This window comes from Vreelandella venusta (assembly GCF_015689495.1).
Taxonomy (GTDB): Bacteria; Pseudomonadota; Gammaproteobacteria; order Pseudomonadales; family Halomonadaceae; genus Vreelandella; species Vreelandella venusta.
This window is the reverse complement of sequence record NZ_CP065135.1, coordinates 2524392-2581288: the sequence shown is the minus strand read 5'-3', so window position 1 is coordinate 2581288 and position 56897 is coordinate 2524392. Positions and strand designations below refer to the sequence as shown.

Here is a 56897-nt window from a genome sequence, read left to right as displayed (position 1 = left end):
CCATTTACTAAATTTACCCTTATTTGCCTTATATAAAAGGGCGCGCCTGAATGGGGCGCTCGTGAAGATTTGGAACTTTCATGATTAATAATTTGTTACGTAAAGTCGTTGGCTCTAAAAATGATCGCGACGTTAAACGCATGCAAAAAAGTGTGCTCAGTATTAACGTTTTAGAGCAAACGCTTGAAGGGGGGAGTGACGCTGAGTTGCAGGCAAAAACAGAGCTGCTACGACAAAAGTTAGCAGAAGGCGCCTCTGTTGATAGCTTATTACCCGAGGCGTTTGCCGTCGTGCGCGAGGCTAGCAAGCGGGTAATGAATATGCGCCACTTTGACGTCCAAATGGTCGGTGGCATGACGTTACATCGTGGCCGGATTGCGGAAATGAAAACCGGCGAGGGTAAAACCCTAGTGGCCACGCTTGCGGTCTATTTAAATGCGCTGCCAGGCAAGGGCGTGCATGTTGTCACCGTTAACGACTATCTTGCTCGCCGCGATGCTGAGTGGATGCGGCCGTTGTATGAGTTTCTTGGGCTATCGGTAGGCGTTATTTTTGCTGGTCAAACGGGTGAAGAGAAGCGCCATGCCTATCAGTGTGACATCACTTACGGCACTAACAATGAGTTTGGTTTCGACTATCTGCGCGACAACATGGCGTTCTCGCTTGAAGATAAAGTGCAGCGTGGTCTGCATTACGCCATTGTCGATGAAGTTGACTCTATTTTAATTGATGAGGCCCGTACGCCGTTAATTATCTCCGGCGCAGTGGATGAAAACACTGATCTGTATGGCATTGTGAATCGTCTGGCCCAACAGTTAGAGCAGGGTGAAGCCTCTGAAGACAGCGATGCGCCGGTTACGGGGGATTTCCTGCTTGATGAAAAACAAAAGCAGGTCGAGCTTACCGAGCAGGGGCACAACAAAGTTGAAGAGTTAATGCGTGCCGAAGGGTTGTTGGGCGAGGGAGAGTCGCTTTATGCAGCACAAAACCTAAACTTGCTTCAGCATATGCATTCCGCGCTGCGCGCACGACATCTTTATCATTTAGATGTTGATTACATCGTGTCTGAAGGCCAGGTCGTCATTGTTGACGAGCATACCGGGCGTAGTATGCCGGGGCGCCGTTGGTCAGAGGGGCTGCATCAAGCGGTTGAAGCGAAAGAAGGGGTGACGGTTCAGCGAGAGAGCCAGACACTGGCATCGACTACTTTCCAGAACTATTTCCGTTTGTATGAAAAGCTCGCAGGTATGACGGGTACCGCTGATACCGAAGCGTTCGAATTTCGGCAAATTTATGGCCTGGATGTGGTCGTTATTCCAACGAATCGACCGTTGGCACGTAAAGATCTGAACGATTTGGTTTATCTGAGCGCGGAAGAGAAATACGAAGCGATTATTAAAGATGTGAAGGCAGAAACCGAAGCTGGACGCCCTGTTCTAGTGGGCACCGCGTCGATTGAAACCTCAGAGTACCTAGCGCGCCTTATGCGCGAAGCTGGCCTGACGTTTAGCGTGTTGAATGCTAAGCAGCACCAAAGCGAAGCAGAAATCATCGCTCAAGCAGGTCGCCCTGGCGCGATTACTATTGCAACCAATATGGCAGGCCGTGGTACCGATATCGTCCTGGGGGGGAACTGGGAAGCAGAAGCAGCTAAGTTACAAAATCCCACCCAAGAACAGCTTGATGCGCTAAAGGCGGAATGGCAGAAGCGCCATGACGGTGTTTTAGAAGCGGGTGGTTTGCATGTGATTGGTTCTGAGCGTCATGAGTCCCGCCGTATTGATAACCAGTTGCGGGGGCGTGCGGGACGCCAAGGTGACCCAGGCTCAACACGCTTCTTCCTCTCGCTAGAAGATAGTTTGATGCGTTTGTTCGGCTCTGACCGAGTGAAGCGCTTGATGCTAGCTCTCGGGCTAGAGCGAGGCGAGGCGATTGAGCACAAGATGGTGTCGAACGCTGTCGAACGCGCCCAGAAAAAAGTAGAGGGGCGCAACTTCGATATCCGCAAGCAGCTGCTCGAATACGATGATGTCGCTAATGACCAGCGTAGAGTTATCTACGAACAGCGTAATGAAATTCTTTCCGCTGACGAGGTTTCTGACGCCGTTATCGGTATTCGCGAAGAAGTCATGGAAGATGCCATCAGTGATTTTGTACCCCCTCAGAGTCTGGCGGAACAGTGGGATTTACCTGGGTTAGAGGCGCATCTTAAAACTGAATTCAATCTTGACGCTCCTGTTACGCAGTGGGCGGCAGAGGATGAACGTTTCAGTGAAGAGAAGCTGCGTGAGCGTTTACAAGCAATGCACCGTGATGCGTATCAAGCCAAAATTGAGGCTGCTGGCGCCACGTTGATTCGCCGGTTTGAAAAACAAGTCATGCTCCAGGTGTTGGATACCCGCTGGAAAGAGCATCTTCAGTCGATGGATCACCTGCGTCGCGGCATTCACTTGCGTGGCTATGCCCAGAAGAATCCTAAGCAGGAGTACAAGCGAGAGTCCTTCGAGTTATTCCAGCATCTGCTAACCAACATCAAGGCCGACGTTACGCGTATTTTAAGCCATGTTCAGGTTCGTCAGCCGGAAGAGGTTGATGCGTTAGAGCAAAAACGCCGCGAAGAGTCGGTGCGTGAACGTGCTGCAGCAGCAAGCCGCCACGATGACCCTAACGCCCCGCAGGACGATGTTGCTCCGGAAGCGCCTGGGGCTGATGGTCGTCCGCTGCGTCGCGAAGGACCAAAAGTAGGGCGCAATGATCCGTGTTCATGTGGGTCCGGTAAAAAATATAAGCAGTGTTGCGGAAAACTAAGCTAATCACGCGTGGCGAAATTGAGCGTAAAGGAGAAAAACATGGCGGTGGGAGATCTTGCTTTTCCGGAATTGCCACCCCTTAACGGGGTGCGCTTGGGCAGTGCTATGGCAGGTATTAAAAAGCCAAATCGCCGTGATGTGGTGGTGATTGAGCTACCTGAAACTGCCACGGTAGCTGGCGTTTTTACTCGCAATGCGTTTTGTGCTGCCCCTGTGGTCGTTGCGAAAGCGCATCTTGAAGCGTGTGCCAGCGCAGAGTGTGTGCCTCGCTACTGGTTGGTAAATACTGGCAATGCCAATGCGGGTACTGGTGCATCGGGCCTGCAAGATGCTTATGCCAGCTGTAGCGCGCTTGCCGAGCAAATGGGGGTTGATAAAAGCCAGGTCTTGCCCTTTTCAACCGGCGTGATTGGCGAACCTCTGCCCATGACACGCCTGCTTGCCGGTATACCTCATGCGCTAAATTCCTTAACGGATACTAGCCTTGCTTGGCAGCAAGCGGGTGAGGGAATTCTAACCACGGATACCCGTGCTAAGGGCGCAACGGCAACTGTTTCAATTGGTGATCAGCAGGTCACGATCAACGGTATTACCAAAGGTTCAGGCATGATTAAGCCTAATATGGCGACCATGTTGGGCTTTGTAGTAACCGATGCGGCGATTGCGCAGCCGTTGTTAGCGAGCTTGTTACGAGAAACGGTGGATCGCTCCTTTAATTGCATCACTGTCGATAGCGATACATCAACCAACGATGCATGCATGCTGGCAGCGACAGGAACTGGCGCTTGCATCGAAAACGAAGCGCAGGTGGCCATTTTTCGGGATGCGCTGCAGCGCGTGATGACCGAACTCGCCCAAGCGATTATTCGTGATGGCGAAGGGGCAACGAAGTTTGTGACGCTCCAAGTGGATGCAGCAGCCACTCGGCAGGAAGCTTTGGATGTTGCTTTTACCGTTGCTCACTCGCCGCTGGTGAAGACCGCGCTCTACGCTTCCGATGCTAACTGGGGGCGTATTTTAGCCGCAGTTGGGCGCGCGCCGGTTGAGGAATTCGATGTTAATCAAATTGTGATTGATTTGGGTGACGTTCGCTTGGTTGAAAAGGGCGGTCGTGCTGACAGTTATACAGAAGCGGCGGGCAGTGCCGTCATGGCGCAGGAAGAGATCATCATTCGCATTAATTTGGGTCGTGGTGAAGAGAGTGCCACTGTGTGGACCTCGGACCTATCTCATGACTATGTGACTATCAACGCGGATTACCGTAGCTGAAGCGCACTGAAAAGTAGCCAAAAACAGTTGCAGTGACGTGCCAACGCAGCGAGATAGCGTCGCCTTAGGTTAGGGCGACGCGCAAAAAGTGGGTAGAGACGTAATGAGTGTAATGGTAAAACGACGAGTTCATGTCGCGGCGGCTGCAATGATCAGCGCCGATCAGAAGCGGGTGCTGATTGCGCGTCGGCCCTCTAATGTTGATCAAGGCGGCCTATGGGAGTTTCCAGGGGGTAAGCTGGCGCCTTACGAAACAGGCTTGGAAGGTCTCAAGCGTGAGCTTCATGAAGAGCTTGGCGTCGAGATTGTACGGGCTCGGCCACTTATCCGCGTTCACCATGAGTATCCTGATAAGCACATCTTGCTAGATGTTTGGCAAGTTCAGGAGTTTGCCGGTGAGCCGTTTGGCCGCGAAGGACAGGCTGTGCGCTGGGTGCCTATGGAAGAGTTGGTGAACTATCCTTTCCCTGCCGCTAACTTGCCTATTTTGCGTGCGGTGATGTTGCCCACCGATTATCTGATTACCGGCGAAGAAGCTAACGAAGAGCGTTTCGATAGCTTGTTAGAAAGAGCGCTTAGTGAAGACGGTGTCAGACTCGTACAGCTGCGGGCAAAAAATCTTGATGAAGCGGCATACATTGCCCGTGCTGAGCGCGCCCTGCGCCTTTGCCGTCAGTACGATGCAAAGCTGCTGCTGAATGGCGAGCCTGCATTGCTGGATGCTGTTGATGCTGACGGTATTCATTTAACCAGCGCACGGTTAATGGACCTTGAGCGTCGCCCGATTGCAGAAAATAAATGGCTCTCGGCGTCGACTCACGATCAAAAGCAACTTTCTCAGGCTGCGGTTTTAGGTTGTGATTTTGTCACGCTGTCGCCGTTGCGCACTACGCCTTCGCATCCTGAGGTGGCACCGCTGGGCTGGCATGACTTCCAGCAGCTAGTGGAACGTGCTGGTATGCCGGTGTTTGCACTGGGTGGTATGACACGTTTTGATGCTAACCATGCACGCGCTGTTGGCGCTCAGGGAATTGCGTCTATTCGTGATTTTTGGAAATAAAGCCAACCGCCACACGTTAGTTTTTTGAATGCTGCGCCTGCTCTCGATGAGAGCAGGCGTCTGTGTTTTACCAACCTATGTTTTTATCAGTCGAGATTGGTTATTGGGTATCCAGCGAGTGGGTTATCAATCGCGATAGCGGCGTGTTAAATCACCGTAAGCATCAATGCGGCGGTCGCGCAAATAAGGCCAAATGCGCCGAGTGTTCTCGCTACGCGCCATATCGATGTTGACCACTAGTTGCTGCGTCTCTTCACCTGCATGCGCTAGCATTTCTCCCTGTGGGCCGCATACAAAACTTCCTCCCCAAAACGCAATGCCGTTACCAACGCCAGAGTGGTCGGGTTCAAAGCCGACTCGGTTAGCGACCAGCACGGGCAGCCCGTTAGCAACGCCATGGGAGCGCTGTATAATTGTCCAAGCATCTTTCTGACGGGCTTTTTCAGCGTCATCATCACTTGGGTCCCAGCCGATGGCCGTGGGGTAGAGAAGCAGCTCCGCCCCACTTAGTGCCATTAAGCGTGCCGCTTCCGGGTACCATTGATCCCAACAAACCAGCACGCCTAGTCGCCCAACAGAGGTGTCAATGGGCGTGAAGCCTTGGCTGCGTCCGTCGTCAACATCGCCAGGGGTAAAGTAAAATTTTTCGTAAAAGGCCGGATCATCCGGGATGTGCATTTTACGGTACTGTCCTACACGTCCTTTAGCACGGTCATAAACGACGGCTGTGTTGTGGTAAAGCCCCGCCGCGCGCTTTTCAAACAACGACCCCACCAGCACAATATTCAGTTCCTTGGCTAGTGCGGCCAGGTGCTGGCCAGTAGGGCCGTCTAGTGGTTCAGCCAAGTCAAATAGTGCAGGGTCTTCGTATTGGCAAAAGTAGTGCGTGGCATGCAGCTCCTGCAGCAACACTAACTGTGCGCCTTGGCTAGCAACTGAGCGTATGCCTGCTTCGCTGGCAGCAAGACTACGTGCTTTATCTGGCCACGCGGGCTGTTGAACAACACCGACGGTTAAGTTGTTAGACATGGTGGCTCCTTAGGGTTGACTAAGCGTAGGGGCAAGGGTGCCTTTCGGTAGCTGCATGGTTAAACAGTGAAGGCTGCCATGCTGACGAATGACGCTATTACATTCGATTGGAATCAGAGTGTGTTCTGGAAAGGCAACACTCAACGCTTGTAGCGCGACCAGATCGGCGGGGTCGCCGTAAGTGGGCACCAGTACGGCATGATTGATAATTAAGAAATTCGCGTAGGTAGCTGGGAGGCGATGACCATCTTCAGGATCAAAGCATGCCTGTGGCCACGGCAAGGCGATTAATTGGTAGGGCTCGCCGTTGCGCTGACGAAACGCCATGAGCTCTTGCTCCATTGCGTTTAGCGCTGAGTAATGAGGGTCACTTGGATCATCGCAACGCACATAGGCAATGGTAGAGGGATTGCAAAAGCGCGCAAGCGTATCAACATGACTGTCAGTATCGTCACCTTCAAGGTGCCCATTGGCTAACCATAGGACTCGATCGACGCCAAAATCTTCCGCTAACTGGGCTTCAACATCCATACGCGAGAGTGACGGATTGCGGTTGGGGTTTAGTAGGCAGGCCTCAGTGGTTAGCAGCGTGCCCTCTCCGTCGGTTTCAATCGCGCCGCCTTCTAGCACCATGCTGCGTGGCGCGATGGGGCAGGCCCACACCCCGGCATTGTCCAGCCACTGAGTAAGGCGATTGTCATGCTCGGCAGGAAATTTACCGCCCCAGCCAGTAAACGTGTAATCCAACATAAGGGGCTGCTGTGTTTCGTCCACCACGGTGATCGGCCCATGATCTCTGGCCCAAGTGTCATCCGTAGGAGCGACAATGAGCATCAGCTGTTGTGGAGCAATGCCATAGGCCTCAAACGTCGCAGCCAAACGGCGCTGAGTGGCGCTATCAGGAACGCTGATTAACACGCGCTGATAGCGTGCCGTGGCAATCACGATGCGCTCAAGTGTTGCTTCGATGCGCGATAGCAGCGGTGACCAGTCGCCGTCTGGGCGGGGCCAAGTCAGTTGCAAGCCGTCCTGGGGGGACCACTCGGGCAATAAACGGTAAGTCTTGTTAGCCAACGTCACGAACGCTCTTAATAGTCGGAAAAATCCTTGCCCTAAAGACAAGCAGAATGGGCGCAATTTAGGGGCTTGCTTAGCAACATGCAAGCGTTACCGCGCTTGAGGGAACGCTAGGCAGACTTGTTACTCTAACGCAGCGTTCGTACATGCACCCATGCTAAAAAAACCGTACCATGGACGCTTATTACTAAGGAATGATGCCATGCTTGATCGTTTGCCTTTTCTGGTGGGGCTGCGCTACGTGCGCGCTAAACGCCGGAACCACTTTATTTCGTTTATTTCGCTAACTTCAATGCTGGGATTAATGCTTGGCGTGGCAGTGCTGATTCTTGTGCTGTCGGTGATGAATGGGTTTGATCACGAGCTGCGTACTCGAATTTTGGGCATGGTGCCTCACACTAAAATTGAGTCTCAAGCAGGGTTAGTTGAGTGGCAAGCGTTAGCAGAGCAGCTTGTTCAGCGTGAGCGAGTTATTGGTGCAGCGCCTTATGTTGAACAGCAGGGTATGTTTTCAGCGGGTGGAAGAAACCAAGGGGCTATGGTGAACGGCATCCATCCGGACTGGGAAGATCAAGTGTCGATTATTGGTGGGCATATGCGCCAGGGCCAGCTTTCTGATCTTGTGCCTGGTGAGTGGAACGTAGTGCTGGGATCTATGTTGGCACGTCGCTTGGGGGTTGGGGTCGGTGATCGCGTCACGCTACTTGTTCCAGAGGCATCGATTACACCTGCCGGGGTTTTCCCAAGGCTCAAGCGGTTTACGGTTAGCGGTATTTTTAGTGTAGGCGCTGATTTAGACGCTAATCTGGCCTATGCCAATATTGAAGATATGCAAACGTTAGCGCGCCTAGGCGATGCGGTGGGTGGCCTGCGGCTGGAGCTGGATGACCTGTTCGTGGCTGGCAGTGAAACGCAAGCGATCGTTAACGAACTTGGTGCAGGGTACCGCGGTACGGATTGGACTGCTTCCCATGGCAATCTGTTTCAAGCGATTCAGATGGAAAAGCGTATGATTGCATTGCTGTTGACGGTCATTATTGCCGTTGCCGCATTTAATATAGTATCGACGTTAGTGATGGTGGTGACCGATAAGCGAGCGGATATTGCGATTTTACGCACCATAGGGGCCACTCCACGTTCGATCATGGGGATTTTTATCGTGCAAGGGCTGGCTATCGGCCTGATAGGTATTGCGATTGGCGTTGCTGTGGGCGTTCTTCTGGCACTGACTGTCTCTGATTTGATCAGTTGGTTTGAAGCAACTTTCGGTATTCAGTTCTTGGATGCCGGGGTTTACTTTATTAGTGATTTGCCCTCTCAACTGCAGTGGGGTGATGTGCGTAATATTGTCATCGCTGCCTTTGGTCTGACCTTCCTCTCGACGCTGTATCCTGCTTGGCGGGCTGCTCGGGTTCAGCCAGCCGATGTACTGCGTTATGAATAAGGAAGCAACGATGACCTCAACTACACAACGCTCAACCACAGTTATGCTGGAATGTAACAGCCTGACACGGGTATATAGCGAAGGCCCTCAAGATCTTACCGTACTAGATCAGCTTGAGCTTCGGGTACATGCTGGAGAGCGTGTTGCCATTGTAGGGAGCTCAGGCTCGGGTAAGACAACGCTGTTAAACCTGCTGGGAGGGCTTGATCGGCCTAGCGCTGGTAGCGTCGTGATTGCTGGCGAGCCATTAGCCGGCCTTAATGAAGCGGCACTAGGCCGTTTTCGGAACCGCTATATCGGCTTTGTCTATCAGTTTCATCACTTGCTCGCTGAGTTCACTGCGCTAGAGAACGCCGCGCTGCCGTTAATTATTCGTGGCCAGTCTAAAAAGGCAGCTGAGCAGCGGGCTATGCAGTTGCTTGAGCGAGTGGGCATGAAGGCGCGAGCAGATCATAAACCGGGCGAGCTTTCGGGAGGGGAGCGTCAGCGGGTGGCCATCGCCCGTGCACTAGTGACGGATCCCCGTCTTGTGCTAATGGATGAGCCAACCGGGAACCTTGATCAGAGCACGGCCAGTACCATTTTAGCGCTGATGGATGAATTGGCTAAAGAGAGTGCCTGCGCGTTTGTTATTGTCACTCATGATGTTAGTTTGGCGGCCCACCAGGATCGGGTATTAAGGCTGGATAGCGGGCGGTTAGTTGAGCAGAATAACGTCTAATACCCTAGGGGCTAGTCGTCGAATTCTGATTCAACACAAGCTCGGCGCTGCCGTCTCTTTAGGCGGCGGCGCTTCCAATGATGGGAAACATGCCAGCGCCAAATTAGCCGTATAACGATATTGGCAAGCATGGCTAATAGTAAGGCAGAAATTAACGATCCAAGCATTAGCGGTGGCAGAATGTCGTGCATTTGTTCTGCAATCCAGCGCGTAGAGATACGCGATGGCGCCTCTCTCACTGGTGCTTCTAACAGAAACGTGCCAATTCGATAATTAAAATAAAAAATAACCGGCATGGTAAGTGGATTGGTAATCCACACTAATCCTACCGAAAGAGCCAGGTTGCAACGGCTAAACTTTGCCCCCAATGCTGCCACTACCATTTGAAACGGAATGGGTAGCATGGCGCAAAAAAGCCCCACGCTGAACGCGTTTGCAACGCTTCGGCGTGTTAGAAGCCATAACCCAGGATCCGCAATTAACGGCGCAATAAAGCGTAAAGAGCGCTGTTGCCTTAATGTGTCGGGTTTGGGCATGTAGCGCTGCAGGAAACGGCGCGGCATGTCAGGTACTCTTTCAATTGGTACATCCTATTATCCATATAGCAGCGTGCTTCGGCTATGGCGTGGGTATGAATGACCCAGCACCAAGGAGGGGATATGCAATTAGGCGCTGCACTACCTGCTGCCTTGGCAGTATTGATGGGGGCGCTAGCGGCGTGGATAAGCGGCCCCCAAGCGCACCTGCAGAGTTTGCTGCCGGGTGTGCTTGTAGTGCTGCTGTGCTTGGTTGTAAGCCGGCGTCGCCTATTAATTTGGGTAGTTATTTCAAGCTGGGTTTTTATCAGCGTGCAGCAGGAGTGGGGGTACCGCTTACCAGCTGGGCTTAGTGGAGAAGATGTCACTCTGCAGGCTCGAGTAATCAATGTTCAAGCACAAGCTGAGTCGTCACGAGTGCGCTTGGCAGTTGAGTCTTGCCGCTCTCCCGAGGGGCTGCCCAGCTGTAGCGCACTGCGAAGCGTGCGAGTAAGTGCTTATGGCAGTCAACGCTATCTTGTTGGGGAGCGCTGGCGGATGACGCTGCGACTTCGCCCGCCTAGCGGCTTTTCTAACCCGCATACGTTCAATTATCAGCAATGGTTATGGCGCGAAGGCATACATGCGACAGGCTATGTGCGGCAAGAACCTAAGCCTGAACGACTGTCGGGAGCGGTGCCGACACTTCGTCAGCGAGCAATTGCGACGTTGGCTAACCAACCGCTGCAAGAGCAGACCCGGCGCTGGCTTGCGGCGCTGACGCTGGGTGATAGTGAGCAGTTGAGCCAAGATGATTGGAGCTTGCTCAACGCAACGGGTACGACGCATTTAGTGGTCATTTCTGGCTTACATGTTGGGCTGGTCGCTTCATTTGTACTGCTGTTGGCACGCTTTACTGCCAGGCTGATAACGCCAACCAATTGGCGCCTGCGTGCCTGGCCCTGGTGGTTAGCAGGAGTGGCGGCGGTGGGGTACGCCATGTTAGCCGGACTAGCACCTCCTGCCATGCGCGCCATGATCATGACGCTGTTAGGCTTGTGGGTGCTTAGCGGGCGTCATGCGCCAGGGGCTTGGCAAGCTTGGTGGCTTGCTCTCGGGATAGTGTTAGTGGTTGATCCGCTTGCACTGTGGAGACCCGGCCTGTGGCTATCGTTTATTGCGGTAGGCTGGTTGATTATTATTTGGCAAGGTCGCCCCCGTCCGCAGGGCCTAAAAGGCTGGTGCTGGGCGCTATTGCGCTCTCAACTCCTTATCGCACCGTTGATGGCGGCGGCTGTGCTATTGGCATTTGGAAGAGTGGCTCCTGCGGCTCCGCTGGTTAATCTTGTTGCAGTACCATGGGTAAGCTCCGTTATGGTGCCCAGTGCGCTATTGGGGTGGTTGCTGTCGCCACTGCCTGGACTAGGGCTGTTGGTGTGGTGGTGTTTTGAGCAGGCACTGCAGGTTTTTCATCAGTTACTCGTTATTGCCGTGCAATGGGCGCCGCTTTTGCAGCCACCGTCAAGCTTGGTGTTCCCGCTAGTAGGTGCACTGATATTGATGTCGCTGTGTTGGGGGCTTCCCAATGTCCCTGGGTGGCTGCGTGTTGGCGCGACATTACTGCTATTAAGCTTTCCGTGGTGGTCTGCGGACGAGCAGTCTAACCCAGGTGAGCTACATGTTATTGTTTATGATGTCGGGCAGGGCCAGCTGATTGAGTTACGTAGCGCTAACTATCGGTTGTTGTACGACACAGGACCTCGCTTTCGCAGTGGGTTTATGCCACTGCAAACTCTCTGGCCTCCAGGCCAGTCGTTCGAACACGTTATTGTCAGTCATGCCGATACCGACCATGCGGGAGGGATTAGCGCGCTTTTAAATGACCATCAGGTAACGCAATGGTGGGTTCCCAACGGAGAGCTTCTACCAGTTGCTAGTTCGGAGTGTGCTCAAGGGCAGCGGTGGCGACGTGACGGCATTGGCTATCAGATACTATGGCCCCCGAAAGGGGAAAACATGCTCTCCTCAAATGATCGCTCTTGCGTACTTCAAGTAAGCGTGGGTGGCCAGCGTTTGTTGATTACCGGTGACGTTGGTAAGGACGTTGAAAGGAGAATCTTAGCGAATATTGTGACGCCGATTAGCGTATTAGTGGCTGGGCATCATGGCAGTAATACAAGCTCGGGTGTTCAGTTCGTTCAAGTAAGTCGTCCTCGGCATGTCATTTTTAGTGCCGGGAAAGATAATCCCTTTGCCCATCCGGCCGACGCGATAGTGCGCCGCTTTCGACAACAGCAGAGCTGCTTATGGAGTACCGCCCAGGATGGTGCGCTCGAATTCAGGCTCACCGAGACTCAGCCAATTCAGGTCATTCCCATGCGAAAGCAGCAGGGCGTTCGTAAGCGGTGTTGATGCGCGTCGCCATAAGGTAGAATTCTCGCAACTGCACACTATGGCCGGGAGCGCGTGTGACTGATTCAGGTTGGGTTCTCTACAAACGATTATTAACTTACGTCAAACCTCACTGGCGCGCATTCGCGTTAGCGATCGTTGGTTTTATCATTTACGCCGCCTCCAGTACGGCACTAGCTGAAATGATGAAACAACTGATTGATGGCATTCAAAACCCTGATGCTGCTTTCCGTTTATTGCTCCCTCTGTTTGTGGTGATTATGTTCGCTTCGCGTGGGCTGGGGACATTTTTAAGCACTTACTATATGTCTTATGTGGGACGCTATGTGATCCACACGCTGCGCTGCGATGTATTTGCGCACTTGCTACATTTGCCAGGGCGTTTCTTCGACCACCACTCCAGTGGCCATTTGGTATCTCGAGTAACGTATCACGTAGAGCAGGTCGCGGGTGCTGCCACGAAAGCGGTCACTATTATCCTACGCGAAGGTCTGTTCGTTATCGGGCTGATCGGTTATCTATTCTGGACCAATTGGATGCTAACGCTGCTATTTCTGGGCGTAACGCCGGTGATTGCTGTTGTGGTGAGCTATGCCAGCAAACGTTTTCGGCGTATCTCTAAGCGTATTCAGCACTCCATGGGGGATGTGACGCACGTCGCTTCTGAAGCGCTATCTGGCTACCGCGTTGTGCGTACGCATGGCGCTGAAGAGTATGAAAAACAGCGCTTTGAGCGGGTAAGTGAAGAAAATCGTCGTCAAAGTATGAAAGAGGCGATGACGCGCGCTGTGAGTTCACCAGTGATCTTGATGCTGGTAGCGATTTCCATGGCAATTCTGGTTTGGCTTGCCATGGCGCCTGCGCTTATGGAAAACATGACGCCGGGGGAGTTTGTTGCTTTTATTACCGCAGCAGCGCTAATGATCAAGCCAGTGCGCCAGCTCACCGAAGTGAATAGCGAGATTCAAAAGGGTATTGCGGCGGCGTCTGAGCTATTTGGCTTGCTTGATTTGACCCCTGAGCAAGATGAAGGTAAGACCACTCCACGCCAGCTAACCGGCAGCGTAGTGATTGATAATGTCAGTTTCCGCTACGCTGATGACCAGCCTAATGTATTGCACGGTATTAATATTAGTGTGGCACCAGGTGAGTTAGTGGCGATTGTTGGGCGCTCTGGTAGCGGTAAATCAACATTGGTCAGCCTGCTGCCGCGCTTTTATCGTCCTAGTGAAGGGCGTATTTTGATTGATGGGGTAAATGTCGATGATTATGCATTGGGCCCTTTGCGTCAGCAAATTGCATTAGTGTCGCAACAAGTCACGCTATTTAATGCAACCATTGCTGACAACATTGGCTATGGCGTTACCAACCCAGACCCAGCCGCCATTGAAGCGGCCGCTCAGGCGGCTTACGCCAGTGAGTTTATTGAAAAGCTGCCTCAGGGCTATGCCACGCTAGTGGGTGAAAACGGTGTGATGCTATCCGGTGGGCAGCGCCAGCGCCTAGCAATTGCTCGGGCAATTTTTAAAGATGCACCTATTCTTATCTTGGATGAAGCGACATCGGCACTAGATACCGAATCCGAACGCTATATCCAGAAAGCGCTGGAGCATGTGTGTAAAGGGCGTACCACCCTGGTCATTGCCCACCGTCTATCGACGATTGAACGGGCTGACCGTATTTTGGTGATGGACCAAGGGCGCATTATTGAGCAGGGTACCCACCAAGCGTTGCTAGAAGCGGGAGGTGCCTACGCAGCGCTGCATCAGCTTCAGTTTCAGGAGAGTGAATGAGCCTGGAACAACGCTGGCTTAAGGCGGCTTACCAAGGAAGCCGATGGCTGACGCCACTTTATCCGCTGGGTGCTTTATACCGTTATCTTATGGTGCGGCGTAATCGCCACTATCATTCTGGTAAAAAGCTAGTTGTTAAAGCATCCGTACCCGTTATTGTGGTGGGTAATATCACCCTTGGTGGAACCGGCAAGTCGCCGTTAGTGGCGTGGCTGGTCAACTGGCTAGCAAGGCAAGGGTGGTCGCCAGGTATTATTACCCGTGGTTACGGTGGTAAAGCATCGCACTACCCGTTATTGGTAACTGCAATCACCGAGCCCGCGCAAAGCGGCGATGAGCCATTAATGTTGGCGCAGCAAACGGGTTGCCCGGTCGTGGCTGATCCGCGTCGTCCACGTGGCGTTCAAGCCTTGGTTGATATGGGGTGCGACATTATTGTCAGTGACGATGGATTACAGCACCTGGCGTTAGGGCGTGATATTGAATTAGTCGTTGTTGATGGCGGGCGAGGGTTGGGTAATGGGCGCTGCTTACCTGCTGGGCCGCTGAGAGAATCACCCAGCAGATTAGCTGAGGTTGATGCTGTGATTATTAATGGTGACGCGTGTCGCTCCTTGCCCGTAGAAGGAGTGGCGATGCAACTAGCGCCGCTAAGCTGGCGGCGAATGCGGGATGGCCATCGCATGCCGCTTACCCCCCTACCATTTACGCTACCTGTGAATGCCGTAGCAGGCATTGGCCATCCTGAGCGTTTTTTTAATACGCTGCGCAGTCTGGGAGTGGACGGCGAAATGCGTCCGCTAGCAGATCACCAGCGTTTTGATGACCAGACTTTCTGTTTTAGTCATCAACGCCCCGTTGTAATGACCGCCAAAGACGCAGTGAAGTGCCAAGCGTTGGCGCCACCCGATAGCTGGGTGCTCGAGGTAGAAGCCGTGCTTCCGCCAGAGTTTGAACACTGGCTGGCAGCTAAATTGTCAGCGCTTTCTGAAAAGGGATACACCAATGGATAAAGAATTACTGGCAATGCTGGTTTGCCCGCTGTGCAATGGCAAGCTCAAGTATAACCGTGAAGCCCAGGAGCTTTGCTGCCACTACGACGGTTTGGCGTACCCTATTCAAGAAGGTATCCCTGTGATGCTTCCTGAAGAAGCGCGCGCGATGGGTGCCGATGAAAAATTACCTATCTCGCCTGGCCGTACCGGAGAGGTGTAATGTCAGTCGCTAAGACCGAATTTATTGCCGTTGTTCCCGCGCGTTTTGGTTCGTCCCGGTTGCCGGGTAAACCGCTGCTGGATATCGCGGGTGAGCCAATGGTTGCCCATGTCTGGCGGAGAGCCTGCCAAAGCCAAGCCAGTCGAGTCGTGGTAGCCACCGATGATCTTCGTATCCGCGACGCGATGCTGCCCTACGGTGCGGATGTCGTCATGACGCGTGCGGATCATCCTTCTGGTACCGACCGATTGGCTGAGGTGGCAGAGCAGCTCGGGTTAAGCGACGACACTTTAGTGGTGAATGTGCAAGGCGATGAGCCGCTTATCCCACCGGCCTTAATTGACCAAGTGGCGATGCGTTTAGCCGAAGATCCCGATGCGGCTATTGCGACGCTTGCTGAGCCGATTGCTGATGTTGAAACGTTATTTAATGCTAACGTCGTCAAAGTTGTTCGCTCCTTGCAAGGGCGTGCCCTGTACTTTTCTCGTGCTCCCATTCCTTGGGATCGCGAGCAATTTAACGTCCAGCCTGCGCTTTTGGCCACTGATGCTTGGCTGCGTCATATCGGTATATATGCCTACCGTGCCAGTTTTCTTGCTGCTTACCGGGAGCTGGCGCCGTCGAGCCTTGAGCAGTTGGAGCAACTAGAGCAGTTGCGCGCGCTACAGCATGGCTATGCGATTCAAGTTGCGCTGGCCAGCACTATCAATCCTGCTGGTGTGGATACGCCTGAAGACTTAGCCAGAGTGAGAGCGCTTTTGGCGAGTAAAAGTGAAGGTGAAAGCTAATGAAGCGCGTCCTATTTGTTTGTTTGGGCAATATTTGTCGTTCACCAACAGCTGAGGGCGTTTTTAGGCACGCTGTTGAAGAGGCTGGCCTAAGTCGTCATATCAGCATTGACTCTTGTGGTGTAGGTGGTTGGCATGTCGGAAAAGCGCCAGACAGCCGTGCCCAGGTAGCCGCATTAAGGCGTGGTATCGATATTAGCCATTTGCGCGCTCGCCAGCTAAGCGCCAGTGACTTTCTTGAATTCGACTATGTGCTGGGCATGGATCGCGATAATCTCAAGGCCATGCGAGCGCTACAGCCAGGTGCCAGTCGTGCCCATGTAGGGCTCTTGCTAGATTTTGCCGATATGCCTGATGCGGAAGTGCCCGACCCTTATTATGGTGGTGATGAGGGCTTTGAGCATGTCCTGAATTTAATTGAGGCGGCTTCTGCAGGGCTAATTGCTCAGCTGAGACATGACGGGCTGAGAAATGATAGGTTGTGAAATCACGAGTTGTGAAAAAAGCCATAATGAGCTGCTTAGTCGTTGCCTGTCAGTCGATTTAACCTCTGCGAACACGCTGCGTTTACCATGCTTAGCTGAGCGTTATGTGGTGCCTAAAACGCTAAGCGCGCTCCGGCGTGTGCTTCGTGAGGCTGCTGATAAACAGTGGCATATTACGCTTATGGGAGGTGGCAGTAATGTGCTGCTTCCCGCTCAGCTAAAAGGCATTGCGATTCGACCGGGCATGCAACAGTGGTGGTTAGAACGTTGCGGAGAGTCTGTTGTTGCTCATGTGGGAGCTGGCGTTAATTGGCATTCGTTAGTAATGACGCTATCGGCTCGCGGCCTGTGGGGCATTGAAAACTTAGCGCTGATTCCCGGTGATTGCGGCGCAGCACCAGTACAGAACATTGGTGCCTACGGTGTCGAGCTTAAAGACGTTCTGGTAGGGGTGCAGGTAGTCGAGTTGGCGTCGGGCAATGTGCGTTGGTTAAGCGCCGATGCTTGCCAATTTGGTTACCGAGACAGCATCTTCAAAAAATCGCTAGCGGATAAAGTCGTCATTACTCAATTGACGCTTCGGCTATCGAAAACGCCGCAGCCAAGACTGGGTTATGGAGATTTAGCTGCCCGAGTAGCTGGCACGGCGAATTGCTTGGCGGTGGCTCAAGCAGTGTGCGCTATTCGCCAGGAAAAACTGCCGGATCCTCAGGTGCTCGCAAATGCGGGTAGCTTCTTTAAAAACCCGCTAGTTAGCAGCGATCAGTTATCGCGCTTGCTACAAGCATATCCTGATATGCCATATTTTCCGCAGGTTAACGGCCAAAGCAAACTGGCAGCGGGGTGGTTAATTGATCAATGCGGGCTGAAAGGGATTCGGCAGGGGGCTTTCGGTGTTCACGCGCGGCAGGCCTTGGTGCTGGTGCATTTTGGTGGTGGCGATCGGTATGAGCTGCTGCAGTTTGCAGAGCATATTGCCCACAAGGTCTATGACCAATTTGGTGTTGAGTTAGAGGCTGAGCCACGCTTGGTACAAGCATAAAAAAACCCCGCTTATGAACTGACCCCCAATAGTTGGACGGTTCATTTAGCCGGCGCCCAAGGCCTGAGTCCTGTACTGCACAGGGCTCAGGCCTTTTAGTTTTAGCTTGATCCGGTGATGGTTGTAATAGTAGATGTAGTCAGCAATACCGCGCTGCAACTGCTCAACGGTATCGAACCGATTCAGGTGAAAATACTCAGCCTTCAGAGTGCCGAAGAAGCTCTCCATCGCCGCATTATCCAAGCAGTTACCCTTGCGCGACATGCTACGAAGTACCCGCTGCTCCACCACCAAGTGGCGATAGCTAGGATGTCGATAATGCCAACCTTGATCCGAATGGAGCAGCGGCCGATCCCCTGGCATCAGCCTGTCAAAGGCTTTCTTCAACATCCCCTTCACTAGATCGAATACCGGGCGTCGCCCTGTCTGGAAGGCAATGATCTCTCCGTTATACAGGTCCATGACCGGTGACAGGTAGAGCTTCTGGTCATTGACCTTGAACTCGGTAATGTCCGTCACCCATCGCTGATGGGGGTGCTGAGCCTGGAACCGGCGCCGCAAGGTGTTAGGAGCCGCGTGGCCCTCCGCTCCCCGGTAGGCACGATAGCGCTTGGGGCGAACCAGGGACTTCAAGCCCAGCTGTCCCATCAGCCGCTGAACGGTCTTGTGGTTGATCGTCTCTCCTGCCTGCCGCAGAACAGCGGTGATACGCCGGTAGCCATAGCGCCCTTGGTGGCGGTCGTAGATCGCCTGGATATGCTCCTTCAGAGAGGCATACCGATCGACAGTGCCCAAGGCCTGTATCTGGTAGTAAAACGTGCTGCGAGGCAGCTCAGCGGCACGCAGCAGCAGAGCCAGCGAATGTTCATGCCTCAACCCTTGGACGCTCCGGGCTTTTTGCCCCGCGTCGCTTCCTCTTTTTCCCGGATCAAGGCATCGAGCTTTTTTAAGTAGGCATTCTCGGCGCGCAAGTAAGCCAACTCTTCGAGCAGGTCCTCTTGGGAGCGCTCACCATCAGGCGGGATTGGTGTGGAGGATGGCTTCTTAGTCATCGGGCGGCGTCCTTTGGGTTTTGGCTCTAGTGCAGTCAGACCACTACTATGGTACTGACGCGCCCATCTGCCAATAGCGCCCATCTCGCGGATATTGAAGAAGGCCTGCGCCTGACGCTGTGACAAGCCATCTCGCCACATCGTCTCAAGCACCTTCCGCTTAAAAGCCGCGCTGTAGTGCTTATACTGCTTGCGCAGACCTGCTACGCCGTGCTGACGGTATCTCTCGCGCCACGTCCGTACCAGAGAATGATCCAGGCCATGCTGGCGAGCCACCTCCCTCAAGCTGGTGTTATCGTGCAGACACTGCTGCACCACCCGCAGCTTGAAGTCCTCATTGTATCGACTGCTCATAAAAACACCCCGACGGTTGGGTTGGGTGTCCAACTTTCGGGGTGCAGTTCATTAGCGGGGTTTTTAGTGCGACTAGCGATCACTCATTAGGCGTTTTCTGTGCTTGTTTGCGCAGTTCACGAGGGTCGTTGTGAGCGCGACGGCGGCGGCGTGGCTTAGGTGCCGTGTCTTGAGCAGCAGTAGGCGCTTGCTTTGCTTCTTCGGATGTTGCTGTTGCAACGTTGGCTTTAGCTGACGGCGTTTGAGCCTCTTCATTCGTTGCCAATGTCGACGGTGGCTCTTTGTCTTCTTGAGCGTCAGCGCTGGCAGTTTCTGAAGTGGTGTTTGAAACCGTTTCTGAAGCAGTTGTGGTGTCTGAAGCAGCGGTATTGCTCACTGCGTCGCTGTCTAAAGAAGCTGCTTCTGGCTGCTCAGTGCTCTCCGGAGAGTTTGCTTCAGCGCTCGTCGCCACACGTTGCGATGACGCCTGGGTGCTAGCGCTACCGTCAGCCGTCTCAAGTGCTTTCGGTGCTTCTGATTGGGTTTCAACAGCTACGGATGTCTCTTGTGCTGCTTCTTGAGGCTCGTCAGGCAACACTGGTTCCTGATGCACACGTTCTTGAGGCTCTTGAGACTCAGAAGGCTCTTGAGACTCAGAAGTCTCTTGGGGCTCAGAAGGCTCTTGAGACTTAGCAGGCTCTTGAGACTTAGCAGGCTCTTGAGACTCAGAAGTCTCTTGAGGCTCAGAAGATTCTTGAGACTTAGCAGGTTCTTGAGGCTCAGAAGCTTGAGAAGATACCGGCTGCTGAGGTTTATCAGCCTCTTTTGCAGCCTCTTCACCAGGCGAACTTGCTGATTCGCTGTCGGTGGTATCAAGCTCTTTCACGTTTGCATCAGGCGCTTTTTGCGGCTCCAGTCCCGTAACTGACGAAGGCTCACTATTTGCGACCTCAGCCGAATGGCTGCTCGTCTCTTGGGGCGCTTCTTGAGTCGCGGTTGCATCATGAGTTGGCAGTTGAGGTTTGTCCTCAGCGCTCTTCTCTAAACGTGTTTCTGCTTCAGGTTCAGCTTTTTCTGCCGCTTGCTGAGATTGGCGGCGTTGGCGCGTAGTCTTGCGTGGTTTCTCCGCCTTGTCGGCAGGGCGCTCAGCCTTCGTTGTTTCATCGGCAGTTGCTGATTCATCTGCCGCTTGCTCAGACGCTTCAGGGGTTGCTTCAACGCTGGGTGCGGCGGTATTGCGGGCCTCATCTTGTGAAGTGGGGCTTGCCGGCGCTGCTTTGCGGCTGTTCACTTCAGCAGCAGGCGTTTCAGCAGCAGCTTCAACAGAAGGAGCGTCTACAGAGGGAGCTTCAGCCGCTGCGGCTTGCAGTTTCAGCTGCTCCGCTTCAGCTTGAGGATTCACGGCCTGTTTACGCGTGCGGTTGCGCGGATTGTTACGCGTGCGTTTCGGCTTGCCGTCATCTTGTTTATCGTCCGCTTGTGATGCTGGCTCACGGGTAACTTCATTTTTCGGCTTAGCATCGCGTGGTTTATCGCGACGATTGTCTGTTTGAGCAGTAGATTTAGCCGCCTCATCTTTTGATGACTCTTTCGCCGCTAGGTTTGCCTGCTGCTCTTTTTGACGACTGCTCTTCTGTTCATTGTCCTGGAGCTTGGCATCGTCTTGCTGCGGGTGGCGTCGGCGATTGCGAGTACGGCTAGGGCCGCTACGTTTATCGTTAGCGTCGTCGTTACTATCAGCGTTGCGCGATTGGCTAGGCTGCTGGCTGCTCGGCTGTTGGTTGCTCGATTGCTGCTGGTTGCGCTGCTCGTTTCTGCCGGCATTTTCGCCACGTTCGCGGGCAGGCTTTGATTTACTGTCGCTGCGCTGCGAGCGATTTTTGCTCGTTCTCTCCGGCTGCTTACGGGCAACAGGAGCCTCAGGTTCGGGTTGGCTCGTGTTGGTATCTTCTCCGCCTAGCAGTTTGGCAAAGCCTCTGATGAAGCGGCCAATGACACTGGGCTGTTCTTCAGTGGCAGGAGTCGTCTTGGTAACGGCTTTATCTACCTTGGCAGCTCTCTCTGCCTTCTCTTCAGTCAGCAGGGAGGCAGGCGCTGGTGCATTATGTACAACGCTTTTAACCGCAGCTTCAGCGCGCATGGCGGGAGGAGTGAAGCTAGGGTCAGGCTCTTTGCCTACTTCAGTATCGGTTGAAAGCTCGAAGCTGGATAGCGTCAGGCTTTCATCATCGTCTAAGTGGTCATCACGCAGCCGTTGAACGTCATAATGTGGTGTATCCATTTCTGGATTTGGCAGGAGAACCACACGTACGCCTTGGCGTGATTCGATGTCCGCCAGAACGCTGCGCTTTTCATTCAGTAAGTAGGTGGCAACAGGGACTGGAAGAATGGCGCGGATTTGAGCGCTGCGCTCTTTCATGGCTTCTTCTTCAATCAAGCGCATGATAGAGAGTGACAGAGAGCGAACATCACGGATAGTGCCTTGGCCGTTACAGCGTGGGCAAACAACGCCGCTGGTTTCGCCTAGCGAGGGGCGTAGTCGCTGGCGTGACATTTCCATCAGACCAAAGCGAGAAATCCGACCAATCTGAACGCGTGCGCGATCCAGCTTCAGGGCGTCGCGCATGCGGTTTTCAACCTCACGCTGATTGCGCGCAGGGCCCATATCGATAAAGTCGATAACGACGAGACCACCGATATCACGCAGGCGCAACTGTCGAGCAATCTCATCGGCTGCTTCAGAGTTGGTTTGCAGGGCGGTTTCTTCAATATCGCTGCCGCGTGTGGCTCGGGCAGAGTTAATATCAATCGAGACTAGCGCTTCGGTATGATCGATAACAATAGAGCCACCAGAGGGAAGCTTTACTTCGCGCTGGTAAGCAGTTTCGATCTGCGATTCAATTTGGAAGCGCGAGAAAAGAGGGACTTCATCGGCGTAAAGTTTAATTTTCTGCTGATAAGAGGGCATTACCTGGCGGATAAAGCCCAGTGCTTCTGCATGAATCTCGGGGCTATCAATTAACACCTCGCCAATGTCTTGGCGCAGGTAATCGCGCATGGCGCGGATAATGACATTAGATTCGCGGTAAATCAGGAATGGGGCTGAGCGCTTGCCTGCTTCAGTGGTGATGGACTCCCACACTTGGACGAGGTAATCCAAGTCCCACTGCAGCTCTTCTGGGCTACGGCCAATACCGGCGGTGCGAACGATCAGGCCCATTTTGTCTGGCACTGTCAGTTGGCCCATGGCGTCTTTTAGCTGGCTGCGGTCATCACCTTCAATGCGGCGTGAAATGCCACCTGCACGGGGATTGTTCGGCATCAGAACCAGAAAGCGGCCCGCTAAACTAATAAAAGTCGTCAGTGCTGCCCCTTTGTTGCCTCGCTCTTCTTTATCAACTTGGACGATGACTTCCTGGCCCTCTTTCAGTACTTCTTTGATACTGGGGCGACCAGACACATCTTTGATAAAATATTCGCGGGAGATTTCTTTTAATGGCAGAAAGCCGTGGCGTTCGGCACCAAAATCAACAAAAGCGGCTTCAAGGGATGGTTCTACCCGGGTGATTTTTCCCCGGTAAATGTTGGCTTTTTTCTGTTCTCGAGCGCCAGATTCGATGTCTAAATCGTAAAGGCGTTGCCCGTCTACCAGCGCAACCCGCAGCTCTTCTGGCTGGGTTGCGTTAATCAGCATCCGTTTCATGTTGTCTCACATAGCATTGCGAGCCGACGAGCCGTCTAGGCGTGGCGTAGACGAATCGCTGGGTGCTGCGTGCTTGTGCTCGGCGCATTGCTATGCTGACGCATTAAGCCGGGAAGGCAATCATGCCGACCCGGCCGAAAGGGCGTTGAGTACGTGGCGGAGGCAGAACATGTTTCGGTGGCTGTCACGTCCATCCGGCTCTGCTGACACCGCCAACACCTGGCATTCATCGATTCGTCAACGCCGGTCATCGGCACAGCGTTGAACTTGGCGCCCCAAGTCAAGCAGTACCTTGTGACGAACAGGATGGGCTGCTTGGGGCGTGACGTTTGTTAATTCAATTGCCTGCCATTGCGGGCGAAGCAAAAGTGTCTCTGCCGTCAAAAAGCATGCGACAGAGTAACTGTATATCCAGTACGTAAGGCGTGTGGGTAATGCGTACACTACGCCATTTTGCCTGTGCTCTGGCCTGCGTGTTTGTCGGGCAGGCGCTAGGCAAGCGTGGTAGTGCTCCCGTTACGACGTGTCTGTTTACGGGTAAGCCACACTTGGCCGCTGAACGTTTTGGAATATAACAGTAAAGACAACTACCAGCAATTGACGCAATGCGCATTGGTCTACGCTAGAATGCCGTTTTTAGCCTGTCGCTATTAGATCACACCAGGAGTGAGCGTTAATGTCCGAAGGGCGGGAAGTACAGTGGGTGGATATCGCCCCGGAACAAGCAGGTCAGCGAATCGATAATTTTCTGATGACGCGTTTAAAAGGTGCTCCTCGTGCATTGATTTACCGCATTGTGCGTAAAGGTGAAGTAAGGGTTAATAAAAAACGCGTCAAAGTAGATTACCGACTTCAAGCGGGCGATCTAGTGCGTGTACCGCCGCTGCGATTAGCCCCGAAAGAAGCGGTTAAAGAGGTGAGTGACAACTTACGTGATTTGTTAATTGGTAGCGTCATCATGGAAGGGCCAGACTGGATGGTGATTAACAAGCCATCGGGATTGGCTGTCCATGGCGGAAGCGGCGTTAAAATTGGCCTCATTGAAGCGCTTCGACAAGTGCGCGACGACCTTACTTTTTTAGAGCTTGTCCACCGATTGGACCGTGATACATCGGGCTGCTTACTGTTGGCGAAGTCTCGTGATGCGCTGGTCACACTGAATGAGTCGCTGAAAAAGCATGCAATGGACAAACGCTATTTAGCGTTAGTCAGCGGGCGCTGGCCTGCTCGGAAGACCTATGTAAGTGCTCGCTTAGATCGCTTTGATGCGGGTAACGGTGAAAGGCGGGTGCGGGTAGACCCAAATGGCAAGGTCTCACGGACTCACTTTTCGGTAGTGGAAACCTTTGAAAAGGTCACGCTGATAGAGGCGGAGCCTGTAACAGGCCGCACCCACCAAATTCGTGTCCATGCCGCTCATGCTGGGCACGCCTTACTGGGCGACGATAAATACGCTACCCGCGAAAGTAATCATATGACGCAACGCCTTGGTTTGGGGCGTCTATTTCTCCATGCCTGTGCCTTAACATTTCCTGAGCCTGGCAATGGTCGACCCGTTACGGTAAAGGCGCCGCTGCCTGAGGCATTGGAAGAAACGTTAAAGCGCGCTCGGAAATAAGGAAGCGATATGCGCTATGAGCTAATTATCTTTGATTGGGATGGCACATTGATGAACTCTGTGCCGAAAATTGTTGCCTGCATGCAGGCAGCAGCTTCTGATGTCGAGTGGGATGAGTTAGACGTCAGTGCTATCGAGAATATTATTGGTTTGGGGCTGCCTGAAGCGATAGCAACATTATGCCCTGGTATGGATGCAGTTCAGGCTGAGCGCTTGCGTCAACGCTATGCCTATCATTTCGTTCAAGGTGATTCGACACCCATGCCTTTTTTTGAAGGCGTTAAAGAGCAAGTCGCCCGACTGCGTGAACGCCCTTGTCAGCGTCTAGCGGTGGCGACGGGGAAAAGCCGTCGTGGCCTAGATCGGGTGTTTACCGAAACAGCGTCTGGTGATTGGTTTAATGCCAGCCGAACGGCAGATGAAACGCGCTCTAAGCCTCATCCGCAGATGCTCCTTGAACTGCTTGAAGAGCTGAAAGTGCCCGTTGAGCGCGCTGTGATGGTCGGGGACACCGAGTATGATCTTGAAATGGCAAGGTCTATTAACATGGATCGTGTGGGCGTTACTTACGGGGTGCATACCCCCGCTCGGTTAGCGGCTAGCCAGCCGGTATGGCTGGCGGATGATGTAGATAGCCTGTTCGACTGGCTTCACGGTTAGCGGCGCTCACAGCCGTTGTGGGTAGTCGTGTTGTGGGTAGTCGTTACTGTTAGCGGTCGTTACTGTGAGTAGTCATTGTGCGAAGCAATACTAGGAAATTGTATATGAGTGATGAGCAGCAGCGCGATGGAAGTAATGATGGTAGGGGCTCTCAGTCGGGGGATGGTTTTCCTGGTCAGGAGAGCGGTGACCGTTGGACCGATGGGCCGGAGGTTGTCCAGCAGGATAAAAAGCCACCGCTCCCGGGGGCGGAGAGTGATGATGCCGAAACGCTACGCGAGCGCCAACGGTTAGCGCAGTTGGAAATGATGGATCGATGGGTTGGCGGTGTGTTAGCGGAACAGCGCCGAACACGACGCTGGAAGTTGTTCTTTCGTTTGATGCTGTTGGCGATTGTGTTGATATCGTTAACAACAATGCTATACCGCGTGTTTCTCGCTGAGCCAACGGCTTCATTGCCCACCGAGAGCCACATAGCACTGGTGGAAGTGCATGGTGTGATTGCCAGTGATGCGCCAGCAAATGCTGAGCGCATCATTAAGGGGTTGAATCGGGCATGGTCATCAGAGAGCGCTGCAGCTGTTGTGTTGCACATTGATAGTCCTGGTGGAAGCCCTGTGCAATCGCAGCGTGTTTACGATGAAATTATGCGGCTGCGTGACCAGGGCGACAAGCCCATTATTGCCGTGATAGAGGATATTGGTGCGAGCGGTGCTTACTACGTTGCTTCTGCTGCCGATAGCATCGTGGCGTCCCGTGCAAGCTTGGTTGGCTCTATTGGTGTTATCTATGCTGGCTTTGGCTTCCAAGAAGCGATCAACCAGATTGGCGTAGAGCGTCGCGTAATGACTGCCGGTGAAAACAAAGCCTTTTTGGATCCTTTTCAGCCGCTGGGTGAGGAGGCTGCCGATTTCTGGCAGGGCGTTCTGACTCAAACCCATGAGCAGTTTATAGGCGATGTGAAGGCGGGGCGTGGTGATCGTTTGAGCAACAGCCCTGAAATTTTCTCAGGGCTTATCTGGAGCGGTGAGCAAGCGCTGGAGCTAGGTTTGATAGATGAGCTGGCCAGCCTTGAGCAAGTCGCCCGTGAGCAGGTAGGCGAGGCTGAATGGGAGAACTATACGCCTAGCTTGGACCCTTTCGAGCGTTTGACACGTCGCTTTACGCAAACAGCTGCTGAAGTGCTGGGGCTTCAGCACGCACATGCTCCTTTGCGCTTTCAGGCTCAGTAAATACTAACGTTCGCCGAGTGGGTTCATGCCTGCTTGGCGAAGCATATCGCATAGTGCGATGAGTGGCAGTCCAATAAGTGCATTTGGGTCTCGGCCTGCGAGTTTTTCAAACAAGCTAATTCCAAGCCCTTCCATGCGGAAGCTGCCAGCGCTGTCTAAAGGTTGCTCAAGGGCAACATAGCGGGCTATTTCGCGCTCGCTCAGTGAGCGAAAAAACACCTCAAACGGCTCAATATGGACGTGATGCCGTTGGTGGCGGGTATCAACTAATGCTAAGCCCGTCAAAAAAGTCACTTTATGGCCAGAAAAGCGTGCCAGATTCTCCCGGGCGCGCTGTTCCGTATGAGGTTTGCCTAAAATGTCACCCTCAAACAGGGCTATTTGATCAGAGCCAATGATGCAATGATTGGGGAAATGCTCAGCAACAGCGTTGGCTTTGCTGAGCGCCAGGCGGTGCACTAATGCGTTAGGCGTTTCATTAGGATAGGGCGTTTCGTCGATGTCTGGAGAGCAGCACTGATAGGGCAGTAATAGCTTGTCCAGTAGCGCTTGGCGGAAACGAGAGCTTGATGCCAGGACAAGTGGCGCGTTATCGGTTTGAGGCACAGTGTTCTCCTTTAATAGGCCTGGTTGAGGATTAATTGGCGTTCAAACGAGTGTAACGAAACCTTGGTAGCCTGCCTATTTATGTGGTTTTGCGAGATAATCTCATAAGAATTGCGCCGACAGCTTTGACAGCGGGGGGGCGAGTGCCTATCATTGCGCGCCTATGTTGACCTCACAAATCCCCAGCCGGGTTGAGCCTTATAAGCTTGTAGCCCGCCGCGAACGACTAGAAGGCATTGTGGCGCTGAATAAGCTGCCACGCCTAGCTGAAGAAGCAGGTGACCAAACCGGCGACTGTCATGTCGTACTTGAGTTTGGCGTTGATGCCCAAGGTCGTCGTGAAATTCGTGGCCATTTGCAAGCGACCCTGGCGTTGCCTTGTCGCCGTTGTCTAGTGCCGCTAAGCCAAGGCGTTTCCAGTGATTTCTTATTAGGAATTATTGCCGACGAAGCTTTGGCTGCCGAGCTACCTGCTAGTCATGAACCGGTGCTGGTGGAAAATGAACAGCTGGACTTGCTGACGGTAATAGAGGATGAGCTTATCCTTAGCTTGCCGCAGGTGGTCTATCACGATGAGACCGAATGCCATGTCTCGGCGGAGCAGCTGGTCAGCAAGACCGAAGGCACGGCGGAAGACTCCGCTCCGGCCAAGAACCCTTTCGCAGTGCTTAGTGCTTTGAAAAGCAGTGGCGCTTTGAAAGGCAAAAAGTAAGCATCACTTACCTTAATTACCTTGGAGTAAACACCCATGGCAGTTCAACAGAACCGTAAAACTCGTTCCAAGCGCGGTATGCGTCGTAGCCACGATGCGCTGAGCGCACCGACTCTGTCTCAGGACAAAGAAACCGGTACTACTCACCTGCGTCACCACGTTTCTCCCGACGGTTTCTACCGCGGTCGTAAAGTGGTCGAAGTTTAAGCCTAAGCGCTTATATGAGCGGCAAAACAGGGTGGGTGCTGTGTGCGCCTAGCGATTGATGTAATGGGGGGTGACCAAGGCCCCCGTGCCATTATCGAAGGCTCCGCAAGGGCGGTTATTGAACGCCCCGACCTAGCATTAACTCTGTTTGGTCCGCGTCAGCAGATTGATGCTGAACTTTCGCGTTTGCCGCAGCCTTTGGCTGCGGCAACGTCACGTTTGGTGGCAGCTGATGCTCCCGAAAGCATCTCTCAAGCGGCTACTGCCGCCTGGGCAATGCGACGTGGAGGCGCTACTAGCATGGCGTGTATGCTGCGCAGCCTGTCGTCAGGTGAAGCGGCAGCAGGCGTGAGTGCGGGAAATACCGGAGCGTTAGTCGCGCTAGCGCGGCGTGAACTTGGTATGTTGCCTGGCATCTCAAGGCCTGCAATAAGTACCGCAATCCCCGCGCGTGGAGGACGGCGCTGTTATTTGCTTGATTTGGGGGCGAATGTAGACTCGCCTGCATCCAGGCTGTTTGATTTTGCCATGATGGGCGCCGCCATGGCTCAGTGTATGGATCGCATTAGGCGGCCCCGCGTTGCCTTGTTGAATGTAGGGTCTGAAGCCACAAAAGGTAGTGCTAATGTGCGCGAAGCGGATCGTTTGCTGCGTGAGAGCGCTAGCGACTTAAGCTTTGATTACCTTGGTTATGCTGAAGGTGGGGATATTTTTCAGGGCGATCTTGATGTTGTGGTTTGCGATGGCTTTGTTGGTAATGTCACGTTGAAAGCCAGTGAAGGGTTGACTCGTATGTTGGTGGAGCGTGTGCAAATGGCGTTTGAATCACGCCTGAGTGGGCGTTTGGCAAGTATACTGGCCAGGCCTGTACTGAAGAGGCTTAAGCGGGAGTTAGACCCCGTACGTTATAATGGAGCCAGCCTCCTGGGATTGCAGGGTATTGTGGTGAAAAGCCACGGCAGCACCCAGGCGGATGGTTTTTATTATGCTATTCAGCGTGCATTACGAGAAGTGGAGCATGATTTGCCTGTACGAATTGCAGCACGCTGGTCGCGTTCTTGAGCGCTATCAGCGCAATAGATAATAAGACGTTATATATTTTTGCGGGCTATTGGTGGTAGCTGAATGTGCCAAAGTTGTTTTAGCAACGGCGCCAATAGCACGCTTATCGCTCAACTGAGCAAATGCCTACAAGAGCAAAGGTGAACGACATGTCTCAACCCCTTGCCCTCATTTTTCCCGGGCAAGGCTCTCAGCAGCTTGGAATGCTGCGAGAGCTAGCCGAGCGCTACAGTGTGGTGGGAACTACATTTGAGGAAGCGTCAGACGCTCTGGGCTACGATTTGTGGAAAGTCGTCCAGGAAGGTCCAGAAGAAGCGTTGAATGCGACGGCATGCACTCAGCCGGCACTACTTGCCTCCAGTGTAGCTATCTGGCGTATCTGGCAAGAGTTGGAAGGGCCTCGCCCAAGTGTCATGGCTGGGCATAGTCTTGGCGAGTATAGTGCCATGGTTTGCGCGGGAGTGATGGGGTTCGCTGAAGGTGTGCGCCTTGTTCGTCTGCGTGGTGAGGCTATGCAGGAAGCTGTCCCGGCGGGAGAAGGTGGTATGGCGGCGATCCTTGGGCTTGCCGATAGCGCAGTTGAAGCGGCCTGTGCCCAAGCGGCTGAAGGCGACGTTGTATCTGCTGTTAATTACAACTCGCCTGGACAGGTTGTTATCGCGGGCAGCAAAAGCGCCGTAGAGCGCGCTATCACTGCCTGCCAGGAGGCGGGAGCCAAGCGAGCGCTTCCGCTACCGGTGTCAGTGCCTTCCCATTGTGCCTTAATGCGGCCAGCTGCTGAGCGACTTTCCGAAGCGATGCAGAAAATTGAGCTGCGTGCCCCTCGTTATGCGGTTGTTCAAAACGTTGATGCGCAAGCCCATGCTGATATTGAGACATTGCGTACGCGCCTCATCGAACAGCTGTATCAGCCCGTTCGTTGGTCATCTTGCGTTGAAGCGATGGTCGAGCAGGGTGCTAATGTGTTCATTGAATGTGGGCCTGGTAAAGTGCTTACCGGATTGAATAAGCGCATTGTGCGCAGTGCCAAAGGGTTGGCGGTAAATGATCCTGATAGCTTGGATGCGGCCCTTGAGTTAGCCCGTGAGGCGTCGGCGGGTGGTGCGTGAAAAATGGTGCGTGTTAAGTCGCTATTTTCCGCTACCCTTGCTTAGTTAGGTTGAAGGAAGAACGTTATGACTCAAGAACGAAGAGTTGCACTAGTCACTGGTGCTAGCCGAGGCATTGGGCGAGCCATTGCTCATGAGCTTGGGCGCCAAGGGCGCATTGTAGTGGGAACTGCCACTAGCGAATCAGGCGCTGAAAAAATTGATGCTGACCTAAAAGAGCATGGCATTGAAGGTGCGGGTATGTGCCTTAATGTTACTGATCAGCAGAGTATTGATCAGGTGCTCAAAACAATTGGCGAACGTTTTGGTGCGCCCACGATTTTGGTCAATAATGCCGGCATCACCCGTGATAATTTGTTAATGCGCATGAAAGAAGATGAGTGGGACTCCGTGATGGATACCAATCTCAAATCTGTTTATCGCGTTAGCAAGGCGTGTCTGCGCGGTATGACAAAGGCGCGCTTTGGGCGTATCGTGTCGATAAGCTCTGTAGTGGCAACGATGGGTAACCTAGGCCAAACTAACTACGCCGCCGCTAAAGCAGGCATGGAAGGCTTTAGTCGTGCTTTGGCGCGTGAAGTTGCTTCCCGTGCTATTACGGTTAATGCGGTTGCGCCTGGGTTTATTGCAACGGATATGACGGAAGCGTTGCCTGAAGCGCAGCATGAAATGCTGCTTAAGCAAATTCCTCTTTCGCGTTTAGGCGGGCCTGAGGAAATTGCTGCTGCCGTCGGATTTTTGACAAGTGATGCTGCAGGTTATATCACTGGCGAAACGCTACACGTGAACGGCGGCATGAATATGCGTTGATGGCCTTGAGCTTGGCGGTTGCGTCAGCTTAAGGGCGTCTATAAACTACCCCGCAGCTTTTGGCTTGCGGTTTCCAAATGGCTGGTTATCAAAAACGGCTAATGTGAACGACTGGAGTACGTTGATGAGTACTATTGAAGAGCGCGTTAAGAAAGTTGTGGCAGAGCGCCTGAACGTTAAAGAAGAAGATATCCAGAACAGCTCTTCTTTTACTGAAGACCTGGGTGCTGATTCTCTTGACACCGTTGAGTTGGTGATGGCGCTTGAAGAGGAATTTGATACTGAAATTCCTGACGAAGAAGCTGAAAAAATCACCACGGTTCAAGAAGCTATCGACTACGTAAACGCCCATCAGTAAGGGTTGAGTCGAAGCAGTGAGCCAGGGTGGGGTGCTTACCCACCCGTATAAAAAGCCGTCCTGAGTAAGGGCGGCTTTTTTGCTTTGTTGTCACAATGAATATAACGTTCAATCTCCGTTATACTAGTCACCAAATCTCTGCAGCAAATGACCCAGATGGGTCGTGTCACCATGGATGCCTGGAGGAAAGCTAATGGCGCGAAGAAGGGTAGTGGTAACTGGGTTAGGCCTGGTGACCCCAGTGGGTAACAGTGTTGATGAGTCGTGGGCAAATATTGTCGCCGGCAAAAGTGGCATAGCACCGATTGAGCACTTTGACACAAGTGGCTTCAACACGCGTTTTGGAGGATCGGTTAAAAATTTTGATATTAGCCCTTATTTAAATCCTAAAGACGCACGCAAGATGGATTTGTTTATCCAGTACGGTATGGCGGCGGGAGCCCAAGCCATTCAGGATTCGGGGCTTGAATGTAGCGAAGAGAATGCTGAACGCATTGGGGTGGCTATTGGTTCAGGCATTGGTGGTTTGCCGATGATTGAACATAACCATAATGCGCTGAATAAAGGGGGCGCACGCCGCGTCTCGCCGTTTTTTGTGCCAGGTTCAATCATTAATATGATTTCTGGCAACATGGCGATTCAGCATGGCTTCAAAGGCCCGAATATCGCGATCACCACAGCGTGCACAACGGGTACCCATAATATTGGCTACAGTGCTCGCACGATTGCATACGGCGATGCCGATGTGATGATCTGTGGCGGTGCGGAAATGGCTACTACCCCATTAGGGTTGGGCGGGTTTTCGGCCGCGCGAGCGCTCTCTACTCGTAATGAAGACCCTCAGGCGGCGAGTCGCCCGTGGGATGCTGATCGTGATGGCTTTGTGTTGTCAGACGGTGCGGGTGTGCTTGTCTTGGAAGAGTACGAGCATGCGAAAGCGCGTGGTGCCAATATCTACGCAGAGCTTGCCGGCTTTGGTATGAGTGATGATGCCTATCATATGACGGCGCCGCCGGAAGATGGGCGTGGCGCTGCACTTTCCATGAGCAATGCCATTAAAGATGCGCGTATTGATCCAGCGGATGTGCATTATATTAATGCGCATGGCACGTCTACCGCAGCGGGTGACTTAGCCGAAAGCCGGGCGATTGAAAAAGTGCTTGGTAGCGCAGCTCAGCAAGTGGCTGTGAGCTCTACCAAGTCAATGATTGGCCACCTGTTAGGTGCTGCAGGAGCCGTTGAGGCGGTGTTCAGTATCCTGGCTATTCGCGACCAGATTGCGCCGCCAACCATTAACCTGGATAACCCACAGGAAGGCTGTAATCTTGATTATGTGCCGCACACTGCGCGGAAGATGTCGATTGAAATAGCGCTCTCAAACTCGTTTGGGTTCGGTGGTACCAACGGCTCACTGCTGTTTAAAAAGGTATAATACGCGATGCCAATGCCCCAGGTGCCGTTTGACGACCGAGGGCTTGCGTATGGTGACGGAGTATTTGAAACAGTGCTGCTGCGCGCTGGTGCCCCTGTATTGTGGGAGTATCATTACGCGCGTTTACGGCTGGGCTGTCAGCGTTTAAATATTCCGTTGCCTTCCATGGAGCAGTTGGTCGCCACTTGGCAATCTCCGTCTAACGCCAAGCTTGAAATACTCAAACTAATCCTAACCCGAGGAAGTGGTGGGAGGGGTTACGCGACGCCGGATACTTCTCAGCCTCGCTTGCTTAGCCGTCGAACACCTTTTGTGGTAAATAGCGACCGCTGGCATGAGGGAGTTAACGTACGGATTTGTCAGTTGCGTTTGGGGCATCAGCCGCTTTTAGCAGGCATTAAACACCTGAATCGATTGGAAAATGTGCTCGCGCGCCAGGAGTGGAGTGACCCGGCCATCGCTGAGGGGTTGCTTGGCGATACTGATGGTTGGCTGGTGGAGGCCACCAGTATGAATGTCTTTTGGCAGCAAGCGGGAGTGCTCTTCACACCTCTATTGTCGCAGTGCGGCGTGGCGGGTACGCTGCGAGCCGCATTATTGGATTATGGCGTCGTGCAGGAAGCTCCTATTGCGTTGAACGCTATCCATGAGGTTGAGCGTCTTTGGGTAGCTAACTCGGTACAAGGTGTGTGGCCAGTGAATAAGCTGTTAAGCGAAACAGGTGAAGTCCTGCAGTCCTGGCCGCCGCGAGGTCAAGATAAGCTGCAAGCAATAGGCCATGGCTTGCTTGGCTATTCGCCGACATCCCGTTAGGCAGAATTTTATCAACATTATTGAGGTGTCATGGTGAAACGGTTTTTAGCTGCTGCAGGTGTCGTGGTCGTGGTTGGATTAGCAGCCGTTGCGGGCGGCTATGTTTACTGGCAGCAGCGCCTATCGGCACCGGTCACACTCGAGGAGCCTGCGCTTTATCAGGTTCCTGCAGGGGCTGGGTTCAATCAGGTCGTTCGAGAGCTGGAAAGCCAGGGCTTTATTAAAGATGCTTGGGCATTTCAACTATTGGCGCGTGTTGAGCCTGAGCGCGTACCACGCTTACGGGTGGGCGAGTATCAGTTAACCCCAGGCATGAGTGGCCTTGAACTGATTGCCCTATTGGGTAGCAATAACGTTGTCACTTATCCGTTAACAATTCCCGAAGGATGGACGTTCCGCCAGATGCGCGAGCTATTGGACAGTGCGCCAAAACTTGAGAATCGGACGGTAGCGTTAAGTGACGACGAGATTATGTCATTGTTGGATCGAGAGGGGACTTTTCCTGAGGGCTGGTTTTTCCCTGATACCTACCGCTATCACCTGGGTATGAGTGACGTTGATATTCTACGTCAGGCGCTTTCCCGCATGGAGCAGATTCTAGAAGAGGTCTGGGACGAGCGTGATGATGACCTGACCATCGAGACACCTTATGAAGCGCTTATCATGGCATCGCTCATTGAGCGTGAAACAGGCGCGCCGGAAGAGCGTCGGGAGATTGCAGGCGTCTTTAAACGTCGTATGGAGCAGGGGATGCGCTTGCAGACAGATCCCACCGTCATTTATGGCATGGGCGAGCGCTATGAAGGCAGAATTACGCGTGCGGATTTACGTGAGGCGACTCCCTATAACACTTATGTGATTGACGGTATGCCACCAACGCCGATTGCCTTACCCGGGCGCGCCTCCCTTGAGGCGGCTGTGAGTCCGCTACCCGGAGAAACGCTTTACTTCGTCTCGCGCGGTGATGGTACCCACCATTTTTCACGTACGTTACGTGAGCACAATAATGCGGTTAATCGCTATATTCGTAATCGCTAATTAGGTTGAGTCATTGTTTAACTGCGATGTGTTTTTTTCGAATTTACTGAGTAAGGGGCTTCAATGAGCAAGCGCGGACGCTTCATCACCCTTGAAGGTGGTGAGGGAGTCGGAAAATCTACTAACGTGGCGTTTGTAGAGGCATGGCTACAAGAGCGCGGGATAGAGGTTGTGCGAACCCGTGAGCCCGGGGGGACGCCACGCGCTGAAGCGATTCGAGGATTGCTGCTTGATCCCTCTTTCGATGAGCCCTTGCACAGCGATGCCGAATTGCTATTAATGTTTGCCGCGCGAGCCCAGCATTTAGCGCAAAAAATAGTGCCAGCCCTTGAACGCGGTGCTTGGGTGATCTGTGATCGTTTTACCGACGCTACCTTTGCTTACCAAGGTGGTGGCCGCGGTATTGAAACAGATCGGATTGCGCAACTGGAACAGTTCGTGCAAAAAGGTCTCTCCCCAGATCTTACCCTGTTACTAGATATGTCACCTGAGGCTGCGAAAGAGCGTCTTGAAGGGCGTTTAAGAGACCAGCAAACGCAGCGTGATCGCTTTGAACAAGAGCAAGTAACCTTTTTCGAAGCAGTGCGGCGGGCTTACTTAGAGCGTGCCGCTGCCGCCTCTCAGCGTTTTGCCATTGTTGATGCGGGGCAAGCGCTTGATCAAGTCCAGGCGTCTCTAGCTCAAGCGCTAGAAGAGCGAATAGCTATATGGCAATAACGGGAGTGCTGCCTTGGCATCAGTCGACGTGGCAGCAGTTGGTTCGTCTCGCCAATGAAGGGCGCTTGCCGCACGCCCTGCTGATCAGTGGTGCCCACGGCGTTGGCAAGCAGCAGTTGGCGGAAGCGTTGATTGCTCGGACGTTATGCGCCCAGCCTGGCGAGCTAGCCTGTGGTCACTGTCATAGCTGTGCCATGCTGGCTTCAGGCTATCACCCCGACTTGATGCGCATTTCTCCAGAAGAGGGTAAGCGTCAGATTCGCATTGACCCCATACGTGATGTAAATCGCTTTGTTTCGCAAACCGCGCAGCAGGGCGGTTATCGAGTGATCGTGATCTCTCCCGCGGAAGCAATGAATATTGCGGCGGCAAACGCACTGCTCAAAAGTCTTGAAGAGCCTGGTGATAAAACGCTATTTATTTTGCTATCAGATGTCCCTTCGCGCACGCTGCCGACGATTCGCTCCCGCTGTCAGCAATGGCCATTAGCCAGCGTGTCCTTTAATGATTGCCAGGGCTGGCTGACTGAAAAACTTGGCAGCGACGAAGCATACTTTTGGTGGCGAGTGTCGGGTGGCTTGCCGCTGCTTGCTGTGGAGTTGGCAACGCCGCAGGAACGCGCTCTTCGCCATCAAATTCATGACAGCTTCGAACAGTTGGTGCGCGGTGCTGAGCCTGTTTCAGAAGCTGCTAGGCTTGATCGTCAGGCCATTGATGGCATCTTGTGGTACGGTATTGCTTGGCTTGAAGACTTGATCCGGCTGGGTTTGTCTGGCGAAACCTCGGTGCTGCATAACCCTGATTTAGAGCCGTTATACCGTCAAGCGATGAAAAATGGACGGGTGCAGGATTGGTTCCGGTTACTAGATTATGCCCGAGAGCAGCGCCGTTTATTCGCAGTCGGTGCTAATCCTAACCCTCAGCTAGTGCTTGAAGCGTGGCTGGTGCGCTGGTCGGCGCTGCTGCGCTCCTAGGATGGTTGCCAAACGGGGATTGCCAACGAGGCTATTATGACGGTTCAAAAAGCACTTTCTTTGACAATCCCTGATATGCCGACGTTGCTTTCCGCGTATATGCCTTTTCTAGATAGAGGCGGTATTTTTGTTCCGACTAAAACGCTCTATCGGCTTGGACAGCAGGTTTATCTATTGCTGACCCTACCAGGAGAGAGTGAACCTCTTGCTATCTCCGGCCATGTTGTGTGGGTTTCTCCTGAGGGCGTGAGTGGACAGCGAATGCCCGGTATTGGGGTGCATTTCAGCCAGCAGGACTACTCCGTACGTGATCGCATTGAAACGTTGTTGGCCGGCCAGTTAGATAAAGCACCTCCGTCCTTTACGCTTTGATAGCCGCGAGTTAGCACCGCAATACCACTGTACAAAGCCTGCCCTTCACCTGTTGACGAGAATTTAAGAGAGTTGCATGTTTGTTGATTCCCACTGCCATTTAGACCGTTTATCTGAGCTAACCCACAACGGTGATATTGCCGCAACGCTGGCGGCTGCTCGTGCTGCTAATGTGAGCCAGTTCTTAGCTGTTGCGGTGACGCTTGAGGAGATGCCGGAGTTGGCGGCAATCGCTCGTGAGCACCACGACGTGGTTATTTCGGCGGGACTGCATCCACTTCATCAGGCTCCGAAAGAGCCAGGCGTCAGCGATATTGTTGATGCTGCTGAGCAGTACGGTGCCGTCGCCATCGGTGAAACAGGGCTGGATTATCACTATCAGGACAGCGTGCCCGTAGAGGTTCAGAGCGAGCGATTTAAGCGCCATTTAATTGCGGCCAATGAGCTAGAGCTGCCGGTAATTATTCATACCCGTGAAGCGAAAGAAGACACCTTAGCATTGCTGCGTGAGCACACTAATCCAGAGGTAGGTGGTGTATTGCACTGCTTCACTGAAGATTTAGATATGGCGCGTGAAGCGGTGCGGCTTGGGTTCTATATCTCGCTATCGGGTATTATTACCTTCCGTAATGCGGGATCGCTTAGGGAGCTGGCCAGAAAACTGCCGCTTGATCGGCTGCTGATTGAAACCGATAGCCCTTATTTGGCGCCTGTTCCTTATCGTGGCAAACCCAACGAACCCGCTTGGGTAGTTGAGGTGGCAGAGTGTATCGCTAAAGAGCGAGGAATCAGCGTTGATGAAGTGGCGATGCAAACCACTGCCAATTTTTATCATCTGTTCCGCGCTGCCGTGCCCGATGCACCTGATAACGTAAAGCAAGCGTTGGCGCAGTCTGGTTTAGTGGTATAAGTGCTGCAAGCACAGCCTGGGAGGTAAGCGATGAATATTGATCGGCTTATGCAGCAATTTGACGGCGCGGCGGCGATTCCCCCCGTTGATCAGTGGCAGCCAGCCCTAAACGGCGATATCGATATCGTTATTCAGGCTGATGGTACGTGGCTGCATGAAGGAAAGCCGTTTGAGCGCCTTGCCATACCACGGTTATTAGCGAGTCTCTTACGCCGCGATGCCGATGGCTATTGCCTGGTAACGCCTGTTGAGCGTTGGCGTGTCACCGTGGTTGACTGTCCGTTCGTGGCGGTTGAAGCAGATTTTTACGATGATGCTTGGTGGTTGACGACCCAGTTCGATGACGTTGTGCGTGTGGATGCAGAGCATCCGCTTAGTCTCTCCAAAACGCCTGAGGGTGTCTTTGCCCCTGAGTGTGCCGTGCGTTTTGGGCTGGCGGCTCGCTTGCATCGTAATGTGTATTATCGGTTGGTAGAGCAGGCCACGCTGAGCGAAGCAGACGACGGTGAATGCCAATGCCGACTGTATAGCGCAGGGTCTTGGCATGTCTTAGGTCAGTTTAATGCCAATGATGCGATGCCAGGCGAGGTGACGTGAAGTTAACCGCTGAACAGCAAGCCGTTGTCCATCATCGCGAGGGGCATGCCCGCGTAGCGGCTGTCGCAGGAGCGGGCAAGACCACCACTATGGCGGCAAGAGTGCTCCACTTGCTGGCGTCGGGTGTGTCGCCGAAGCGTATGCTGGTGCTGATGTTTAACCGCTCAGCGCGAGACGACTTTCAACGCCGCCTGATCAGCATGGCACCTCAGGGGCAAGCGTTGCCAGATGTGCGGACCTTTCACTCACTTGGTCATCGGCTGACGCAGAGCCTATGTCGCTGGGGGGCGCTTGCGCCGAGACGCCTGCTGTCTGCTGATTGGCAGCTAGAGCGCCTTTTACGCCAGGCGAGCTTGAATGTGCTTCACGATGCCGTTGAGCGTCGCGATGCGGCTATCGAAGGTGACCGATTAGAAGCGCTTGCTCACTTTTGTGGGCTGGTAAAAGCCGAAATGCTATCGGCTGATGTGCTTTATAAGCGTCTTAATTACGAGCCGGATACTGACTACTTCCCCAGCGCATTTGATGAAGCTGAACGGCTGCTGCACGTTGAAGGCGTCATGACCTACGCTGATTTGCTTTATCGGCCCCTGCAAGTGTTAGAAGCTGAACAGACCTTGCGCAGTCGTGTGGAAGGTTTTCTTGACCATGTGATCATTGATGAATACCAGGATATTAATACTGCCCAGCAGCGGTTGCTGGCGGTATTGGCGGGTTCCAGCGCCAGTGTAATGGCGGTAGGTGATGCAAATCAGTGCATCTACGAATGGCGGGGCGCACGCCCGGACACCATGCTGGAGAACTTTACTGCCACGTTTGGCAGCGCCACAGACTACCCGCTCTCGATCACGTTTCGTCATGGCCACGCGCTGGCGCTAACCGCAAACCATGCCATCATGGCTAATCAACGCCGACCAGACCAGCTCTGTTTGGCGGATGCTAATAACCCTGAAACCCATATATCTGTTGGTCAGGGCAGTCGACTGCTGCTCGATGCCTTAGTCGACTGGCAAGCGCAGGGGCGCGCGTTGAGTGATGTGAGTCTGCTGGTGCGTAGTTGGGCGCTGTCGGTGCCTTTTCAGTTGGCGTTACTACAGGCGGGTATTCCATTTCGTCTTCAACGAGAAGATCGTTTCGTTTTCAGACTCCCTCTCGTGCAAGCCTTAGCAGGCTATTTGAAACTGTCTCGCCAGCCAGAGCTGCTGCACGACCCCGAGCAACTCTTGCTTTTGCTCTCTCAGCCAACGCCTTTTGTTGCCCGTGAGCGGCTTCAGCAGCTTGCCTATCAGCTGGCCAGCACCCAGCGCTGGCCTGAGCGCCACGAGCCGGTACTAACCTCTTTAAAACCGCTGCAGCGCCGCACGCTCAAAAAACGCTGGGCGCTGCTATGTGAGCTGCCTAAATTAAGTGATTGGCCGCCTGCAAAGCTGCTGAGTCATGTGGTGGAAACGATTGAAGCTGAAAAAACCTTAAAGCGGGCAGCGGCAAGACGCGACAAGGGCGAGGAGGACGTTCGTCTATTGGATGTGCTTATCGAACAGGCCGATAGCGTGAAAGATCCAGATGCGTTTATTGAACTGCTCGAGCGCCCAGTAGAGAACCAAGCTGGCGGTGTTCTGATTAGCACGGTACACGGAGCGAAAGGTCTAGAGTGGCCGTTGGTCGCCGTTGCTGGAGTGAATGAAGAGGACTTTCCGCACTACAGTCGCGACAATCCGCTCAATGACGAGAGGCTAGAAGAAGAGCGACGGCTGTTTTACGTAGCGATTACGCGGGCTCAAGAGCAACTGCTGGTGTTGCACGATGGTGGTGTTCATCGGCCTAGTCGCTTTATTGCGGAAAGCGCTTGGCAGGATAGTTTGCGGGTGGCGTCATGTTTGTCGCGTCAAGAGGCGCCTGCCACGGCTGTGCAGGTAACATCGCCAAGTTTGGTGAAGCGCTATCTTGAGCGGTTAGGGCGAACGGATATTGAGCTGGCAGCGCCGCAAGTCAATGAGGCAGCGGCAGGTTATCGGGCTGATGCACACTTCTACCCTGGACAGCGCTTAATACATGCCGTGTTTGGGGAAGGTGAGGTGGCCTCGGTAGAAGGTAACCCCTCCGATCCTGTCATCGATGTGCGCTTTGCACAGGCCGGTCGGCGTCGTCTTATTGCTCGACGCGCGCCGATTGAGTGCCTAGAGCCACCGGCGCAGCCAGCGTAACTGGCTGCGTCGTATGATCTTGCTAGTACCTGTTGAGATGATTACATATTGGGGTAGTTAGGCCCGCCGCCGCCTTCTGGCGCTACCCAGGTAATATTTTGGGCAGGGTCTTTAATATCGCAGGTTTTGCAGTGGACACAGTTCTGGAAGTTGATCTGGAAGCGTGGCTTGCCTTGATCATCTTCCACCACTTCATAAACCCCTGCAGGGCAGTAGCGTTGAGCCGGTTCTGCATAGGTTGGCAGGTTGTCGCGAATCGGCAGCTCTGGGTCTGCTAAGCGCAGATGGCAGGGCTGGTCTTCTTCGTGGTTAGTGTTAGACAAGAACACGGATGTCGATTTATCAAACGACAACTTGCCATCGGGCTTCGGATAAGTGATTTTTTCGAACTCAGCAGCAGGCTTCAGCGCGCCGTAGTCGGTGGTAGTGTCATGAACATTGGGTAGCTTATTGCCCAGTAGTTGATTGGCGAAATTGTAAGCACCGCCACCTACCGTGCCATATTTATGGATAGCAGGGCCAAAGCTTGCGCTCTCTTTCAGCTCTTCATAGGCCCAGCTGGCTTGCCATTTCTCAGTGAAGCTACTTAGCTCCTGAGCACCTTCATCACCCCCTTTGATGGCTTCAAAGACACTTTCTGCAGCGACCATGCCGGATTTCATCGCTGTGTGCAGGCCCTTTATTTTGGCAAAATTCAGCGTGCCTGCATCGCAGCCAATCAACAGACCACCCGGGAACGTCATTTTCGGTAGGCAATTAAAACCGCCTTTGGTAATGGCGCGCGCACCATAGGCAACCCGTTTGCCGCCTTCTAAATATTGGCTAAGCACCGGGTGATGCTTCATGCGCTGGAATTCATCAAAAGGTGACAGCCAGGGGTTCTTATAACCAAGATCCATAATGAGGCCCACGACGACCTGCTGATTTTCCGCATGATAAAGGAACCAGCCGCCGTGAGTGTCTTTTTCAAGCGGCCAGCCCGAGCCGTGGAGCACAAGACCGGGTTCATGTTTGTCGGCGGGAACATCCCACAGTTCTTTCAAGCCAATTCCATAGTGCTGCGGGTCACGACCAGCATCTAGTGAGAACTCTTTGATTAACCGTTTACCCAAGTGGCCGCGAGCGCCTTCGGCAAATAGCGTGTATTTCGCGCGCAACTCCATGCCTGGCATATGGCCATCTTTGGGCGTGCCATCTGCGCTAACACCCATATCACCAATGAGGATGCCACGTACTGCATCATCTTCGATAATCACGTCCTGGGCAGCAAAGCCAGGGAATATTTCCACCCCAAGAGACTCGGCTTGCTCTGCCAACCAGCGGCATAGGTTGCCTGCGCTAATCACATAGCGGGTAAGCTCGCCGCCAGTGTTATGCATGCTTTTGGGCACTAGCGCATTAGGGATTTTTTGCGCTTTTTGAGCATCTTTTAATAGATAAACATCGTCACGAACGGCAGGTGTGTTGAGCGGTGCGCCGCGCTCTTCCCAATCAGGAAATAGCTCTGCCAGTGCGCGGGGCTCAAAGACAGCACCAGAAAGAATATGGGCGCCGACTTCGGAGCCTTTTTCGACGACACAAACCGTCAACTCTTGTTCCGCTTGATTTGCCTGTTGCATCAGGCGGCAAGCGGAAGCTAGACCAGAGGGGCCAGCCCCGACAATGACTACATCGAAGTCCATGACATCGCGTTCAACATTTTCCACCCGGCTTCTCCTTATTCTCATAAGAGCCATTATTTACCAAAGCTAGCCTGTCCAAACGTAAAATGAGCGTTATGAGAACTAGCTTATAAAAAGATGGCCTTAATTTTAAACGGTCGTTTGCTTCTGGTTATGCTCCATGATAGGCATAATACCCCTGTAAGGTCACCCCTACGATGGCAAAAGCACCATTTATCCATGAAGTTTATATCGCTGCTACGACCAAGGCCGTAGTTAATCAGTGTTGTCGCTAGTCACTAGGTTGTGGCAAATTGATAGGGTTTTTCATTTACAGACCTATCAAACGCTTGCATGAATTTTTTAAGGTGGCGTATTTAAATACACGTCGCCGCTATTTTTAGAAGCATCAGTTGGTACGATGCTGAGACAAGCTAACGGCTTCCATCACAAGCCAAGCGAGGAATCTATGAAAGTACTCGTCGCGGTTAAACGCGTCATCGACTATAACGTCAAAATCCGCGTCAAAGCGGACAACTCTGATGTTGATCTTACCAACGTCAAAATGGCGATGAACCCCTTCTGCGAAATTGCCGTAGAAGAAGCGGTGCGCCTCAAAGAGAAGGGTGTTGCGACAGAGGTCGTGGCCGTTACCGTTGGCCCTAAGGCGGCTCAAGAGCAGTTGCGCACCGCGCTAGCGCTTGGGGCAGACCGTGCTATTCATATTGAAACCGACGAGCGCGTTGAGTCGCTTGCGGTGGCCAAGCTACTTGCTAAGGTTGTTGACGAAGAGCAGCCTGGTTTAGTGATTCTCGGTAAGCAGGCCATCGATACCGACAACAATCAAACGGGGCAAATGCTGGCCGCGCTGACTAACCTTCCTCAGGGTACTTTTGCCTCTGAAGTTGCTGTTGACGGTGACAAGGTCAATGTCACTCGCGAAATCGATGGTGGCCTGCAAACCGTCGCGCTTTCTCTGCCTGCTATCGTTACCACCGATTTGCGTTTGAACGAGCCGCGTTACGCGAAGCTGCCCGACATCATGAAGGCCAAGAAGAAGCCGCTGGATACCAAAACGCCCGCTGATTACGGGGTTGAAGTGGCTTCCAAGGTTAGTCTGCTCAAAGTGGAGTCCCCGGCAGAGCGCAAAGGTGGTGTTAAAGTCGCCTCGGTAGATGAATTGATCGACAAACTGAAAAACGAAGCCAAAGTGCTTTAATAGGAGCTGATCTCATGAGCATTCTGGTACTTGCCGACCTCCATGAAGGTCAGTTAGCGGGCGCAACCGCTCACGTAGTAGCTGCTGCCAAGGCGATTGGTGGTGATATCGACGTGCTGGTGGCCGGTGAAGGCGTCCAAGCGGCTGCGGATGCTGCCGCAAAGCTTGACGGTGTCAGTAAAGTTCGCGTTGCCGATAACGCCGTATACGCCCATCAGCTTGCCGAGCCAATGGGCGCGCTATTGGTTGAATTGGCTGGCGACTATACCCACGTGTTGGCCGGCGCCTCTACCACTGGTAAAAACGTACTGCCGCGCTTGGCTGCCTTGAAAGATGTTAGCCAGCTGTCCGACGTGATTGGTGTTGAAAGTGCTGACACTTTCCTGCGCCCCATCTATGCGGGCAACGCCATCGCCACAGTAAAAAGCGACGACGCGCTGAAAGTGATGACCGTGCGTACCACCGCGTTTGATGCGGTCGAGAGCACGGGTAGCGCCTCTGTCGAAGCGGTAGACGTAGTGGTTGAAAATGGTCAGTCTAGCTTTGTTAAGCAAGAGCTGGCGCAATCCGACCGCCCTGAACTTGGTGGTGCTAAAGTCGTGGTGTCTGGTGGTCGTGGTATGGGCAACGGCGAAAACTTTAAGCTGCTTGACGGCATTGCTGACAAGCTGGGTGCTGCCATTGGTGCCTCACGAGCGGCGGTAGATGCCGGTTTTGTGCCCAACGATATGCAAGTTGGTCAAACCGGCAAGATCGTAGCCCCTGAGCTATACATTGCCGTGGGTATTTCTGGTGCGATTCAGCACCTAGCGGGCATGAAAGACTCAAAAGTGATTGTAGCGATCAACAAAGACGAAGAAGCGCCGATCTTCCAAGTCGCTGATTATGGCTTGGTGGGGGATCTCTTCGAGGTTCTGCCGGAGCTTGAAAGTAAGCTATAAGCCACTGAATCTAAACTGGCTAAAAGCCGACTTCATCAGAAGTCGGCTTTTTTATTGACGATGAATTCGATAAACTGCCAATAGTTGACTAAGGTACTGGGGTATAAAACGTACCGGTTGCCAATAATCGCTACTCGCGGTAATTAATTATAGCCGTGATGGTTGAAAAAGGTGAGGTAAGACCACACCTAGCTAGGTGAACGTAACAAAAGCCACTTAAGGAGAAGTTAGCATGGCACATACACTTCCAGAATTACCGTACGCTTATGACGCGCTTGAGCCGCATATCGATGCGATGACGATGGAGATTCACCACTCTCGTCACCACAATACTTACGTCACTAGTTTGAATGCCGCGCTTGAAGGCACAGGCCTTGAAGACGTGCCGGTAGAAGAACTGGTTGCCAATCTTGATCGTGTACCGGAAGAGAAGCGTCAAGCCGTTATTAATCACGGCGGCGGCCATGCCAACCACTCTATGTTCTGGCAAATGATGTCACCTAATGGCGGTGGCCAGCCCCAGGGTGATGTGGCCAAGGCGATTGAAGCCGAGCTAGGCGGTCTGGACGCGTTCAAGGAAGCGTTCAAGGCTGCAGCGCTGGGTCGCTTTGGTAGCGGCTGGGCATGGCTCTCCGTGACACCTGAGAAAAAGCTGGTTGTTGAAAACACCCTGAACCAAGACAGCCCGCTAATGCATGGCAACACGCCGGTATTGGGTCTGGACGTTTGGGAGCATGCATACTACCTGAAGTTCCAAAACAAGCGCCCTGATTACGTAGCAGCCTTCTTTAACGTCGTTAATTGGGAAGATGTTGAGCGTCGTTATCAGGCGGCTATCGCCTAAGCTTACATCGATAAGTAGAGGTGCCAAGCGATATGACTTGGCGCCTTGGAAAAAACCGCTTCCATTGGGGGCGGTTTTTTTTGTTTTGGAGCAGGTTGGCTGTTTCTGAAGCAGTGCTTATGGCGGCTCTTATGAGGGCTATTAAGAGCGCTCCTGGGGCGGCTCTGGGAGCTGCGTCGTAGGCAGCTATTGAGAGGCTGCTGGGTATGATATTGGGTACGAGCTGTCAATAACCTGTGGATTAAAAAATACCATATATGCTTGAATTGATTTTCTCATGGTCTATATATAGTATGCGTAGTGTCTTCCAGAGAGGGCGAGCACAAGATATGCTCTACCCGAAAAACACCGCTATGAAAAGGAAAAAATAGCCATGGATATCCAAATTTATAGCAAGCCTGCTTGTGTTCAATGCACTGCTACCTACCGTGCGCTGGATAAGCAGGGCCTAGAATATACCGTTATCGATATCACTGCAGAAAGCGGTGCCCAGGAAGAAGTGGAAGCACTGGGTTATCGCCAGTTACCTGTCGTGGTTGCAGGTGAAGATCATTGGTCTGGTTTTCGTCCTGACCGCATTCAAGCACTAGCGTAAAACATCGCTATGCAAAACGCTGGTGTGGAAGCTGGGCGCAATCGTTCATTAGTTTATTTTTCCACTAAGTCAGGCAATACCCACCGTTTTATACAAAAGCTTGGCTTAAGCGCCCAGCGGCTGCCATTAAACCGTGAAGAACCAACGCCACGCGTAGAGCAGCCCTACATATTAGTGACACCTACCTATGGTGGCGGCTATGCCGAAGGGGCAGTGCCGGGGCAGGTGATTCGATTTCTAAATGATGAGCACAATCGTCACCTTTTACGGGGTGTTATTGCTGCTGGTAATACGAATTTTGGTGAGGCATACGGATTGGCAGGGCGAATTATTGCTCAAAAGTGCCAGGTGCCGCTGCTTTATCGATTTGAACTGTTTGGCACTGACGACGATGTCGCCAAGGTCCGCAAAGGAGTAGAAGAGTTTTGGAAACGTCAAGCTCAGTCTCTAGCAACGTAGCTGCTAACAATGTCGCTACAACGAATTCGGCAGAAACAAAACGGCCGACTGCGGGGGTGTCCGAGGCGCGTACCCTGGATTACCATGCGCTGAACGCGATGTTGAATCTATACGGTGCCAATGGTGAATTGCAGCTCGATAAAGATCGCGAAGCCGCTCGCCAGTATTTCCTGCAGCACGTTAATCAAAACACCGTGTTCTTCCACTCGTTGGAAGAGAAGCTCGATTACTTAGTTGAAGAACAGTACTACGAAGCAGAAATGCTGGCTCAGTACAGCTTTGCCTTCATTAAGGCGCTGTTTGAGCAGGCATACGCCTATAAATTCCGTTTCCCGAGTTTCTTAGGCGCTTTCAAGTATTACACCAGCTACACGCTGAAAACCTTCGACGGTAAGCGTTACCTTGAGCGCTATGAAGACCGTGTCTGCATGGTGGCGCTGACGCTGGCGCGTGGCGATGAAGCATTGGCCAAGTCGCTGGTTGATGAAATTATTAGCGGCCGTTTTCAGCCAGCTACGCCGACTTTCCTAAATTGCGGTAAACAGCAGCGCGGTGAGCTGGTTTCCTGCTTCCTGCTGCGTATTGAAGACAACATGGAGTCGATTGGCCGTTCGATTAACTCCGCGTTGCAGCTCTCTAAGCGCGGCGGCGGTGTTGCCTTCTTGCTGACTAATATCCGCGAGTCCGGCGCACCTATTAAGCGTATCGAAAACCAGTCCTCGGGTATTATCCCGATTATGAAACTGCTGGAAGACGCTTTCTCCTACGCTAATCAGTTAGGTGCACGCCAGGGCGCCGGTGCGGTTTATTTAAATGCTCACCACCCGGATATCCTGAGTTTTCTCGACACTAAGCGTGAAAATGCCGATGAAAAAATTCGCATTAAAACGCTGTCGCTGGGCGTAACGATTCCAGACATTACCTTTGAGCTGGCCAAGCGCAACGACGATATGTACCTGTTTTCGCCCTACGATGTTGAGCGGGTTTATGGCGTGCCATTTGGAGATATCAGCGTAACTGAGAAGTACCATGAGATGGTCTCGGATGCGCGTATTCGTAAGCACAAAATCAATGCCCGTGCGTTCTTCCAAACCCTGGCCGAGCTGCAATTCGAATCGGGCTATCCGTACATCATGTTTGAAGATACGGTTAATCGTGCGAACCCGATTGCCGGCCGTATCAATATGAGCAACCTTTGCTCTGAAATTCTCCAGGTGAATACGCCCACCGAATACGATGACGACCTTGGCTATCGCCAGGTCGGTCAGGACATCTCCTGTAATCTTGGTTCGATGAACATCGCTAAGGTGATGGACTCAGGCGATATTGGCACCAGCGTTGAGATTGCTATTCGTGGTTTGACCGCGGTTTCTGAAATGAGCAACCTGCGCAGTGTACCTTCCATTGCTGAAGGTAACGCCAAGTCTCGCGCCATTGGCCTTGGGCAAATGAACCTGCACGGATTCCTGGCGCGCGAACACATTTATTATGGTTCGGAAGAGGGGCTGGACTTTACCAACCTCTACTTCTACTGCGTGGCATTCCATGCGATTCGTGCGTCTAACCGGCTGGCGATCGAGCACGGCGAAGCCTTTGCAGGGTTTGAGGACTCCACCTACGCATCGGGCGCTTTCTTTGATAAGTACACCGATCAAGCGTGGCTGCCGAAAACCGAGAAAGTGCGTCATTTGTTCGAGCGTAGCGGTATTGCACTACCGACCCAGGAAGAGTGGCAGGCGCTAAAGGCATCGGTGATGGCACACGGGCTGTATAACCGTAACCTGCAGGCGGTGCCGCCAACGGGTTCTATCTCATATATCAACCACTCCACCTCTAGTATTCACCCGGTGGCAGCGAAAATTGAGATCCGTAAAGAAGGCAAGCTGGGGCGTGTTTACTATCCGGCGCCATTCTTGAATGAGGCGAACTTCGATTATTTCCAGGATGCCTATGAAATTGGCCCTGAGAAAATTATCGATACCTATGCTGAAGCGTCTAAACACGTCGATCAGGGGCTGTCGTTAACGCTGTTCTTCCCTGATACCGCCACCACGCGGGATATTAACAAAGCGCAAATTTACGCGTGGCGCAAGGGCATCAAGACGCTTTACTACATCCGTTTACGCCAGAGCGCGCTTGAAGGTACGGAAGTAGAAGGCTGCGTCTCCTGCTCGCTGTAATCGTATATCGCTTTTATTAGATCATGTTGGTGAGAGAATTTTGATGACCACTATGCAACGCCTATCGCGGGTCGATGCGATCAACTGGAACCGCCTTCAGGACGATAAAGACCTGGAAGTGTGGAACCGCCTGACCAGCAATTTCTGGCTGCCGGAAAAAGTGCCGCTCTCCAACGATATTCAATCGTGGAACACCCTGACTCAGCAGGAAAAACAGCTGACGATACGCGTGTTCACTGGCCTGACGCTGCTCGATACAATTCAGAGCAGCGTGGGCGCGCCAGTATTAATGGAAGATGCACGCACACCCCATGAAGAAGCGGTTTACACCAATATCGCCTTTATGGAGTCGGTGCATGCGCGCTCTTATAGCTCAATTTTCTCAACACTGTGCGCGACGCGGGATGTGGATGATGCGTTTCGCTGGAGTGAAGAAAACCCGACGCTGCAGGCGAAGTCTGAGTTGATTCTTGAGCGTTACCGCTCCGACGATCCGTTAATGCGTAAAGTGGCTAGCGTCTTCCTTGAGTCATTTCTGTTCTACTCGGGTTTCTACCTGCCGATGTACTGGTCGAGCCACGCCAAGCTGACCAACACGGCTGATCTGATTCGTTTGATCATTCGTGATGAGGCCGTGCACGGCTACTACATTGGCTACAAGTTCCAGCAAGCACTGGCAGAAGCCACACCCGAGCGCCAGCAAGAAGTGAAAGACTATGCTTATGAGCTGCTGCTAGAGCTTTACGACAACGAAGTGCGCTATACCGAATCGCTCTATGATGAGGTGGGTTTAACGGAAGACGTGAAGAAATTTCTTCACTACAACGCCAACAAGGCACTGATGAATCTCGGGTTTGAACCGTTGTTCCCCAGCAGCGTCACCGACGTTGACCCGACGATTATGGCCGCGCTTTCGCCCAGTGCAGATGAAAACCACGACTTTTTCTCCGGCTCTGGTTCTTCCTACGTGATTGGTAAGGCTGTTGCCACCGAAGACGACGACTGGGCGTTTTAAGCTTATCGTCGGCGGCTTTTCAGCGCCGTTGATAGTTTGATGAGGCAAGAAAGGAGGGGGCAGTGCTGGGCAATACCGAAAAGACGCACAACCTGCTGAAAATAGCAGCGGCAGTCGTGAGTGACCCTTCGGGGCGTTTGCTATTAGTACGCAAGCAGGGCACGCGCTTTTTTATGCAGCCAGGCGGTAAAATTGAGCCAGCAGAGGAGGCCATCGCAGCGCTGTGCCGTGAGTTGGAGGAAGAAGTTGGCTTACGTATAGCAAGTGATCAGCTACGTCCTTTGGGCATGCAGCGTGCCTTAGCAGCCAATGAGCCGGACACTGTGATTGAAGCACAGTTGTTCAGTCTGGTGATTGATCAGCCTGTCCATGCAGGGGCGGAGATTGTCGAAGCGGTTTGGGTAACCCGCGAAGAAGCATTAAGGCTGCCGTTGGCGCCGTTGACCAAGCAGCATGTTGTGGTTGCTGCTTAGAAACGCTTTTGCTGTATTTTTACGGAATCTGTGTTTTTGCTGAACCTGTGTTTTTAAACCTATGTCTTTAAACCCATGTCTTTACTGAAGGGCGCCACTTGGCGCCCTTTTTTTATGGTGGAGTGATGGTCAGTAGCGAAACGCCATTGAATGCTAATGATAAATATTGTCATTTATTCTATTAGTGTTAGGCTATGCACTGCTTAAACGAAACGCAAATCGTTCATTATACCTAATGAGTTTCTAGCGCGCCGTTAATGGCGACGTGCTAATCAGTAACGGAGACGTAACGTGCTGAAAAGGCCTTTCTTTGCCTTGCATGGAGGCTGGCTTGCCGGAGTGCTGGTCAGCGGTACGCTAATGGCAAGTGATGAGACAGTCGATCAAGCGGCCCAGGGTGTCGAGGCCCAGCAAGCGCAGTCCGCACTTCAGCAGCAAATTGATGAGGCTGATGACGCTACGCGTTCAGCGATTGAAGAGCTGCGCCGCCTAGAGCGGGAAACCCGCCAGATGGAAGCATCCAATGCTGCCCTAAGTGGCCGCCTGGCCAGTGAAGCCAAGCGCCTGCAGCGCCTCGGTCAGGCACTCGATACGTTAAGCGACACGCGCGCCGCGCTGCCTGCTGTTGAACAGGATATGACAGAGCAGCTAGTTAGTTGGATCGAATCTGACCTGCCGTTTCTGCAAGACGAGCGTTTAGCGCGTGTTCAGCCTACTGAACAGCAGGCTTCAGCAAGTGCGACGCGGATTGCCAATTTGCTGGAGGCTTGGCGTGCCGAGTTGGCGTATGGCCGTGAAGTGGATAGCTGGCGTGGTCGTTTGCAATTAGCAGAAGGTAATCCGCGTGAAGTGGACTATTTGCGCATTGGCCGAATCGGCTTTTATTACCTAACCCCTGATGGTCGAGAAGGGGGTGTGTGGGATAAGGCGAGCGGTGAGTGGCAGGCGCTTGATGAAAGCGCTCGCCGCGAGGTGCGTAACGGTCTACGTATTGCTGATGATCAGCGCACGCCAGAGCTGCTGCGTGTACCGCTTTCTATTAGTGCTAATGACCACGCAGGGGGCCAGCAATGAGTCTGTTAACACGCCAGCGAGGCGCGCGCAGAAGCATCATTTGTTTTGCATTACTGGCAAGCCTTTTGGGCGGCAGTATGGCAATGGCGCAAACTGACAGCGTTGGTTCGTTACGTGAAGCTCGCGAAGCCGCTGAGGCGCGTGACCAAGCGCGCTTGCAGTCGTTCCTTGATGATCAAGAGGCGTTGGATGAGGCACTAGCAGAGGCGCGGGCTGAACATCAAGCTGCAGAAGAACAGCAAGTCGCGTTAGCCGCGCAGCAACAGGAACAAGCGCAACAGGCTCAAGCGCTGGCTGCGCGCCAGGAAGAACAGGGCGAAGCACTCACTTCGCTGTTGGCGGATCTGTCACGGCACAGCGAAGAGGTACGTAACGAGCTAGGTGGTGACAGCTGGTTAACGCTGGATGCTGATGCGTTACCACCGCGTCTTAATGAGATCGAGGTGCTGGAGCGTCAACAAATCGAAACTGTCGTGGACAGTTTAGCGATGCTAACGCTGAGTACTGGGCGTGCCGAGCGACTTGAATTACCGGTGGCCGATGCCAGTGGCGAGATTGAATCGAGAAGTATCGTGCGCCTGGGTGATTTTGCAGCGTTTACTGATACCGCACTGCTCAGCAAAGGCCAGGATGATGGTGGCCTGGCGGAAGTGCCGCATACTCCGGCCGAAATCAGCGATGTGCTGGCGACTTATCATCAGGGTCAAAGCCGAGTATTTGCCATTGATCCTACCCAAGGTAGCGTGCTGCAAGCTCTCGCTCAGCAGCCAAGCCTTTGGGAGCGATTCCAGCAGGGCGGTTATGTCGGTTACGTCGTGGTGGCGCTGGGTGGCTTTGGTCTCTTAGTGGCATTGGCACAGTACCTTTACCTAGTGGTCGTCAGTGCGCGGGTGCGCCGTCAGCGTAAGACGCTGGATCAGCCGAACGCTAATAACCCGCTGGGGCGCGTGCTCCAACGCTTCCAGGAATTGGATAAGCACCAAACACCGGAAGCACTGGAAGCAAGGTTAGATGAGTCAGTATTGGCTGAACTACCGCGCATTGAGCGTGGCCAGCCGATTGTTAAGCTGCTGGCAGCCGTGGCACCGCTGCTGGGTCTGTTGGGCACAGTGACCGGCATGATTGTTACCTTTCAGGCGATTACCGTGTTTGGCACCGGCGACCCGCAGCTAATGGCGGGTGGTATTAGTCAGGCGCTGGTAACAACGGTGTTGGGTCTTGTAACAGCCGTGCCGCTACTATTTGCTCAGACAGCCTTAGCGAGCCGCAGTCGCTTGATTACCCAGGCCATTGAAGGTGAAGCCAGTGCCACCTTAGCTGACCATCTTGAAGCGCAGTCGACGGCTAATGCGCAAGCGGTGACCTAATATGCCCACGTTACCTCTTTGGCTTGAGCCCGTTGAGCGGCTGCTTGATGCCGGTGGTGCCGTTTTAGTAGTGCTGGCATTCGTTGCCGTGCTGGTGTTTGGGATGGCAATTGAGCGCTGGTGGTATTACCGCTTTAGTTGGCGGCGTGCCCGTCGCCAATTGATCCGCCGCTGGGCGGCACGCAGTGACCACCGTAGCTGGAGTGCACGCACGCTACGCAATGTCTGGACAGAGGCACTGGTTGCTAAGCTACGCCGCCCGCTGCCATGGATCAAACTGCTGGTAGCGCTATGCCCACTGCTAGGCCTACTGGGCACTGTTACCGGTATGATTGCCGTTTTCGATAGCCTGTCTCTTAGTGATACCCATCAGGCGCGAGCCATGGCCGATGGGGTTGCCCGTGCCACGCTGCCCACGCTAACCGGCATGGCGATTGCTGTGGTGGGATTGCTATTTATTAGTCGTTTAGAGCACGTGATTCGTCGCGAAGACCAGCGGTTACACGACCGCTTAGCCCGTGCCTTGGAGGAGAATGATGCGTAGACGCCGTTCCATAGACGCCACGGCTGATAGCAATGAAGTTAACCTAACGCCGATGCTGGACGTTGTCTTTATCATGCTGATCTTCTTTATTGTGACGACCAGTTTCATTAAAGAGAGTGGTGTTGAGATTGAACGCCCCGAAGCGGCAGCGGCAAGCCCACGCCCTGACGCACAGGTGCTGATTGCTGTGACGCCGGAGGGAGCTGTTTGGGTCGATGGTAAACCAGTCGATGTGCATCGTATTGGCCAGCAGGTTGCCGATATGCTGAGTGATGATGGCTCCGTTGTTATCCAGGCTGACCGGGAATCCACGACGGGCTTGCTGATTGAAGTGATGGATCGCCTCAAACAAGCGGGTGTTGATCAGATCGCCGTGGCAGCGAGCCGGAGTGCATCATGATTCGTCATGTCCTCTCGATACTCGGTGGCATTGCCTTAGCCGTTGGCTTGTTTTGGATGTTAGCGCTACTGGTGACGCCCCCAGAGCGCTCGCCGGAAACACCGATCATGTCAATGTCGATGACGATGATAGAAGCGCCAGAAGTGGCGCCTGAGCAAGAGGCACCGCCGCCTGCGCCTTCTGAGGCGGCGCCAGCAACTCCGCCGCCGATGCCGATGCCAGCGCCGGCACCTATCGCAGATAGTGCGATTGCGCTACCTGAGGTAGAGCTTCCGGAAGAGCCAGTGGAGCCGGTTGAGTTGGAGAGTGAGTTGCCTGAGCTGACTGAAATAACGCCCGAGCCGACCCCGCAGCCCGCGCCGAAGCCGTCTCCAAGGCCGGCGCCGCAACCTGAGCCCGCACCACAGCCGGCAGAAACAGTCGCGCCTTCTCCCGCGCCGTCGACAGTGCAGCGTGCCGCCGCGCCAGCGGTAGAGCCAGCGCCATCGAATGAGCCTGTCAGTGTTGGGCAAGTTGCCCCGACAAGTCGCGTAGACCCTTCTTATCCACCGCGTGCTCAGCGGCGGGGCATGGAGGGCTTTGTTGAAGTGGAATTTGTTATTCGTCGGGATGGTAGTGTCGATAACGGCACGATCCGCGTGACGCGGGCACAGCCGAGGCGAGTGTTCGAAGACGCTGCCCGCGAAGCGATCGCGCGCTGGCAGTTCGAACCCGGTCAGCAGCTTCGTCGCGCCACGCAGCGCATTGAATTCCAGTTGAGATAGTTCGTTGAGATAGTCCGATGGAATGGTCTGTTGGAATGGTTCGTTGAGTCAGCCCATTGAAAATGCCAGTCGAGGAAAGAGTATGCAGCGTTGGGTGGGAATCGTCGTATTAAGCGCGCTAAGCGTCATGGCGCACGCGAACGAACCGCTGCCGGGTGATATTGTTCGCGATCTTAATGGCTTACAAAGCCAATTAGCTGAGCAGCCCAGCGGCGAGGCTGATAGCGATGTGCTCGAGCGTATTACGCGCCATGCGCGATCCCAGGCGGCGCGCCTCGCGGGTGGCAATCGTGCGGACCAGTGGGCAAGTGCACTTTATCATCAGCTCGCCGCGAGTGCGCTGGTGCGTCAAGGTGAGCACGTTGCGGCTGCTGATGAGCTAGCCAGTGCGCGACAGCGGCCTAGCGTGCCTAACAGTCAAATTCTGCGTTGGCTGCGTGATGAGGCGTCGCTACGTCGCGCCGCTAACCAGCGGCCCGAAGCTATCACGCTGTATGAACAGTGGCTAACTCAATCTCAAGGTAGTCCACACTACGATGAATCAGCATGGCGGCTGATTCGTTTGTTAGTGGAAGTAGAGCGCTGGGATGATGCTGCTAAATGGCTGACTCCGTTACTACAAAAAGGTGGATTGACGGACACGCAGCAGACACTAACCACGCTAGTGTTACGCAATGCGGAACAAAACGAGCAGGCTCTCGGTTGGCTGGTGGGGGATTTGAATGCGCAGAGCGATCCTGATGCTTGGCGTCAGGCGGCAGGGCTTGCCCAGCAAGCAGGTCAGGCGGGTGTGGCGGCTGGCGTGTGGGAGATGGCATGGCAGCTGGGGAAGTTCACTACGCTCGAAGATCGCTTAACGTTAATTCGTCTGCATTTGGCGGGTGGCACGCCAGCCAGGGCAGGTGAGCACTTAGAAGCGGCTATTCAAGAAGGTGTGTTGGCGCGTGATGAGGAAACGTTACGGCTGCTGGCGGGGGCATGGCAGCAGGCTAGGCATGTTGATAAGGCGCTAAATGCTTGGAGGGCGCTTGCTGAAAGCACTCAACAAGCAGAAGACTGGCGGCAATATGGGCAGCTGGCTTACCGCTGGGGGCAAGATGATCAGGCCGAGGAGGCTCTTATCAGGGCGGCAAATCTTGGCGATGATCAGGCAGGACAGTGGTTGGCAAATTTTGAAGAGTGACGTGCAAAACCCTCAACAAACGCCCCTCGAACAACCTTAGGGGCGTACATGTGCTTGGCTTTTTTACTCAGTCAGTCGTCTGGGAAAGCGTCAACGCAAAATCGCTCCAGGTAGGAGCGTGATCAGAAGGTCGCTCCATGCCGCGCAATTCATAATCGATGCCTGCGCCGGTGAGGCATTCGGCAAGCGGTTTAGACACCAGGATGTAGTCAATGCGCAGGCCGCGTTTTGGCTCGCGGTCAAAGCCCTTTGAGCGGTAGTCAAACCAGCTGAACCACTCACTATTATCTGGGTGACACAGCCGATAGCTGTCGCTAAGCCCCCACGCTTTTATACCTTCAAGCCATTCTCGCTCGATAGGCTGAAAGCTGGCTTTGCCCTCACGCAACCAGCGTTTGCGGCTTGGTTCGCCAATGCCAATATCCTGATCTTCCGGGGATATGTTGAAATCCCCCATGATCGCCAGCTGTTCTTCAGGATGGTGCTGGTTGTGTAGCAGGTTTGCCAGCTGCTGATAGAAGCGCGCTTTGTGCGGGAATTTAGTTGGGTGTTCAATGTTTTCACCCTGGGGGAAGTAGCCGTTCCAAACAGTGACTGTTTCGCCGTTATCGGCCAGTAACTGCACGCCAATCATCCGGCGTTGGGCGTCTTCCTCATCATCAGGAAAGCCATAAAATACCGCTTGGGGTTTTTGCCGACACATTAAGGCAACCCCGTAATGGCCTTTTTGACCGTAATAAAAAATGTGATAGCCCATGGCTTCAACGTCAGCCAGAGGAAACTCACTGTCGTGTACTTTGGTTTCCTGTAGGCCAATGACGTCTGGCTGCTGCGTATCAATCAGCGCTTGAAGCTGATGAAGTCGCGCCCGGATGCCATTGATATTAAACGAGACCAGACGCATTACGAACGATCTCCTGAAGGGGTGTCTCCTTCTTTATCAGGATGGATGGCAATATTCTGTCCGTCTTGCTGGCGTGCCAGTTTACGCACGGCTTGAAGCTTGCGTTGTTGCTGCTTTTTAGCCACAAAACGGCGAGAAGGAGCCACGGCATCAGGGTTGTCATGGCGCCATTTTTTGTAATCTTTGCGGCGACCAGTGCGGATAGTTACCTTATCCGCTAGCGAACGAGTTTTTTTCTTACGCGTCATGTCGCGCTCCTTGGGTTAATTGATGCCTCATTCTAACAGGCAAGCGCACTCCTTCGACAGCAGGACGCGCTCTTATCGCCAACCCCTGGTACAATGCGCACTTCGTGATGCCTAACATCCACAGCAATGGACAGATACACAGCCTATGAGCGAGCCGGAACAGACCACAGCATCGGCCCAGAACCGCAAGCCTAAACGCCGCCGTCGGAAGCCGCGTCGTCGTCAATCAAACTGGGATCTTCGTCAGTTTCAGGTGCCCGCCGTTGCCGGCAAGTGGCGCTTTCATGACTTTGATCTGCCGCTGCCTTTGATGCGTGCCATTCATGCCCAGGGGTTTGAATACTGCACGCCTATTCAGTCAGAGGCGCTGCGACACACGCTGCTGGGTGGCGATATTGTCGGCAAGGCGCAGACAGGCACCGGAAAAACCGCCGCCTTTTTGATCTCGGTAATGGCTTATTTTCTGGAAGAGCCGACCCCCGATGGCCAAAAGCAGGGTGCACCCCGTGCGTTAATTATTGCGCCTACCCGGGAATTGGCACTGCAAATTGAAAAAGATGCTAAAGCGCTTGCTCGCTTCACGCAGCTCAATGTGGCCAGTGTTGTCGGCGGCATGGACTATCAAAAGCAGCGCGACAGTTTGGGTAAGAAGATCGATATTTTGGTGGCAACACCAGGTCGCTTGCTGGACTTCCATCAGAAGCGTGATATCGACCTTTCCGAAGTTGAAGTGTTGGTATTGGATGAAGCGGACCGTATGCTTTCCATGGGCTTTATTCCCGATGTGAAGCGCATCATCCGTTATACGCCTAAAAAAGAGCAGCGCCAGACGTTTCTGTTCTCGGCA

At 53.3% G+C, this 56897-nt stretch carries 55 protein-coding genes (1 of these 55 only partly in view); 46 read left to right on the top strand and 9 right to left on the bottom strand.

The window, feature by feature from the left end; genetic code table 11:
* Positions 1-80 precede the first annotated feature (80 nt).
* The 3 genes from secA (at position 81) to IR195_RS12440 (ending at position 5139) form a co-directional block, all read left to right on the top strand.
* Positions 81-2813 carry a preprotein translocase subunit SecA gene (gene secA, locus IR195_RS12450; RefSeq protein ID WP_206047707.1) on the top strand — a complete coding sequence of 911 codons (2733 nt, stop codon included), beginning with the start codon at positions 81-83 and terminating at the stop codon, positions 2811-2813.
* 36 nt (positions 2814-2849) lie between these two features.
* Positions 2850-4079, top strand: coding sequence for a bifunctional glutamate N-acetyltransferase/amino-acid acetyltransferase ArgJ (gene argJ / locus IR195_RS12445; RefSeq protein ID WP_206047706.1), 1230 nt, complete (start codon positions 2850-2852; stop codon positions 4077-4079).
* A gap of 112 nt (positions 4080-4191) precedes the next feature.
* Entirely contained in the window at positions 4192-5139 is a 948-nt protein-coding gene (locus IR195_RS12440) for a Nudix family hydrolase (RefSeq protein ID WP_125749036.1), read from the top strand.
* A gap of 126 nt (positions 5140-5265) precedes the next feature.
* Here the strand turns inward: IR195_RS12440 and IR195_RS12435 are convergent, their stop codons facing one another.
* Complete coding sequence (locus IR195_RS12435) at positions 5266-6168, bottom strand: carbon-nitrogen hydrolase (protein WP_125749033.1); 903 nt, start codon at positions 6166-6168, stop codon at positions 5266-5268.
* Between the two features lie 9 nt (positions 6169-6177).
* Positions 6178-7248: an agmatine deiminase family protein gene (locus IR195_RS12430; RefSeq protein ID WP_206047705.1), complete on the bottom strand. Its 1071-nt coding sequence runs from the start codon at positions 7246-7248 to the stop codon at positions 6178-6180.
* Between the two features lie 199 nt (positions 7249-7447).
* On the opposite strand from IR195_RS12430, the gene IR195_RS12425 reads away from it, so the two are divergent.
* Positions 7448-8689 carry a lipoprotein-releasing ABC transporter permease subunit gene (locus IR195_RS12425; protein WP_125749027.1) on the top strand — a complete coding sequence of 414 codons (1242 nt, stop codon included), beginning with the start codon at positions 7448-7450 and terminating at the stop codon, positions 8687-8689.
* A gap of 10 nt (positions 8690-8699) precedes the next feature.
* Positions 8700-9410 carry an ABC transporter ATP-binding protein gene (locus IR195_RS12420; RefSeq protein ID WP_206047704.1) on the top strand — a complete coding sequence of 237 codons (711 nt, stop codon included), beginning with the start codon at positions 8700-8702 and terminating at the stop codon, positions 9408-9410.
* Positions 9411-9421: 11 nt separating this feature from the next.
* On the opposite strand, the gene IR195_RS12415 is transcribed toward IR195_RS12420, so the two are convergent.
* The gene (locus tag IR195_RS12415; RefSeq protein WP_125749021.1) at positions 9422-9973 is read right to left on the bottom strand and encodes a DUF2062 domain-containing protein; all 552 of its coding nucleotides are present in this window, start codon (positions 9971-9973) and stop codon (positions 9422-9424) included.
* 96 nt (positions 9974-10069) lie between these two features.
* Between IR195_RS12415 and IR195_RS12410 the strand changes: the two genes are divergently transcribed.
* From IR195_RS12410 to murB, 7 genes are all read left to right on the top strand, one after another.
* Positions 10070-12337, top strand: a complete 2268-nt coding sequence (locus tag IR195_RS12410) for a DNA internalization-related competence protein ComEC/Rec2 (RefSeq protein ID WP_206047703.1) — start codon at positions 10070-10072, stop codon at positions 12335-12337.
* A 56-nt stretch (positions 12338-12393) separates the two neighbouring features.
* Complete coding sequence (gene msbA / locus IR195_RS12405; protein ID WP_206047702.1) at positions 12394-14130, top strand: lipid A export permease/ATP-binding protein MsbA; 1737 nt, start codon at positions 12394-12396, stop codon at positions 14128-14130.
* Positions 14127-15143 carry a tetraacyldisaccharide 4'-kinase gene (gene lpxK, locus IR195_RS12400; RefSeq protein ID WP_206047701.1) on the top strand — a complete coding sequence of 339 codons (1017 nt, stop codon included), beginning with the start codon at positions 14127-14129 and terminating at the stop codon, positions 15141-15143. The genes msbA and lpxK overlap by 4 nt, the downstream gene beginning before the upstream one ends.
* Positions 15136-15345, top strand: a complete 210-nt coding sequence (locus tag IR195_RS12395; protein WP_125749008.1) for a Trm112 family protein — start codon at positions 15136-15138, stop codon at positions 15343-15345. Before lpxK ends, IR195_RS12395 begins: the two co-directional genes overlap by 8 nt.
* Complete coding sequence (gene kdsB, locus IR195_RS12390; RefSeq protein WP_206047700.1) at positions 15345-16133, top strand: 3-deoxy-manno-octulosonate cytidylyltransferase; 789 nt, start codon at positions 15345-15347, stop codon at positions 16131-16133. The genes IR195_RS12395 and kdsB overlap by 1 nt, the downstream gene beginning before the upstream one ends.
* Entirely contained in the window at positions 16133-16618 is a 486-nt protein-coding gene (locus IR195_RS12385) for a low molecular weight protein-tyrosine-phosphatase (RefSeq protein ID WP_206047699.1), read from the top strand. The genes kdsB and IR195_RS12385 overlap by 1 nt, the downstream gene beginning before the upstream one ends.
* 109 nt (positions 16619-16727) lie before the next feature.
* Positions 16728-17660: a UDP-N-acetylmuramate dehydrogenase gene (murB, locus tag IR195_RS12380; protein ID WP_423250109.1), complete on the top strand. Its 933-nt coding sequence runs from the start codon at positions 16728-16730 to the stop codon at positions 17658-17660.
* Between the two features lie 45 nt (positions 17661-17705).
* On the opposite strand, the gene IR195_RS12375 is transcribed toward murB, so the two are convergent.
* Positions 17706-19066, bottom strand: a protein-coding gene (locus IR195_RS12375) for an IS3 family transposase (protein ID WP_206047697.1) whose coding sequence is annotated in 2 segments (ribosomal slippage) — positions 17706-18610 and positions 18610-19066 — 1362 coding nt in all. Because the reading frame shifts where the segments join, the coding sequence is not laid out codon by codon here.
* Positions 19067-19145: 79 nt separating this feature from the next.
* Positions 19146-22748: a ribonuclease E gene (gene rne, locus IR195_RS12370; protein ID WP_206047696.1), complete on the bottom strand. Its 3603-nt coding sequence runs from the start codon at positions 22746-22748 to the stop codon at positions 19146-19148.
* Positions 22749-23182: 434 nt separating this feature from the next.
* Here rne and IR195_RS12365 point away from each other — a divergent pair, with 434 nt between their 5' ends.
* The 4 genes from IR195_RS12365 to sppA all read left to right on the top strand — a co-directional run bounded on the left by IR195_RS12365 (position 23183) and on the right by sppA (position 26258).
* Complete coding sequence (locus IR195_RS12365; protein WP_164517093.1) at positions 23183-23323, top strand: hypothetical protein; 141 nt, start codon at positions 23183-23185, stop codon at positions 23321-23323.
* A gap of 101 nt (positions 23324-23424) precedes the next feature.
* Positions 23425-24366, top strand: coding sequence for an RluA family pseudouridine synthase (locus IR195_RS12360; protein ID WP_206047695.1), 942 nt, complete (start codon positions 23425-23427; stop codon positions 24364-24366).
* 9 nt (positions 24367-24375) lie between these two features.
* Positions 24376-25026 (top strand): HAD family hydrolase, encoded by a 651-nt coding sequence (locus tag IR195_RS12355; protein ID WP_206047694.1) that lies wholly within the window; start codon positions 24376-24378, stop codon positions 25024-25026.
* A gap of 104 nt (positions 25027-25130) precedes the next feature.
* Positions 25131-26258, top strand: coding sequence for a signal peptide peptidase SppA (gene sppA, locus IR195_RS12350; RefSeq protein WP_206047693.1), 1128 nt, complete (start codon positions 25131-25133; stop codon positions 26256-26258).
* Positions 26259-26261: 3 nt separating this feature from the next.
* Here the strand turns inward: sppA and IR195_RS12345 are convergent, their stop codons facing one another.
* Positions 26262-26864 (bottom strand): Maf family protein, encoded by a 603-nt coding sequence (locus IR195_RS12345; protein ID WP_125748982.1) that lies wholly within the window; start codon positions 26862-26864, stop codon positions 26262-26264.
* A 163-nt stretch (positions 26865-27027) separates the two neighbouring features.
* On the opposite strand from IR195_RS12345, the gene IR195_RS12340 reads away from it, so the two are divergent.
* The 15 genes from IR195_RS12340 (at position 27028) to IR195_RS12270 (ending at position 40179) form a co-directional block, all read left to right on the top strand.
* Positions 27028-27576, top strand: a complete 549-nt coding sequence (locus tag IR195_RS12340) for a YceD family protein (protein WP_125748979.1) — start codon at positions 27028-27030, stop codon at positions 27574-27576.
* 36 nt (positions 27577-27612) lie between these two features.
* Entirely contained in the window at positions 27613-27783 is a 171-nt protein-coding gene (gene rpmF / locus IR195_RS12335) for a 50S ribosomal protein L32 (protein WP_009099300.1), read from the top strand.
* A gap of 42 nt (positions 27784-27825) precedes the next feature.
* The gene (gene plsX, locus IR195_RS12330; RefSeq protein WP_206047692.1) at positions 27826-28845 is read left to right on the top strand and encodes a phosphate acyltransferase PlsX; all 1020 of its coding nucleotides are present in this window, start codon (positions 27826-27828) and stop codon (positions 28843-28845) included.
* 149 nt (positions 28846-28994) lie between these two features.
* Positions 28995-29954 carry an ACP S-malonyltransferase gene (fabD, locus tag IR195_RS12325; RefSeq protein ID WP_206047691.1) on the top strand — a complete coding sequence of 320 codons (960 nt, stop codon included), beginning with the start codon at positions 28995-28997 and terminating at the stop codon, positions 29952-29954.
* Between the two features lie 66 nt (positions 29955-30020).
* Entirely contained in the window at positions 30021-30764 is a 744-nt protein-coding gene (gene fabG, locus IR195_RS12320; protein ID WP_038485281.1) for a 3-oxoacyl-ACP reductase FabG, read from the top strand.
* A 124-nt stretch (positions 30765-30888) separates the two neighbouring features.
* Positions 30889-31122 carry an acyl carrier protein gene (gene acpP / locus IR195_RS12315; RefSeq protein WP_008956801.1) on the top strand — a complete coding sequence of 78 codons (234 nt, stop codon included), beginning with the start codon at positions 30889-30891 and terminating at the stop codon, positions 31120-31122.
* Between the two features lie 193 nt (positions 31123-31315).
* Entirely contained in the window at positions 31316-32554 is a 1239-nt protein-coding gene (gene fabF, locus IR195_RS12310; RefSeq protein WP_125748972.1) for a beta-ketoacyl-ACP synthase II, read from the top strand.
* Between the two features lie 6 nt (positions 32555-32560).
* Positions 32561-33367, top strand: coding sequence for an aminodeoxychorismate lyase (gene pabC, locus IR195_RS12305; RefSeq protein WP_206047690.1), 807 nt, complete (start codon positions 32561-32563; stop codon positions 33365-33367).
* Between the two features lie 30 nt (positions 33368-33397).
* Entirely contained in the window at positions 33398-34405 is a 1008-nt protein-coding gene (mltG, locus tag IR195_RS12300) for an endolytic transglycosylase MltG (RefSeq protein ID WP_206047689.1), read from the top strand.
* A gap of 63 nt (positions 34406-34468) precedes the next feature.
* A complete protein-coding gene (tmk, locus tag IR195_RS12295; protein ID WP_206047688.1) occupies positions 34469-35122 on the top strand; it encodes a dTMP kinase in 654 nt (217 codons plus the stop codon).
* Positions 35113-36096 carry a DNA polymerase III subunit delta' gene (locus IR195_RS12290; protein ID WP_206047687.1) on the top strand — a complete coding sequence of 328 codons (984 nt, stop codon included), beginning with the start codon at positions 35113-35115 and terminating at the stop codon, positions 36094-36096. Before tmk ends, IR195_RS12290 begins: the two co-directional genes overlap by 10 nt.
* 36 nt (positions 36097-36132) lie before the next feature.
* A complete protein-coding gene (locus IR195_RS12285) occupies positions 36133-36468 on the top strand; it encodes a PilZ domain-containing protein (RefSeq protein WP_125748958.1) in 336 nt (111 codons plus the stop codon).
* Positions 36469-36544: 76 nt separating this feature from the next.
* Positions 36545-37378 (top strand): TatD family hydrolase, encoded by an 834-nt coding sequence (locus IR195_RS12280; RefSeq protein WP_206047686.1) that lies wholly within the window; start codon positions 36545-36547, stop codon positions 37376-37378.
* A gap of 30 nt (positions 37379-37408) precedes the next feature.
* Positions 37409-37975: a DUF1285 domain-containing protein gene (locus IR195_RS12275; RefSeq protein WP_206047685.1), complete on the top strand. Its 567-nt coding sequence runs from the start codon at positions 37409-37411 to the stop codon at positions 37973-37975.
* Positions 37972-40179 (top strand): ATP-dependent helicase, encoded by a 2208-nt coding sequence (locus IR195_RS12270; protein WP_206047684.1) that lies wholly within the window; start codon positions 37972-37974, stop codon positions 40177-40179. The genes IR195_RS12275 and IR195_RS12270 overlap by 4 nt, the downstream gene beginning before the upstream one ends.
* Before the next feature lie 41 nt (positions 40180-40220).
* Here IR195_RS12270 and IR195_RS12265 read toward each other — a convergent pair whose 3' ends face one another.
* Positions 40221-41885: an electron transfer flavoprotein-ubiquinone oxidoreductase gene (locus tag IR195_RS12265; RefSeq protein ID WP_125748949.1), complete on the bottom strand. Its 1665-nt coding sequence runs from the start codon at positions 41883-41885 to the stop codon at positions 40221-40223.
* Between the two features lie 424 nt (positions 41886-42309).
* Between IR195_RS12265 and IR195_RS12260 the strand changes: the two genes are divergently transcribed.
* The 14 genes from IR195_RS12260 (at position 42310) to IR195_RS12195 (ending at position 54898) form a co-directional block, all read left to right on the top strand.
* Positions 42310-43059 (top strand): electron transfer flavoprotein subunit beta/FixA family protein, encoded by a 750-nt coding sequence (locus IR195_RS12260; RefSeq protein WP_038485245.1) that lies wholly within the window; start codon positions 42310-42312, stop codon positions 43057-43059.
* Positions 43060-43073: 14 nt separating this feature from the next.
* Positions 43074-44000: an electron transfer flavoprotein subunit alpha/FixB family protein gene (locus tag IR195_RS12255; RefSeq protein WP_203463240.1), complete on the top strand. Its 927-nt coding sequence runs from the start codon at positions 43074-43076 to the stop codon at positions 43998-44000.
* Between the two features lie 232 nt (positions 44001-44232).
* Positions 44233-44844, top strand: a complete 612-nt coding sequence (locus IR195_RS12250) for a superoxide dismutase (RefSeq protein WP_089037765.1) — start codon at positions 44233-44235, stop codon at positions 44842-44844.
* A gap of 373 nt (positions 44845-45217) precedes the next feature.
* Entirely contained in the window at positions 45218-45439 is a 222-nt protein-coding gene (nrdH, locus tag IR195_RS12245) for a glutaredoxin-like protein NrdH (protein ID WP_009722061.1), read from the top strand.
* Positions 45440-45448: 9 nt separating this feature from the next.
* Entirely contained in the window at positions 45449-45898 is a 450-nt protein-coding gene (gene nrdI, locus IR195_RS12240; RefSeq protein ID WP_125748944.1) for a class Ib ribonucleoside-diphosphate reductase assembly flavoprotein NrdI, read from the top strand.
* A gap of 56 nt (positions 45899-45954) precedes the next feature.
* Complete coding sequence (nrdE, locus tag IR195_RS12235; RefSeq protein ID WP_206049790.1) at positions 45955-48078, top strand: class 1b ribonucleoside-diphosphate reductase subunit alpha; 2124 nt, start codon at positions 45955-45957, stop codon at positions 48076-48078.
* A gap of 43 nt (positions 48079-48121) precedes the next feature.
* A complete protein-coding gene (gene nrdF / locus IR195_RS12230; RefSeq protein ID WP_038485235.1) occupies positions 48122-49093 on the top strand; it encodes a class 1b ribonucleoside-diphosphate reductase subunit beta in 972 nt (323 codons plus the stop codon).
* A 62-nt stretch (positions 49094-49155) separates the two neighbouring features.
* A complete protein-coding gene (locus IR195_RS12225; RefSeq protein ID WP_241006717.1) occupies positions 49156-49566 on the top strand; it encodes an NUDIX hydrolase in 411 nt (136 codons plus the stop codon).
* Positions 49567-49857: 291 nt separating this feature from the next.
* Positions 49858-50640 (top strand): DUF3450 domain-containing protein, encoded by a 783-nt coding sequence (locus IR195_RS12220; RefSeq protein WP_206047683.1) that lies wholly within the window; start codon positions 49858-49860, stop codon positions 50638-50640.
* Positions 50637-52007, top strand: a complete 1371-nt coding sequence (locus tag IR195_RS12215; protein WP_206047682.1) for a MotA/TolQ/ExbB proton channel family protein — start codon at positions 50637-50639, stop codon at positions 52005-52007. Before IR195_RS12220 ends, IR195_RS12215 begins: the two co-directional genes overlap by 4 nt.
* Position 52008: 1 nt before the next feature.
* Positions 52009-52551 (top strand): MotA/TolQ/ExbB proton channel family protein, encoded by a 543-nt coding sequence (locus IR195_RS12210; protein WP_125748936.1) that lies wholly within the window; start codon positions 52009-52011, stop codon positions 52549-52551.
* Positions 52544-52951 carry an ExbD/TolR family protein gene (locus tag IR195_RS12205; protein ID WP_125748933.1) on the top strand — a complete coding sequence of 136 codons (408 nt, stop codon included), beginning with the start codon at positions 52544-52546 and terminating at the stop codon, positions 52949-52951. Before IR195_RS12210 ends, IR195_RS12205 begins: the two co-directional genes overlap by 8 nt.
* Positions 52948-53715: a TonB family protein gene (locus IR195_RS12200; protein WP_125748930.1), complete on the top strand. Its 768-nt coding sequence runs from the start codon at positions 52948-52950 to the stop codon at positions 53713-53715. Before IR195_RS12205 ends, IR195_RS12200 begins: the two co-directional genes overlap by 4 nt.
* A gap of 82 nt (positions 53716-53797) precedes the next feature.
* Complete coding sequence (locus IR195_RS12195) at positions 53798-54898, top strand: hypothetical protein (RefSeq protein ID WP_172421055.1); 1101 nt, start codon at positions 53798-53800, stop codon at positions 54896-54898.
* 67 nt (positions 54899-54965) lie between these two features.
* Here IR195_RS12195 and xthA read toward each other — a convergent pair whose 3' ends face one another.
* Positions 54966-55802, bottom strand: a complete 837-nt coding sequence (gene xthA, locus IR195_RS12190; RefSeq protein ID WP_206047681.1) for an exodeoxyribonuclease III — start codon at positions 55800-55802, stop codon at positions 54966-54968.
* Entirely contained in the window at positions 55802-56050 is a 249-nt protein-coding gene (locus IR195_RS12185; RefSeq protein WP_172421054.1) for a hypothetical protein, read from the bottom strand. Before IR195_RS12185 ends, xthA begins: the two co-directional genes overlap by 1 nt.
* A gap of 145 nt (positions 56051-56195) precedes the next feature.
* On the opposite strand from IR195_RS12185, the gene rhlB reads away from it, so the two are divergent.
* A protein-coding gene (gene rhlB, locus IR195_RS12180; RefSeq protein ID WP_146944862.1) for an ATP-dependent RNA helicase RhlB crosses the window boundary here: on the top strand, positions 56196-56897 show its 5' portion. It continues 573 nt past the right edge of the window; the window shows 702 of its 1275 coding nt (coding positions 1-702); the start codon lies at positions 56196-56198; the stop codon falls past the right edge of the window.

What these genes read in the sequence shown, in the direction of transcription:
- secA (WP_206047707.1), top strand. Translation starts at nt 81, where the DNA reads ATGATTAATAATTTGTTACGTAAAGTCGTTGGCTCTAAAAATGATCGC.
- argJ (WP_206047706.1), top strand. Translation starts at nt 2,850, where the DNA reads ATGGCGGTGGGAGATCTTGCTTTTCCGGAATTGCCACCCCTTAACGGG.
- IR195_RS12440 (WP_125749036.1), top strand. Translation starts at nt 4,192, where the DNA reads ATGGTAAAACGACGAGTTCATGTCGCGGCGGCTGCAATGATCAGCGCC.
- IR195_RS12435 (WP_125749033.1), bottom strand. Translation starts at nt 6,168, where the DNA reads ATGTCTAACAACTTAACCGTCGGTGTTGTTCAACAGCCCGCGTGGCCA.
- IR195_RS12425 (WP_125749027.1), top strand. Translation starts at nt 7,448, where the DNA reads ATGCTTGATCGTTTGCCTTTTCTGGTGGGGCTGCGCTACGTGCGCGCT.
- IR195_RS12420 (WP_206047704.1), top strand. Translation starts at nt 8,700, where the DNA reads ATGACCTCAACTACACAACGCTCAACCACAGTTATGCTGGAATGTAAC.
- IR195_RS12415 (WP_125749021.1), bottom strand. Translation starts at nt 9,973, where the DNA reads ATGCCGCGCCGTTTCCTGCAGCGCTACATGCCCAAACCCGACACATTA.
- IR195_RS12410 (WP_206047703.1), top strand. Translation starts at nt 10,070, where the DNA reads ATGCAATTAGGCGCTGCACTACCTGCTGCCTTGGCAGTATTGATGGGG.
- lpxK (WP_206047701.1), top strand. Translation starts at nt 14,127, where the DNA reads ATGAGCCTGGAACAACGCTGGCTTAAGGCGGCTTACCAAGGAAGCCGA.
- IR195_RS12395 (WP_125749008.1), top strand. Translation starts at nt 15,136, where the DNA reads ATGGATAAAGAATTACTGGCAATGCTGGTTTGCCCGCTGTGCAATGGC.
- kdsB (WP_206047700.1), top strand. Translation starts at nt 15,345, where the DNA reads ATGTCAGTCGCTAAGACCGAATTTATTGCCGTTGTTCCCGCGCGTTTT.
- IR195_RS12385 (WP_206047699.1), top strand. Translation starts at nt 16,133, where the DNA reads ATGAAGCGCGTCCTATTTGTTTGTTTGGGCAATATTTGTCGTTCACCA.
- rne (WP_206047696.1), bottom strand. Translation starts at nt 22,748, where the DNA reads ATGAAACGGATGCTGATTAACGCAACCCAGCCAGAAGAGCTGCGGGTT.
- IR195_RS12365 (WP_164517093.1), top strand. Translation starts at nt 23,183, where the DNA reads ATGCGTACACTACGCCATTTTGCCTGTGCTCTGGCCTGCGTGTTTGTC.
- IR195_RS12360 (WP_206047695.1), top strand. Translation starts at nt 23,425, where the DNA reads ATGTCCGAAGGGCGGGAAGTACAGTGGGTGGATATCGCCCCGGAACAA.
- IR195_RS12355 (WP_206047694.1), top strand. Translation starts at nt 24,376, where the DNA reads ATGCGCTATGAGCTAATTATCTTTGATTGGGATGGCACATTGATGAAC.
- sppA (WP_206047693.1), top strand. Translation starts at nt 25,131, where the DNA reads ATGAGTGATGAGCAGCAGCGCGATGGAAGTAATGATGGTAGGGGCTCT.
- IR195_RS12340 (WP_125748979.1), top strand. Translation starts at nt 27,028, where the DNA reads ATGTTGACCTCACAAATCCCCAGCCGGGTTGAGCCTTATAAGCTTGTA.
- rpmF (WP_009099300.1), top strand. Translation starts at nt 27,613, where the DNA reads ATGGCAGTTCAACAGAACCGTAAAACTCGTTCCAAGCGCGGTATGCGT.
- fabD (WP_206047691.1), top strand. Translation starts at nt 28,995, where the DNA reads ATGTCTCAACCCCTTGCCCTCATTTTTCCCGGGCAAGGCTCTCAGCAG.
- fabG (WP_038485281.1), top strand. Translation starts at nt 30,021, where the DNA reads ATGACTCAAGAACGAAGAGTTGCACTAGTCACTGGTGCTAGCCGAGGC.
- acpP (WP_008956801.1), top strand. Translation starts at nt 30,889, where the DNA reads ATGAGTACTATTGAAGAGCGCGTTAAGAAAGTTGTGGCAGAGCGCCTG.
- fabF (WP_125748972.1), top strand. Translation starts at nt 31,316, where the DNA reads ATGGCGCGAAGAAGGGTAGTGGTAACTGGGTTAGGCCTGGTGACCCCA.
- pabC (WP_206047690.1), top strand. Translation starts at nt 32,561, where the DNA reads ATGCCAATGCCCCAGGTGCCGTTTGACGACCGAGGGCTTGCGTATGGT.
- mltG (WP_206047689.1), top strand. Translation starts at nt 33,398, where the DNA reads ATGGTGAAACGGTTTTTAGCTGCTGCAGGTGTCGTGGTCGTGGTTGGA.
- tmk (WP_206047688.1), top strand. Translation starts at nt 34,469, where the DNA reads ATGAGCAAGCGCGGACGCTTCATCACCCTTGAAGGTGGTGAGGGAGTC.
- IR195_RS12290 (WP_206047687.1), top strand. Translation starts at nt 35,113, where the DNA reads ATGGCAATAACGGGAGTGCTGCCTTGGCATCAGTCGACGTGGCAGCAG.
- IR195_RS12285 (WP_125748958.1), top strand. Translation starts at nt 36,133, where the DNA reads ATGACGGTTCAAAAAGCACTTTCTTTGACAATCCCTGATATGCCGACG.
- IR195_RS12280 (WP_206047686.1), top strand. Translation starts at nt 36,545, where the DNA reads ATGTTTGTTGATTCCCACTGCCATTTAGACCGTTTATCTGAGCTAACC.
- IR195_RS12275 (WP_206047685.1), top strand. Translation starts at nt 37,409, where the DNA reads ATGAATATTGATCGGCTTATGCAGCAATTTGACGGCGCGGCGGCGATT.
- IR195_RS12260 (WP_038485245.1), top strand. Translation starts at nt 42,310, where the DNA reads ATGAAAGTACTCGTCGCGGTTAAACGCGTCATCGACTATAACGTCAAA.
- IR195_RS12255 (WP_203463240.1), top strand. Translation starts at nt 43,074, where the DNA reads ATGAGCATTCTGGTACTTGCCGACCTCCATGAAGGTCAGTTAGCGGGC.
- IR195_RS12250 (WP_089037765.1), top strand. Translation starts at nt 44,233, where the DNA reads ATGGCACATACACTTCCAGAATTACCGTACGCTTATGACGCGCTTGAG.
- nrdH (WP_009722061.1), top strand. Translation starts at nt 45,218, where the DNA reads ATGGATATCCAAATTTATAGCAAGCCTGCTTGTGTTCAATGCACTGCT.
- nrdI (WP_125748944.1), top strand. Translation starts at nt 45,449, where the DNA reads ATGCAAAACGCTGGTGTGGAAGCTGGGCGCAATCGTTCATTAGTTTAT.
- nrdF (WP_038485235.1), top strand. Translation starts at nt 48,122, where the DNA reads ATGACCACTATGCAACGCCTATCGCGGGTCGATGCGATCAACTGGAAC.
- IR195_RS12215 (WP_206047682.1), top strand. Translation starts at nt 50,637, where the DNA reads ATGAGTCTGTTAACACGCCAGCGAGGCGCGCGCAGAAGCATCATTTGT.
- IR195_RS12210 (WP_125748936.1), top strand. Translation starts at nt 52,009, where the DNA reads ATGCCCACGTTACCTCTTTGGCTTGAGCCCGTTGAGCGGCTGCTTGAT.
- IR195_RS12205 (WP_125748933.1), top strand. Translation starts at nt 52,544, where the DNA reads ATGCGTAGACGCCGTTCCATAGACGCCACGGCTGATAGCAATGAAGTT.
- IR195_RS12200 (WP_125748930.1), top strand. Translation starts at nt 52,948, where the DNA reads ATGATTCGTCATGTCCTCTCGATACTCGGTGGCATTGCCTTAGCCGTT.
- IR195_RS12195 (WP_172421055.1), top strand. Translation starts at nt 53,798, where the DNA reads ATGCAGCGTTGGGTGGGAATCGTCGTATTAAGCGCGCTAAGCGTCATG.
- xthA (WP_206047681.1), bottom strand. Translation starts at nt 55,802, where the DNA reads ATGCGTCTGGTCTCGTTTAATATCAATGGCATCCGGGCGCGACTTCAT.
- IR195_RS12185 (WP_172421054.1), bottom strand. Translation starts at nt 56,050, where the DNA reads ATGACGCGTAAGAAAAAAACTCGTTCGCTAGCGGATAAGGTAACTATC.